Source organism: Streptomyces mangrovisoli (assembly GCF_000974985.2).
Lineage (GTDB): Bacteria > Actinomycetota > Actinomycetes > Streptomycetales > Streptomycetaceae > Streptomyces > Streptomyces mangrovisoli.
On record NZ_LAVA02000030.1, the window covers coordinates 57,672 to 113,325 of the forward strand.

Genomic DNA, 55,654 nt, shown 5'->3' on the forward strand with positions numbered 1-55,654 from the left:
GCGGGCATCCCGGTCCTGCTGGTCGGCGACTCGGCCGGCAACTGTCACCTCGGGTACGAGAGCACCGTGCCCGTCACCCTCGACGAGATGACCATGCTGTCGGCCGCCGTGGTGCGCGGCACCCAGCGCGCGCTGATCGTCGCCGACCTGCCGTTCGGCTCGTACCAGGAGGGCCCGGTGCAGGCACTGCGCTCGGCGACCCGCCTGATCAAGGAGGCCGGGGCCGGGGCCGTGAAGCTGGAGGGCGGCGAGCGCTCGCACGAGCAGATCCGCCTGCTGGTGGAGTCCGGCATCCCGGTCATGGCGCACATCGGCCTGACCCCGCAGTCCGTCAACGCCATGGGCTACCGGGTGCAGGGCCGCGGCGAGGAGGCGGCGGCGCAGCTGCTGCGCGACGCGAAGGCCGTGCAGGACGCGGGCGCCTTCGCGGTGGTCCTGGAGCTGGTTCCGGCGGAGCTCGCCGCCGAGGTCACGCGGACGCTGCACATCCCGACCGTGGGCATCGGCGCGGGCGCCGAGACGGACGCCCAGGTGCTGGTGTGGACCGACATGCTCGGGCTGACCGGCGGCCGGGTGCCGAAGTTCGTGAAGAAGTACGCCGACCTGCGCGCGGTCATCGGTGACGCGGCGAAGGAGTTCGCTGACGACGTCGTCGGCGGTACGTTCCCGGCGGAGGAGCACTCCGTCCACTGAGCCATCACGGCACCACCGGACAGCCCGCCGATCATCCCCCGTCGGCGGGCTGTCCCCTTTCCGGCGCCGGCGGGCGGCTTCCGCTTTTCCGGTGCCGGCGGGCGGCTTCCGCCTTCCCGGCGCCGGCGGGCGGCTTCCGCCTTCCCGGTGCCGGCGGGCGGCTTCGGCCGGTGGCCCACAGGCCGTCCACGGACGGCTGCCGGTGGCCTACAGGCCGCCTACAAAGAGCCGCCGGTGGCCGACAGGCACCTGTAGGCGGCCTGTCGGTCGTTTGTCGGTGGGGCCTGACACCGTCTGAGGCATGACGCGAATCGACAAGAACCCCGAAGGCGGCAGCGCCGCCGTCACCGTGCGGGGGCTGGTCAAGCACTACGGCGAGACCAAGGCGCTCGACGGTGTGGACCTGGACGTCCGTCCGGGCACCGTGATGGGTGTGCTGGGGCCGAACGGCGCCGGCAAGACCACCCTCGTCCGTATCCTGTCCACCCTCCTCGCCCCCGACGCGGGCCAGGCCACCGTGGCCGGCTACGACGTCCTGCGGCAGCCCCGGCAGCTGCGCCGGGTGATCGGCCTGACCGGCCAGTACGCCTCCGTGGACGAGAAGCTCCCGGGCTGGGAGAACCTCTATCTGATCGGGCGCCTGCTCGACCTGTCCCGCAAGGACGCCCGCGTCCGCGCCGACGAGCTGCTGGAGCGGTTCTCCCTCACCGAGGCGGCCCGGCGGCCCGCGGGGACGTACTCCGGCGGTATGCGGCGCCGGCTGGACCTCGCCGCCTCCATGATCGGGCGCCCCCAGGTGCTGTTCCTGGACGAGCCCACCACCGGCCTCGACCCGCGCACCCGCAACGAGGTGTGGACCGAGGTCAAGGCGATGGTCGGCGACGGCGTGACCGTCCTGCTGACCACGCAGTACATGGAGGAGGCCGAGCAGCTCGCCTCCGAGCTGACCGTGGTCGACCGCGGCAAGGTCATCGCGGGCGGCGCCATCGACGACCTCAAGGCGAAGGTCGGCGGCCGGACCCTGCGGGTGCGCCCGGTGGACCCGCTCCAGCTGCGGCCGCTGGCGGAGTACCTGGACGAGCTGGGCATCACCGGGCTCGCCTCCACCACCGTCGACACCCACTCCGGCACCGTGCTGGTGCCGGTGCTCAGCGACGAGCAGCTGACCGCGGTGGTCGGCGCGGTCACCGCGCGCGGCATCACCATCGGCTCCATCAGCACCGAACTGCCCAGCCTGGACGAGGTGTTCCTGTCCCTCACCGGCCACCGCGCCAGCGCCCCGCAGGACGCCGTGCCCACCGACACCCTCGAGGAGGTCGCCGTATGAGCGCCGCCACCCTGGCCCCGGCCGACGTCAAGCCGGGCGCCGACGCGCCCATCCCGCTGCGCGCGCACCTGCGCCACACCGGCGCGCTGATCCGCCGCAACCTGCTGTGGATCCGTCAGGACCCGGAGTCGATGTTCGACGCCCTGCTCTTCCCGGTGATCTTCACGCTGCTGTTCGTGTACGTCTTCGGCGGCTCCATCGGCCAGTCGCTCGGCGGCGGACAGCAGGCGTACGTGCAGTACGTCATCCCGGGCCTGATGGCCATGATGGGCATGAACATGGCCCAGGGCGTGGGCACGGGCTTCAACCAGGACTTCAACTCCGGTGTCATGGACCGGTTCCGGTCGCTGCCGATCGGGCGCGGCTCAGTGCTGTTCGCCAAGATCGCGGTGGAGCTGCTGCGCTGCCTGTTCGCGCTGACCGTCCTGATGGTCGTCGCGGTCCTGGTCGGCTTCGACATCACCAACTGGCCCGGTCTGCTGGCCTCGGTGGGCCTGTCCATCGTCTTCGGCTCGGCCCTGATGTGGGTGTTCCTCACCCTGGGCGTGCTGATGAAGAACGCGCAGTCCGTGCAGGCGATGGGCTTCCTGGTGCTGATGCCGCTCCAGTTCGGCTCGTCGATCTTCGCGCCGACGAACTCGATGCCGGGCTGGCTCCAGTCCTTCACCAAGTACAACCCGCTGTCCTCGCTGGCCGACAGCGCCCGCGGTCTGATGGTCGGCGGCGAGGTGGCCTCGCATCTGTGGGTGACGCTCGCCTGGTCGGTGGGGCTGACCGTGGTGATGGCGCCGATCGCGATCCACAAGTTCCGTACCAAGAGCTGACGTACGGCGCCGGTACGCGTCACACGAGGGCGGCGGCCTCCTCCATGGAGAGGCCGCCGCCCTCGGCGTACGCGGCCCCGTACTCGGCCTCGGAGAGCACGGCGAGCCCCAGGCGGCGCGCCCTGGCCCGCGAGTCCTGCTCCAGGTAGTTCTGGCAGTGGGCGGACGGCAGCAGGGCGTCGGCGGCGCCGAGCACCCGCGCGGAGTCGGCGGCTCGGCCGAGGCCGCCCAGCACGACCGCGGCGATCGCCAGGTACGCCGAGCGCATGTGGGGCGCTATGGCCTCGGACAGGGGGTCGTCGGACCGCTCCAGGGCGCGGCGGACCTTGTCGAGCGCCGGCTCCCACTGCTCGTCGACGGCGTCGATCCACGCCTCCACGCCGAGGATGAACGCGTCGAAGACGACGAAGTGGGAGATCCCCAGCTCCTCGCGCATCAGCCGGGTGTGCTCGCGGGCCTCGGCGGCCCGGCCGGTCGTGCCGAGCCAGCCGGCCAGGAACATCCGGGCGGCGGGCCGCGCCTCGTTGGCGGCGCCGTCCTGCCGCCCGACGACCTCGCGCAGCAGCCGCTCCCCGCGCTCGTGGTCCCCCGCCTCCAGCAGCACGCTGCCGAGCCGGGCGTCGAGGATGGCCGTCTGGGCGCGCGCGCCGAGCCGTTCGGCGTGCACCAGGGCCGACTCGTAGTCTGCGGCGGCCAGCGCGTAGGCGCCGGTGCGCTCGTGCGCCTCGGCGCGCGCGGACAGCGCCTCCGCGATGCCCCAGGTGTCGCCGAGGCGCTGGTAGAGCTCCAGGGACTCGTCGGCGTCGGCGGCCGCGTCGCCCACCCATTCGGTGCGGTTGGCGAACAGGTTCGCGCGCATCTGGAGCGCGCCGGCCAGCTCGTACTCGAAGCCCGGGGTGCGGCGGCAGGTGTCGACGGCGGCGTTGAGGATGTCCGGCAGCCGCGTCACACCGCCGGTGAGCATCACGGCGTAGAACCACAGCAGCCCCGGGACGCGGCAGACCTGCGGCATCCCGGGCTCGTAGGTCTCGCTGACGATCCGCAGCTTCTCCTTGGCCTCGGGGGTCTCCCAGGCGGAGAAGTCGGTGTCCATCGTGGCGAGATGGCCGAGGTGCACCCCGCGCCGCGCCTCCGCGAGGACCTCGCCGGTCATGGGGGGCGGGGCGGCGGTGCAGCGCTCCCAGACCGGCTCGGCCCGGCGCACCGGGGCGGTGAACGGGTCGGGGCCGAGCGCCATGACCTCGGTGCACCAGTTGCGGGACTCGAAGCGCAGGTCGCGCATCTGCCAGTACACGATGAGCGAGAGCACGAGGCAGAGCGCCTCCTGCTCGTCCCGCTCGGCGACGGCGTGCCGCAGCGCGGTGCGCAGATTCTCGTACTCCAGCTGGAACCGCTGGATCGCGAGGAGTTGCCGCTCCCCGCGGAGCAACGGGTCGGTGGTGCGGGCGAGTTCGCGGTAGTACGTCAGATGGGCGCGCTCGGTCCCGGCGCGCAGGCCGGCCTCGTCGAGCCGCTCGCCGGCGTACTCGGCGACGGTCTCCAGCAGCCGGTAGCGCATCTCGCCGGTGCCCGAAGGGGCGGCGACGACAAGGGACTTGTCGACGAGCGAGCCCAGCGCGTCCAGTGCGGCGGGGCCGCAGACGGCCTCGGCGGCGGCGAGGTCGCAGCCGCCGGCGAAGACGGACAGCCGGCTCAGCACGTCCCGTTCCTGCTCGCTCAGCAGGTCCCAGGACCAGTCGACGACGGCCCGCAGGGTCTGCTGGCGGGGCAGCAGGGTGCGGGCGCCGGAGGTCAGCAGGCGGAAGCGGTCGTCGAGCCGGTCCGCGATCTGGCGCGGGGTCAGCATCCGCAGCCGGGCCGCCGCCAGTTCGATGGCGAGGGGCAGTCCGTCGAGGCGCCGGCAGATCTCCGCGCAGGCCTCCGGGTCCTCCTCCACCCGGAACCCGGGCCGGGCGGCGGCGCCCCGCTCGGTGAGCAGCCGCATCGCCACCGGGTCGGGCAGCGGCTCGACGGGGCGCAGCACCTCGCCGGGCACGCCGAGGGGTTCGCGGCTGGTGGCCAGCACGGTGAGTCCGGGGCAGCGTTCGAGGAGCTGCTCCACCAGGCGGGCGGCCGCGTCGACGACGTGCTCGCAGTTGTCGAGGACGATCAGCATGGTGCGCCGGGCGCAGTGCTCGACGAGCCGTTCGACCGGTTCGTCGTGGCGGTCGGCGACCGCCACCCGCATCTCCTCGGCGCCGGCGCCGCGCAGCACGGTCTCGCGGGCGCCGAGGGCGGTGAGCGCGGCCTCGGGCACGGTGGCGGGGTCGTCGACGGGCGCCAGCTCCACGAGCCACACGCCGTCCCGGGCACCCTCGCGCACCCCTTCGGCGGCCTCCTGCGACAGCCGGGTCTTGCCCGCGCCGCCGGGCCCGAGCAGGGTGACCAGCCGCGCCGACGCGAGATCCGCACGGATGGCATCGATGTCCTGCTCCCGGCCCACGAACGAGGTCAGCCGGGCCCGGAGGTTGCCGGGCGGGGGCCCGGGGGTGCGGGGGCCGCGAGCCGCGGGGGTGGTGGAGGCGCGTTCGGTACGGCCGTCTCCGGTACGGCCGTCTCCGGTACGGCCGTCTCCGGTACGGCCGCCTTCCGCGTGGGGGGCGGCGGGACCGACGTGCGCGGGACCGCGGGTGGCGCCGGGGACGCCGGAGCGGGCGGGCCCGTCGGCGAGCGCGGAGGCGACGGCGGCCGCACTCGCCCCGCCCGGCCCCTCACCCGCACCCGGTCCCGGGCCCGCGACCGCCGCCGTACCGCCACTCACCGTCTCTCTCGGTTGCAGCAACTCCCCGTGCAGGGAGCGCAGTTCCGGCCCCGGGTCGGAGCCGAGGCGGTCGGCGAGCAGGCGGCGTACGGCGTCGTAGGCGGCCAGCGCCTCCGCGGTGCGGCCGGTGTCGCGCAGGGCGCGCAGCCGCAGCGCCTGGAGGGGTTCGTCCAGCGGGTGGGTGTCGCACAGGGCGGTCAGCTCGGGCAGCGCCTGGTCGGCGGCGCCGAGGGCCAGCGCGGCGGCGAGCCGGGCACGGCGGGCGTCGAGGTGGCGGGTGGCCCAGCGGGCCGCCTCCGCGCCGCGGTCGGGCAGGTCGGCCAGCGCGGGCCCGCGCCACAGGGCGAGGGCGTCGTCGAGGACCACGGCGGCCTTCGCGGCGTCGCCGTCGGTGAGGGCTCGCATCCCTTCGCCGGCCAGCCGGTCGAAGCGGTGCAGGTCGATGTCGTCCTGCGCGGCCGCGAGCGCGTACCCGCCGGCCGAGGAGGCGACCGCGTCCGGTCCCAGCACCCGGCGCAGCCGCCCGACCAGGGCCTGGAGCGCGGCGGTGGTGTCGGCCGGCGGGTCGTCGCCGTCCCACACCTCGTCGACGAGCACGCTCACCGGCACCGTACGGCCGGGTCGCAGCGCGAGCACGGTCAGCAGGGCGCGCAGCCGCGCGCCGCCGACCGGGACGGTGGTGCCGTCGGGGCGGATCGCCTGGGTGGTGCCGAGAATGCGGTAGCGCACGGGGTCCATTGTCTCCGGGGACGTCCGGCCGACGCCCGCGGGTTGCGGCAGGCGTGCCGGGAAGACCCCGAGCGTACGGTCTCTCCCGCCGCGGAGCGGTCACCGCCCCCGGCACCGTGGCCGGTCCACGGCCGGCAGGGGGCCGCTCGCGCGGTTCCCCGCGCCCCTGATCACCTGCGGCCCGGTGGGGCCTGGTCGCGCAGTTCCCCGCGCCCCTGTCGGGGCACGGTCACCGAGAGCCCCTGAAAGGGGCGCGGGGAACGGCGCGAACGGCCACGACGGACCCGCAGATGACCAGGGGCGCGGGGAACTGCGCGAACGGCCACGGCGGACCCGCAGATGACCAGGGGCGCGGCGAACCGCGCGAACGGCCACGGCGGGCCGGCACTACTCCGCCGCGTTCTCCGCAGGGTACGGTCGGCAGCGGCTGCCGTACGACGTCCGAGAGCAGGAGTCCCGCCCCATGACCACCGCGACCACCCAGCGCAGCGACCGGCGGGTCAGTCCCGTGTTCGTCGGGATCCTCGCCGTCACGGGCGTCACGGGCTGGGCCACGTGGAGCGGGTTCGCGTCGCAGCCGGGGCTCGCCGTGTTCCTGTTCGTGACGGCGGCCTGGGTCGTCTCGCTGTGTCTGCACGAGTACGCGCACGCGCGCACCGCCCTGCACGGCGGCGATCTCTCGGTCGGCGCCAAGGGCTATCTCACGCTCAACCCGCTGAAGTACACACACGCGCTGCTCAGCATCGTGCTGCCGGTGGTGTTCGTGATCATGGGCGGGATCGGCCTGCCCGGCGGCGCGGTGTTCATCGAGCGCGACCGCATCCGGGGCCGCTGGCGGCACAGCCTGATCTCGGCGGCCGGCCCGCTGACGAACGTGCTGTTCGCGGTGGTGTGCACGGCGCCGTTCTGGCTGCACGCGCTGGACGGGGTGCCCGCCGACTTCCGCTTCGCGCTCGCCTTCCTCGCCCTGCTCCAGGTCAGCGCGGCGATCCTGAACTTCCTGCCGGTGCCCGGCCTCGACGGCTACGGCATCGTCGAGCCGTGGCTGTCGTACGGCGTGAAGCGGCAGATCGCGCCGTTCGCGCCGTTCGGCCTGCTGCTGGTGTTCGCGCTGCTGTGGCAGTCGCCGGTCAACCACGCCTTCTTCGACCTGGTCGACTCGATCCTGCGCGGCCTCGGCGTCGGCGACGTGGAGACGTACTGCGGCCAGAACCTCTACCGCTTCTGGCAGACCACGGACCCGTACTGCTCGATCGCCGGGTGACCGGCCCACGCCGCGGTCAGCCGGTGACCGGGCCCCCGTCGCCCCGTCCGGCCCGCCCGCGCTTGACGTAGTACCAGGCCATGTTGGACGACAGGCCCGCGATCAGCACCCAGACGATCCCGACCAGGCTGCCCTGGACGAACGACAGGACCGCCGCGGCCACGGCGAGCACGCAGGTGATGAGGGCCAGGACGGCGAGGCGGGGCATGATGGTCGGCTCCTGTCGGGGGACACTTCGGGCACTGCTGTCGGCCACCAGTGTCCCCCATGCCCTCACAGGTCCGTGACGCGGAGCCCGGCGTGCGCCTTGTAGCGGCGGTTGACCGAGATCAGGTTGGCGACCAGCGACTCCACCTGGTGGGCGTTGCGCAGTCGGCCCGCGAAGACGCCCCGCATCCCGGGGATGCGCCCGGCCAGCGCCTGCACGATCTCCACGTCGGCGCGCTCCTCGCCCAGCACCATCACGTCGGTGTCGATCTGCTCGATCTCCGGGTCCTCGAGCAGTACGGCCGACAGATGGTGGAAGGCCGCGGTGACCCGGGAGTCCGGCAGCAGGGCGGCGGCCTGCTGGGCGGCGCTGCCCTCCTCCGGCTTCAGCGCGTAGGCGCCCTGCTTGTCGAAGCCCAGCGGGTTGACGCAGTCCACGACGAGCTTGCCCGTGAGCTCCTCGCGCAGCGACTCCAGGGTCTTGCCGTGGCCGTCCCAGGGCACGGCGACGATCACGATGTCGCTGCGCCGCGCGGTCTCGGCGTTGTCGAGGCCCTCGACACCGTGGCCGAGCTCCGCGGCGGCCGCCTCGGCGCGCTCGGCGGCGCGGGAGCCGATGATCACCTTCTGGCCGGCCCGCGCGAGCCGGTAGGCGAGGCCCTTGCCCTGGGGCCCGGTCCCGCCGAGCACCCCGACCACCAGTCCGGAGACGTCGGGCAGGTCCCAGGGGTCCTTCGCGGGGGCCTTCTGTGCGCTGTCGCTAGAGGTCATGGGGCGACCTTACGTCCGCGCCGACCACCCGGCGTGGTCAGGTGAGCACCGTCACCGGGACCCGGCGGAAGGTGATCGTCTCGTAGGGGCCGAAGTCGCCCGTCTCGTACAGCAGTCCGACGGTCGAGGCGTCGACGCGGACGAGGTCGGAGTAGGCCGCGGGCAGTCCGTCGACCGTGTACGCGGGCCGCCAGGTGGTGCCGTTGTCGGTGGAGGCGCGGACGGTCATCACGGCGCGGGCGGTGTCGGCCGGGCCCGAGTACAGCAGCACGTCGGGGTCGCGGAGTTGGAGCACGCTCGCCTCGCAGACCGGCGCCGCGAGGCCGGCCTGCGGGCGGAACGGCTTCACCAGGGTCCTCCCGCCGTCCTTCGAGTGGGCGTCGGCGCGGTTGCCGGGCGACGTGGAGTCGTTGCGGGTGTTGAAGTAGACCCGTCCGTCGGGGAGTTCGGCGGCGGTGGTCTCGTTGACGTTGACGTAGCCGTCGGTGTTCTCGTCGACGTAGCCGAGGTACCAGGTCTCGCCGCGGTCGTCGCTGAGCAGGCAGTGACCGCTGTTGTACCTGGCCTCGGTGCCGGTGTCGGTGCCGGTGGGCGCCACCGTGTGGTTGCCGGGGACGACGACCCGGCCGCCGGTCAGCTGGATCGCGTGGCCGGGGCACGTGGCGTACCAGCGCCAGCCCGCCTTCTTCACCGTCTTGGTGATCTCCTTGGGCGCGGACCACGTGACACCGTCGTCGTCGCTGTGCTGGACCCACACCCGGCGCCCGTCGGCGGCCTTGACCTTGCCGCGCAGGATGGCGTCCTCGGTCGCGGCAGCGGCGGCCCGGACATGGACCAGCAGGACGCGGCCGGTGTCGAGGACGACGGGGGCGGGGTTGCCCGCGAGGTCCTCGGCGTTGCTCGCGGCGACCTGGAGCGCGCCCCAGGTGCGGCCGCCGTCGGTGGACCGCTTGAGCACGATGTCGATGTGCCCGTGGTCGCTCGCGGACGCCACCCGGCCCTCGCAGAAGGCGAGCAGGGTGCCGGACGCGGTGACGACCACGGCCGGGATGCGGTAACTGGCGTAGCCCTTCTGGCCCGCGCGGAAGGGCACGGACGTTTCGGTGGTCATCTGCGGCTCCTGGGACGAGTGGGGTGGTGCCGGGCCCTGCCCCTCCCCCGGTCGGGCGAATTCGCGGTGAACTCGGGGTCACGACTGGGGCGTTGCGGAAGGATCCGGGCCCATGGATGCCGTACGCGTCGCGTTGCTGCGGGAAGTGCTCGCCGGGACCGGGTGGCTCACCGCCACACGGCGGTTCGCGGGCGCCCTGCGCGGCTCGGTGGTGGCGCACGGGGGCGGGCTGCTGCTGGTGGGGACACCGGAGTACGAGCCCTGGCACCTGGCCGCGCACCTGGTGGACGAGGCCGCCTGGTCGGGCACGCCGGAGCTGGCGCCGACCCTGGTCCGGCACGCGGCGCTGCCGTCGGACCCGGTGCAGCTGGCCGCCGGGCTCGGCCGGATCGAGGCGGCGCGGCGCGGGGAGACCCTGCTGGTGGTGGCACCCGAGCCGCCGGCCGCCGCGCTCCTGGAACGGGTCGGCGACGCCCGCCGGGCCGGGGTGACGGTGCTGGCGCTGGGCACGGAGGGCGAACTGGCGGCGATGGCCCACGAGGCGCTGGCGGTCCCGGCCGACGGCGAGCTGGACCTCGACACCGTGCAGCACCTGGTGAGCGCGGCGGCCGGGGAGAACGCGGTGCCGCTGCCGCGGGGCCGGCGACGACTGCGGGACCGGCTCTCCCGGCTGGCCGACGCGCTGACGGCTCCGCCCAGGGCGCCGTGGTGAGGGGGTTGGCCGTAGCGCCGTGATGCCGTGCGGCGGCGAGGCCACAGGACTGCGCAGTTCCCCGCGTCCCTTCTGGGGCCGCGGGGAACTGCGCGACCAGCCACCCGGCACCCGCAGGCCACGAGAACGCGAAGCCGCAGGACCGCAGGGCCGCAGGGCCGCAGGGCCGCAGGGCCGCAGGGCGACTGTGAGGGGCGTGGGGGTGGGCCGGAAAACGATTTGCCCGCCCGTGGGAGGCCCACGGAGCATGGCACCTCGTGAACGACGGCTCCCCCTCCCCCGACCCCGCGCGGGCGCGCCCGCGGCGCTCCCGGCTGCGGTCCGTGCTGCCCGACCTCGCCCCCTGGCACGCCTCGGCGGACTTCCGCAGGCTGTGGCTCTCGGGTCTGGTCTCGGGCTTCGGGAGCTTCCTGACCTTCGTCGCGCTGCCCGTGCAGCTGAAGGACCTCACCGGGTCCGCCGCCGCGGTCGGCGCGATCGGCGCCGTGGAACTGGTACCGCTCGTGGTGTTCGGGCTGTACGGCGGCGCGCTCGCCGACGCCCTCGACAAGCGCGGCCTGATCGTGTGGACGGAGGCCGGCCTGGGCCTGCTCTCCGCCGCCCTGCTGGTCAACGCGCTGCTGCCGGAGCCGGCCGTCTGGCCGCTGTACGTGGTGGCCGCGCTCTCCTCCGCGCTGGTGTCGGTCCAGCGCCCCGCGCTCGACTCGCTGTGGCCCCGGATCGTCGCCCACGACGACCTGCCGGCCGCGGCCGCGCTGAACTCGCTGCGCTGGACCGTCGGCGGGGTCGCGGGCCCGGCGGTGGCGGGCGTGGTGGTGGCGTACGCGGGGATGCCCTCCGCCTACGCGGCCGATCTCCTGACCTTCGTGGTGTCGCTCGCGCTCGTCGTGCGCATCGCGCCCTCCCCCGCCTCCCACGAGGCCGCGAAGCCCTCGCTGCGCTCGATCGCGGAGGGCGCGCGGTACGCCTGGAGCCGCAAGGAGCTGCTCGGCACGTACGCGGTCGACCTCGCGGCGATGTTCCTCGCGATGCCGCTCACGGTGCTGCCGTTCCTCGCGGACGACCTGCACGCGGCGTGGTCGCTGGGCCTGATGTACGCGGCGGTGCCGTTGGGCTCGCTGCTGGTGAGCCTGACCGGCGGCTGGACCTCGCGGGTGCACCGGCACGGGCGGATGGTGGTGCTGGCGGCGGCGCTGTGGGGCGTGGCGATCGCCGCGGCGGGCCTCGCCGGGAACGTGTGGCTGGTGCTGGCCTGCCTGACCGTGGCGGGCGGCTGCGACATGGTCAGCGGGAACTTCCGGGGCGCGATGTGGAACCAGACCATCCCGGACGAGCTGCGCGGCCGGCTCGCGGGCATCGAACTGCTGTCGTACTCCGTGGGCCCGACGGTCGGCCAGGTCCGCGCGGGCGGCACGGCGGCGTGGTTCGGCGTGCGCACGTCGGTGTGGTCGGGCGGCCTGCTGTGCGCGGGCGCGGTGGCGTTGCTCGCGCTGTGCCTGCCGGGTCTGACGTCGTACGACGCGCGGACGAACGAGCACGCGGTACGCCTGCGGACACGGCGCGCCGCCGCGGGCACCGGAGCCCCGGTCGGCGCCTGAACACCGGCCGCCCCGGCGCCCTCAGGGGGCGCGGGGAACGGCGCGATCAGCCACGACGGACCCGCACGGGGGCACCGAGGCGCGTGTTCGGCCGCGGGCCGGCGGGGGCCGATCGCGCAGTTCCCCGCGCCCCCGGGGCACCCCGAGCCTCAGTCGTCGTCCTCCCCGGAGGGGGCCCAGCGCGGGTCGTTCTCCCATTCGAGGTTGCGCTCGCGGGCCGTCTCCATCGCGTGCTCCGCCTCCGACCGGCTGGCGTAGGGCCCGAACCGGTCCTTGGCCGGGCACTCGGGGCCCTCCTCGACCTTCTTGTGCTCCAGGCAGTAGAACCATTCGCCCGGCTTGCCCACCGTGCGCTTCTTGAACAGCGCCATGACCGGCTCCCTTCCGTGGATCACCATGAACCATCGTGCCCCAGGCCCGCTGACTTAGACTCGCTGCCATGTCTGGCCAGTCGCTGCTCGTACCAGGGGAACTCTCCCCCACCCGTCAGGTTCCCGGAAACATCCGCCGCCCCGAGTACGTCGGCAAGCCCGCGCCGACGCCGTACACCGGCCCCGAGGTGCAGAACGCCGAGACGATCGAGGCGATGCGGATCGCCGGCCGGATCGCCGCGCAGGCGATGGCCGAGGCGGCGAAGCTCATCGCCCCGGGGGTGACGACGGACGAGCTGGACGCGGTGGCGCACGCGTACATGTGCGACCACGGCGCCTACCCGTCCACGCTCGGCTACCGCGGCTTCCCGAAGTCCCTGTGCACCAGCGTCAACGAGGTCATCTGCCACGGCATCCCGGACTCGACGGTGCTGCGCGACGGCGACATCGTCAACCTGGACGTGACGGCGTACATCGGCGGGGTGCACGGCGACAACAACGCGACCTACCTGGTCGGGGAGGTCGACGAGGAGAGCCGGCTGCTGGTCGAGCGCACCCGCGAGTCCCTCGACCGGGCCATCAAGGCGGTCAGGCCGGGCCGCCAGATCAACATCATCGGCCGGGTCATCGAGTCGTACGCCAAGCGCTTCGGGTACGGCGTGGTGCGGGACTTCACCGGCCACGGCATCAACTCGTCGTTCCACTCGGGCCTGATCGTGCCGCACTACGACAGCCCGCACGCGACGACGGTGATCCAGCCCGGGATGACGTTCACGATCGAGCCGATGCTGACGCTCGGCACGCACGAGTACGACATGTGGGACGACGGCTGGACCGTGGTGACGCGGGACCGCAGGCGGACCGCGCAGTTCGAGCACACGCTGGTGGTGACGGAGTCCGGCGCGGAGATCCTCACGCTGCCGTGACGCCACCCCGCGCGCGCTCGGCGCCCTGATGATCGTTCTTCGGGCCCGCCCCTGCTGGGGGCGGGTCTTTTCTTGTACGCTCTTACCGACAGGCTGTCGGCAACTTTCCCGACGAAGCGTCGGGACAGGCATTGACTTAGGTAAGCCTTACCTTAAAGGATGGCCGCATGGACTCCTTCTCGACCGTCATCCGCACCGCCTCCCACGAACAGCACGTGGAGGCGGAGACCTCGACCTTCATGAGCGATCTGCTCGGCGGCCGGCTGGGGGTGGCCGCGTACGCGCGCTACACCGAGCAACTGTGGTTCGTCTACGAGGCGTTGGAGGCCGGCACCGAACGGCTCGCGGCCGATCCGGTGGCCGGGCCGTTCATCCGCCCGGAGCTGTTCCGGCTGGCCGCGCTGGAGCGCGACCTGGCGCATCTGCGGGGCCCCGACTGGCGGGCGGGCGTGTCCGCGCTGCCGGCGACGCGGGAGTACGCGGAGCGGGTGCGCGAGTGCGCCGAGAGCTGGCCCGCGGGGTATGTCGCCCACCACTACACCCGTTACCTCGGCGACCTCTCCGGCGGCCAGATCATCCGCGACCGCGCCGAGCGCACGTGGGGGTTCGCGAAGAAGGGCGACGGGGTGCGGTTCTACGTCTTCGAGGGGATCGGCAACCCCGCGGCGTTCAAGCGGGAGTACCGGGAACTGCTGGACGGCTTCGCCGCGGACGAGTTGGAGAAGCAGCGGGTGGTGGCGGAGTGCCGGCGGGCTTTCGCACTGAACACGGCGGTGTTCGGGGCGTTGGGGGAGGAGTTTCCCCTCAGCGCGTGAGCGCTCCGCTGGGTTCGGCGGGTGACGGCGGGCGACGGCGGGACGGTGGGCGGGTGCGGGGCCGTCGTGGCTGATCGCGCAGTTCCCCGCGCCCCTTTGGGGCGCGGGGGTTGTGGTCAGCGTTCTGGTTCGCGTTCCAGGACTACTCGGCCGCCTATCTCCACCCAGCCGTACGGCTGGGGGGCCGTCAGGAGTTGGGAGCCCGCGCCCTGGGTGATGTTGAGCGCGCGGCCCAGGCGGTCGGTGAGCAGCAGGGCCGCCGCTCCGGTCGCCTCGTCCTCGTCGATGCCGTCGTCACGGCCCGGGAAACCGCGGGCGCGGACGCGGCCCGCCGCCTCGTCCTGCCAGGCCCAGGCGTAGATCCACTCGCCGGGCGGCGGCACGGGCAGTGCGTCGACCTCGGCCGCCGTGGCGTACTGGCGCAGGGTGCGCGGCGGAGCCCACTCGGGGCGCGCCTCGATCCAGCTGAACTCGCCGTCCAGGCGTGCCCCGACCGGCCCGGCGGGTGTGACCAGCTCCTCCACGTCCAGCAGCCAGGCGGTGCCGACGCAGGGATGACCGGCGAAGGGCAGCCGCGTGGACGGGGTGTAGATGTCGATGATCCCGCGCTCGGGGTCGTCCACGAAGACGGTCTCGCTGAAGCCCAGCTTCGCGGCGAACTCCTGCCGCTCGCTCCGCTGCGGGATCGCCGCCCCGTTGCGGACGACGCCGAGCTCGTTGCCGTATCCGCCGTTCGGGGCGCAGAAGACGCGCAGCACGTCGTAGTCAGTCACGGGGGGCATTCAAGCATCGCCCGCCGCCCGACGGCGCCCCGGCCGGGAGGTCGTCGGGCGGCGGTACGCGCACGTCAGCCCTGCGTACGCCGCCTGCGCGCGGCGAGCACCACCCCGGCCCCGGCGACGACGGTGGCCGCGGCGGCCGCGCCGAGCGCCCCGGCGGGCACCCCGGCACCGGTCGAGGCTAGGCTGCCGAGGCCGCCCGTGGTGGAGCCGGTGACGCCGCCGCTCGCCGTGCCGGAGCCACCGTCGGACGCGCCGGAGGTGCCGTCCGTGCCGCCGTCGGAGTCGCCGTCGCCGCTCGGCAGCGTCGCGTCGTCGGTGAGCGCCACCGACAGGTCGACCGGGTCGAGCGCCGTGCCGGCGGTGTAGTAACCGCTGAACGCCTGCGCCCCGGCCTCGGTGAGGGTCGCCGTGATGTCGTCGACGGTGATGACGTCGTCCTGCGCGGTGAGGCCGGGCGAGGATGCCTTGAGGTCGGCGAGGACGACGTCCTTCGTGGTCCTGCCGAGGCTCGTCACGTCGGCGGTGAGGGTACCGGTGCCGTCGTCGAGCGTGGCCCGCAGGTCGGCGAGGGTCAGATCGAGGGCGTAGACGCCGTCGCTCTCGTGGCCCCTGAAGGTGACCGCGCCCTCGAAGGCGGCGCTGAGGGTGCCCGCCTCGGTGTCGTAGCTGCCGGTGGCGTCGGTGAAGGTGAACGGGCCGTTGTCCGCGGCCTGTCGCGCGCCGCCGGAGACGGTGATCACGCCGTTCGCCACCGGGCCCACGACATAGGTGCGGAAGGACTCCTTCACGCCCCAGCCGAGGGTGCCGTCGGCGATGTCGCCGTGGCTGGGCGCGGCGGTCTGCGAGCCGGACGGCGAGGGGTCCGTGCCGGTGGCGGTGGGCGAGGCGCTCGGGCTCGTGCCGCCGGAGGCGGAGTCGGTCGGGGAGGCCGGGTCCGTGGGGGACGCGGAGTCGGTGGCCGAGGCGGAGTCCGTCGGGGACGCCGACTCGCCCGGGGAGTCGCTGCCGGTGGGCGCGGGGGTGGTGTCACCGGGCGACGCCGAGGGGGTCTCGGTCTGGACGACCGTCAGCGGGTCGCCCGCCGCGCCCGCGTAGCCGGAGCTGCCGAAGACGTCCGCCGCCTGCGTGGTGAGCGTGGTCGCCATGTCCACCATGTCGCGGGTCACGGTGACCGTGGCGAGCGGCACGTCGTCGGTGGTGGTGCCGTTGCTGGTGACGTCCGCGGTGATCTCCGCGTCCTTGCTGTCGAACGTGACGTCGGACAGCGTGAGTTCGAAGCCGTGCAGCTGGGACGCGATCTTCAGGGCGCCCTGGAAGGCGAGGGACACGGTGTGCGCGTCGGAGTCGTAGCCGCCCGTGCCGCCGGAGAAGGTGAAGGCGCCGTTGCCCGCGGCCTGCGTGGCGCCGCCCGACGGGGTGAAGGTGCCGGCCGCGTAGGTGGTCACGTAGGTGCGGTACGACTGCTTGATGCCCCACGTCAACTCGTAGCCGCTGAGCGGTATCTCGGCCGCGGAGGCGGTCGTGGCGGCGGTCGCGGTGAGCGCGCCGGCGGTCAGCGTGACCGCGACGGCGGCGGTGAGGGCGAGGCGTCTTTGGGGGCTGGTGGGCATGGGTGTGCCCTTTCTCGTCGGTGACGGGTGAATGGATGGGGTGCGCGGGCCGGACGGGGCGGTCCGCGCGGTCAGTCCTCGTGCGGGGCCGTACGGCCGCGGCGCCTGCGGACGGCGGCCGTCACGGCCGCGGCGCCGACGAGCAGGGCCCCCGCGCCGAGCGCGACGGGCAGGACGGGGTGGTCGCCGTCCGGGTCCGTGGCGTTCGCGACGGGCCGGGCGGACGGGGTGGCCGACGGTGTCGACGGGTCGGGCACGCTGCCGATGTCGGGCAGCGCGGGCAGTTCGGCGTCGTCGGTGAGGGCGACGGCCAGGGACACGGGGTCCATGGCCGTGCCCGCCGGGTACATCCCGCCGAACGCCTTCGCCCCGCGGGCGGTGAGCCTCGCCGGTGCCTCGGTCACCTCGGCGAGGCCCGCGTGCGCGGTGAACCCCTTCGCGGTGAAGGTCACCAGCGGGACGTTCTCGCCGGTGGGGCCGGAGCCGGTGACGTCGGCGTACAGCGTGCCCGAGCCGTCGTGGACGGTGACGCGCACGCCGCTGAGTGCGAGGTCGAGCCCGTGGGCGCCGGTGAAGCGCACCGCGCCGCCGAAGCGGGCGGTCAACTCGCCCTTCTTGTACGTCCCTTCGCCGGACGGGAAGCGGAACAGCGCGCCGCCGTCGCGGGCCCCGCCAGTCAGCTTCCAGGTGCCGCGCGCGATGTCGCCGGTGACGTACTCGCGGAAGGTCCGGCGCACGCCCCAGTCGACGGCGCCGTCCGCGATCGCGCCCGAGGACGAAGTCCCCTTCCTCTTCGCGGACTCGGTCGTCGTGGACTTGGTCCTCGTGGGCGTGGTCGACGGGGTGGGGGTCGCCGCGGGCCGTACGTCCGCCGCCAGGCTCACCGGGTCCAGCGCGGTCCCGGCGGTGTAGTACCCGGCGAACGACCTGGCGCCCTGGGCGGTCAGGGTGGCGGGCACGTTGTTCAGCACGACCGCCGTGCCGCCGCCCTTCATGTCGATGCCGCCCAGGGAGAGGGAGGCGAAGGGCACCTGCGAGGACGTCGTGACCGCCCCGGTGCCCTTCGCCTTGCTGACGACGTCCACGTAGAGCGTGCCGGTGGCACCGGCGATGCGGACGGTGGGGCGGCTGAGCGTGAGGTCCAACTGGTAGGCGCCGGAGGAGGTCCGGTGCCCCACGAAGCGGACCGCGCCGGCGAAGGAGGCACGGAAGGCGCCGGTGGCGCCGTCGTAGCTGCCGGTCGCCGAGGGGAAGCGGAACTGGCTGCTGCCCACGGTCGCCGCTCCCCCGCTCAGGGAGTAACTCCCCTTGGCGATGGGGCCGGTGACATAGCTCTGGAACGACGCCTTGACCCCCCAGTCGAGCCGTCCGCCCTGCACGGTGCGGCTCGCCGCGTGGGCGGCGGTGACCGGGAGCAGCAGGGCACCCAGAACGGCCGTGCACACCACGGTGATCAGGGCGCGAAGGCACGCGGGCATGAAGGGTCCTCCCGACCGGACATCAAGATAAGGTAAGGCTAACCTAATATCTACCTAGCCTTTCGGGGAAGCCGGGGCCGGAGAAGAGAGGAACGGACGCGACCGTGCACCGTTTGCGCAGACGACTCGCGGGGGCCCTGCTGTGCGCCCTCGCCCTGACCGCCACGGGCTGCGGGGGCGCCACCTCCGGGTCCGCCACCGGGACCGGCTCCGGGGCCGACTCCGGCGGGACGGCGACGGCCGACCGGGTCGAGCCCCTCGCGGACACCCCCGCCCCGAAGCTTCCCGTCACCGTCCGCTCCGCCGACGGACGGACGGTGACGGTGCGTCAGGCCCAGCGGATCGTGCCGCTCTCCGGCAGCCTCAGCGAGATCGTGTTCACCCTCGGGCTCGGCGACCGGGTCGTCGCCCGCGACATCACCGCCACTTTCGCGCAGGCCGCGAAGCTGCCGCTGGTCACCCGCAACCACGACGTCTCCGCCGAGGGCGTGCTCTCCCTGAAGCCCGACCTCGTCCTCGCGGAGACCACCACCGGACCCGACGAGGCCATGCAGCAGATACGCGCGGCGGGCATCCCGGTCCTCGTCGTCGCCCCCGCCCAGGGCTTGTCCGACGTCGGCCCGCGCATCCGGGCCGTGGCCGGCGCGCTCGGCGTCCCGGCCGCGGGCACCGAGCTGACGAAGCGCTCCGAGGCGCGGATCGCCGCCGTACGCAAGGACGTTCCGCGCGACACCGGCAGCCCGCGGGTCGCCTTCCTGTATCTGCGCGGGTCCGCCTCCGTGTACCTGATCGGTGGCAAGGGCTCCGGCGCCACCTCACTGCTGGAGGCGGCCGGCGCGGTCGACGCCGGTGTCGAGGCGGGGCTCACCAAGGACTTCACCGCCCTCACCACCGAGGCGCTGGCCAAGTCGGCGCCGGACGCGATCCTCGTCATGACCAAGGGCCTCGCGTCGGTGGGCGGGATCGACGGGCTGCTGAAGATCCCGGGCGTGGCGCAGACCCCGGCCGGGATGCACCGCCGGGTGGTGTCCATCGAGGACGGCGCCCTGCTCAGCTACGGCCCGCGCACCGACCAGGTGCTGAAGTCCCTGGTGACGCAGCTCTACGGGGACGGCGCCCGGTGACCCGAAGACTGATCGCCCCCGGGCTGCTGCTGGCCCTGCTGGTCCTGATCCCGGTCGCGGCGGGCCTGGGCGCGTACCCCATCCCGACGCCCGGCGTGCTGGCCTCGGTCCTGCACCGCGCCGGGCTCGGCGGCGACGCCCTCTCCCGGGTCCCGGAGTCCGTGCTGTGGGACGTGCGCTTCCCGCGGATCGTGCTCGCGCTGCTCGTCGGCGCGTGCCTCGGGTGCGCGGGCGCCCTGATGCAGGGCGTGTTCGGCAACCCGCTCGCCGAACCCGGCGTCATCGGCGTCTCCTCGGGCGCGGCGGTCGGCGCGGTCGGCGCCCTCGCCTTCGGCCTCGACGCCCTCGGCACCTGGACCGTGCCCGCGCTCGCGTTCGTCACCGGGCTCGGCACGGTACTGCTCGTCTACGCGCTGTCCCGCTCGGGCGGCCGTACGGAAGTGGTGACGCTGATCCTCACCGGGATCGCCGTGAACGCCTTCGCGGGCGCCCTGATCGGCCTCTTCCTGTTCTTCGCGGACACCGCCGCCGTCAACCAGATCACCTTCTGGCAGCTGGGCTCGCTCTCCCAGGCGACCTGGCCGAAGGTCCTCGCCGTGCTGCCCTGCGCGGCCCTCGGGCTGACGCTCGCGCCGCTGCACGCCCGCCGGCTCGACCTGCTGGCCCTCGGCGAAGGCCCCGCGCGCCATCTGGGCGTGGACGTCGAGCGGCTGCGGATCGTGCTGATCCTCGTCGTCGCGCTGCTGACGGCGGCCGCGGTCAGCGTCTCCGGGATCATCGGGTTCGTCGGCCTGGTCGTACCGCATCTGCTGCGGATGACGGCCGGGCCCGGCCACCGGCTGCTGGTCCCGGGCAGTGCGCTGCTCGGTGCCCTGGTGCTGCTCGCGGCCGACCTCGCGGCCCGCACCCTGGCCGCCCCGGCCGAACTCCCCCTGGGCGTACTGACCGCGCTCCTCGGCAGCCCGTTCTTCTTCTGGCTCCTGCGCAGGACCCGGCGCGGGCAGGGGGGTTGGGCATGACCGGCCCGAACTCGGCCACCGGCGGGGCACCTTCGCCCGCCCCGCGTCCACCCGCCGCCGCGACCGTTCGCTCCGGCGTCCGCTCGCCCAGGCGTCCACCTCACCGCGGCGCCCACCCGCGCCACGCCGACCGGAGGACCCCGCCCATGAGACTCGCCCTGCGCCGCACACCCGCCGCGCCCGCCCGCCCCGCCACGGGGGACGTGCTCGCCGAGGCCGAGGATCTGCGGGTGCGGCTCGGCACCCGGGAGGTGCTGCGCGGCGTGTCGCTCACCGCGCGCGCCGGCGAAATGCTCGCCCTCGTCGGCCCCAACGGCGCCGGGAAATCGTCCCTGTTGGGCGCCCTGGCCGCCGACCTCGCGCCCAGCGGCGGCACCGTACGTCTGCACGGCCGGCCGGCCGCCGAGTGGACCGCGCACGAACTCGCGCTGCGTCGCGCGGTGTTGCCGCAGTCGGCGGCGCTCGCCTTCCCGTTCGCCGTCGAGGACGTCGTACGGATGGGACGGGCGCCGCATACCTGCGCGCCCGCCGAGGACGACGCGGCGGTGGCGCGGGCCATGGCCGCGACCGAGGTGGACGGCTTCGCCGCGCGGCCGTTCTCCGCGCTGAGCGGCGGTGAGCGGGCCCGGGTCGCGCTGGCCCGCGTACTCGCCCAACAGGCCCCGCTGCTGCTGCTCGACGAGCCCACCGCGGCGCTCGACCTGCGCCACCAGGAGCTGGTGCTGCGGCTGTGCCGGGAACGGGCGCGCGCCGGGGACGCCGTCGTCGTGGTGCTGCACGACCTGGGGCTCGCGGCGGCGCACGCGCACCGCGTCGCGCTTCTGCGCGCCGGGCGGGTCGTCGCGGACGGGCCCCCGGCGGACGTCTTCTCCGCCGAACTGCTCTCCCGCGTCTACGACCAGCCGGTCGAGGTGTTCCCGCATCCGCGGACCGGCGCGGTCCTCGTGACCCCGCGCAGGGAGCCGTGACACGGCCGCAAGCCCTTGCTTAACCAACCTTTGACCTTCCTGTGAGAACCGTTTTGAGTCACCGTGATCAAGCCGTGCCCTTCGCGGTCGATGAGAGCTGAATCACGGATTAGACGGGTATCACTGAGGTGAGCCTCAGATAAGTTAGGCCAGCCTCACCACATCAGCGCGGCCGCTCCGCGCCGATGCCGTCCCCTTCTTGGAGCCCGCATGCGCGCCGCACGTCGCACCGTCGTCTCAGCCGTCGTCTCCGCGGCCTGCCTCACCGCCGTCACCGGCTGCACCCAGAAGAGCGCGGCGGACGACGACGCGGCCATCAAGGTCACCGCCGCCGACGCCAAGTGCACGACCTCCACCAAGTCGATACCGGCCGGCCAGGTCACGCTGAACATCGAGAACACGGGCTCGAAGGCGACCGAGGTCGAGATCCTCTTCCCCGACGACCGGATCGTCTCCGAGAAGGAGAACATCGGCCCCGGCACCAAGTACACGCTGACCGCCGAGGTCAAGGCGGGCTCGTACGAGATCGCCTGCCGCCCCGGCATGAAGGGCCTCGGCGTCCGGCAGAAGCTCACCGTCACCGGCGGCTCGGTCGCCAAGCGCGACCCGCGCCTGGACAAGGCGGTCGCCGCCTACCGCGAGTACGCGCAGGAGCAGGCCGACGCGACGATCCCGCTGGTGCAGAAGTTCGCCGACGCCGTCAAGGCCGGGGACCTGGAAGCCGCCAAGGCCGCCTTCGCGCCCTCCCGCGTCGGCTGGGAGCGCACCGAGCCGGTCGCCGAGTCCTTCGGCGACATCGACCCCAAGACGGACACCCGCGCCGACGGCCTGGAGAAGGGCCAGAAGTGGACGGGCTGGCACGCCCTGGAGAAGGCGCTCTGGCAGGACAAGAAGATCGGCGCCGACCAGAAGACCCTCGCCGACGAGCTGGTCAACGACCTGAAGGACTGGCAGAAGCGGGTCGGCAAGGCCGAGATCACCCCCACCTCCATGGCCAACGGCGCCAAGGAACTCCTCGACGAGGTCGGCAAGAACAAGGTCACCGGCGAGGAGGACCGCTACTCGCACACCGACCTCAGCGACTTCCAGGCCAACGTCGACGGCGCCCAGAAGGCCTACGAGCTGCTCAAGCCGGTCGCGCAGACCAAGGACAAGGCGCTCACCACCGAACTGGACAAGCAGTTCACCGCCCTGGACACGCTGCTCGCCACCTACCACGACGCCAAGACCTCGGACGGCTTCGTGTCGTACGACAAGGTCACCAAGGACCAGCGCAAGGAGCTGTCGGACGCGGTCAACGCGCTCGCCGAGCCGCTGTCCAAGCTCGCCGCCGCCGTCGTGAAGTAAGGGACGCCGACATGACGGACACCCAGTCCACCACCCCCGAGGCGACCGCCGCCGCGCCGACCCGGCGGTCGCTGATCGGCTGGGGCGGCGCCGGGCTCGCGCTCGGCGCCGCCGCGGCCGGCGGTGCCGTCGCGATGGCCCGCACCGGCAACGACGTCGACCCGGCGGGCGCCGACACCGGCGCCGCGGTCGCCTTCCACGGCGCGCACCAGGCCGGCATCGCCACCGCCGTGCAGGACAGGCTGCACTTCGCCGCGTTCGACGTGAAGACCGACGACCGCGCCGAGTTCGTCCAGCTGATGAAGGACTGGACCGAGGCCGCGCGCCGCATGACGGCCGGGCGGACGGTCGGCGACGGCGCGTACGGCGGGCTCGCGGAGGCGCCGCCGGACGACACCGGTGAGGCGCTCGGCCTCAAGCCGTCCCGGCTGACCCTGACGATCGGCTTCGGCCCCGGGCTCTTCGACCGGTTCGGGCTGACGGGCCGGCGGCCCGAGGCGCTGGTCGACCTGCCGCAGTTCGCCGGGGACAACCTGGACAAGTCCCGCACCGGCGGCGACCTCTGCATCCAGGCCTGCGCGGACGACCCGCAGGTCGCGGTGCACGCGATCCGCAACCTCGCCCGCATCGGCTTCGGCAAGGTGGCCATCCGCTGGTCGCAGCTCGGCTTCGGCAAGACGTCGTCGACCACGCCGGACGCCCAGACCCCGCGCAACCTCATGGGGTTCAAGGACGGCACCCGCAACATCGCGGGCACCGAGACCGACCGGCTGAAGAAGTACGTCTGGGTCGGCGAGGGCGACGGCACCGCGTGGATGAACGGCGGGTCCTACCTGGTGGCCCGGCGCATCCGGATGGACATCGAGAGCTGGGACCGCACCTCGCTCCAGGAGCAGGAGGACGTGTTCGGCCGCGACAAGGGCACCGGCGCCCCGGTCGGCAAGGCCAAGGAGCACGACAAGCCGTTCCTGAAGGCGATGAAGCCCGACGCGCACGTCCGGCTCGCGCACCCCGACTCCAACGACGGGATCACCATCCTGCGCCGGGGCTACTCCTTCACCGACGGCACCGACGGCCTGGGCCGGCTCGACGCGGGCCTGTTCTTCCTGGCCTACATGCGTGACGTGCGCAAGGGGTTCATCCCGCTGCAGCGCAAGCTGTCCGCGCAGGACGCGCTCAACGAGTACATCCAGCACGTGGGTTCGGCGGTCTTCGCCGTGCCGCCGGGCGTCCGCGACCAGGACGACTGGTGGGGCCGGACGCTGCTGAGCGAGGAGGCGTAGCCGTGTTCTCCAACTATCTGATCGGTCTGCGGGAGGGGCTGGAGGCCAGCCTCGTCGTCTGCATCCTGATCGCCTACCTGGTCAAGACCGACCGCCGGGACGCCCTCAAGCCGATCTGGGCCGGCATCGCGATCGCGGTGACCATCGCCCTGGCCTTCGGCTGCGTCCTCGAATTCGGTTCGCAGGAAATGACGTTCAAGGCGCAGGAAGGCCTCGGCGGCTCGCTGTCGGTCGTCGCCGTCGGCCTGGTGACCTGGATGGTCTTCTGGATGCGGCGCACCGCCCGGTTCCTCAAGGCGGAGCTGCACGGCAAGCTGGACGCGGCCCTGTCCATGGGCACCGGCGCGCTCGTCGCGACCGCGTTCCTCGCCGTGGGCCGCGAGGGCCTGGAGACCGCGCTGTTCGTGTGGGCGTCCGTGCACGCCGCCTCCGACGGCACCCCGCGCCCGCTGGTCGGGGTCGGACTCGGCCTGCTGACCGCGGTGTTCCTCGGCTGGCTGTTCTACCGCGGCGCGATCAGGATCAACCTGGCGAAGTTCTTCACCTGGACCGGCGGGATGCTGGTCGTGGTCGCGGCGGGCGTCCTCGCCTACGGCTTCCACGACCTCCAGGAGGCCAACATCCTCCCCGGGCTCACGGACCTCGCGTTCGACATCAGCGGCACGATCCCGCCGGACAGCTGGTACGGCACGCTGCTGAAGGGCGTGTTCAACTTCCAGCCCGACCCGACGGTCCTGCAAGTCACGGTGTGGCTGCTGTACCTGGTCCCGGCACTCGCGCTGTTCCTCGCCCCGGTAGGGTTCCCCTCCGGGAAGGGGAAGGTGAAGGCACCCAATGACCAGGGATCGCAGCCCTCGCAGGCTTCACAGGCGTGATCGGAACGCGCTCATGGCGGTCTCGCTGACCGCCATGACGCTCTCGGCGAGCGGATGCGTGGTGGTGCACGGGGAGCGCGAGGTGCTCCCCACCACCACCCGCGCCGAAGCCGCCGTCGCGCTACGGCAGTTCACCACCGCGTACAACAAGGCCGACAAGGCGTACGACAGTTCCCTGGACGCCGGCCATGTCACCGGCGCACTCGCCGACATCGACGGCGCCCGGCTCAAGGCGGGGCACGCCAACAACCCCAAGGGCAACGCGTCGCACAGCCCGCTGACGCTGACCGACGTGACGTACACGATCCCCAAGAAGGCCGGCTGGCCCCGGTGGTTCCTCGCGGACGCCAAGGGCAACAAGGGCGGGGACGCGCGCTGGCTGCTGGTCTTCACCCGCAGCTCGCTGAACGAGCCCTTCAAGGTGGCGTACCTGACGCTCGTCGCGCCGGACGCCGTGCCGAAGTTCGCGAAGGACAAGGACGGCTGGGCCGAGGCCGTGCCCGCGAACAGCACGGACCTGTCGGTGACGCCGACCGGTCTGAGCCAGGACTACGCGACGTATCTGGCCCATGGCAGCGACACGTTCGCCTCCGGCACGCACACCACGGGCTGGCGGTCGCTGCGGGCGAAGGCGGCCCGCAAGCCGGGGCTCGCCACGCAGTACATCGACGAGCCGCTGACGAGCGGTGACTACGCGCCGTTGGCGCTGCGCACGGCGGACGGCGGCGCGTGCGTCTTCTTCACCACGCGGTACTTCGCCAAGGAGACGGCCGCGGCGGGCACGTCGGTGCCGTCGCCCGGGGCCGACGTCGTGGCGCTGACCAAGGGCGAGATCAAGCAGACCCTGACGATGCAGTTCGTCTCCAACGAGGTCGCCCTGGACCCGGCGAAGGGGTCGAAGACGGCCCGGGTCTCGATACTCGGCCGCATCGAGGGAATGACCTCAGCCGAAGGCGCGTGAGCGCTCCGCTGGGGGGGCGGGCGACGGCGGGTCGGTTACCGGGTGCGGGCACGTCCCGGCCGCTCGCGCAGTTCCCCGCGCCCCTTTCGGGGGCGTCCCGGTCACCGTGCCCCGAAAGGGGCGCGGGGAACTGCGCGGGCAACCACGACGCACTCGCACCCGACAGCCCACCCCGGCCCGGCCGCCACCGACAGGGGCGCGGGGAACTGCGCGGGCAACCACGACGAACCCGCAGGCAACAACCAAGCCCAAGGCCCCCTTCAGGGGCGCGGGGAACTGCGCGACTCCGGCCGAGCCGCCCGCAGGGTCACCCGTGGCGGAGCGGCCACGCCTGCGAAGCCGTATGCGTCTCCGCATGGCGCGCGCACGCGTCCGTGAGGGTTTCCAGCAGCGTCAGCGGATCGGGCAGCGCGTGCTCGGGGCCGCGCACCCAGCGCACGCCGCGGTCGTCGTCACCGGGCAGCCGGGCCGGGGGCACCAGGACGTAGGAGCCGCGGCAGTGCCAGCGCAGGCCCGGGTGCTCGTCCATCGTCTCGGGGTGGCAGTCCAGCTCGCACGGCCACCACTCGTCCTCGTCCTCGGGGGTGCCGCGGGTGAGGGTGAAGAAGAGCAGGCGCCCGTCGTCGCTCTCCGCGACCGGGCCGACCTCCACGCCGCCGTCGAGCAGCCGCTCCAGCGCCTCGCGCCCGGCCTCCAGCGGCACGTCGAGGACGTCGTGGGTCATGCCGGTCGCGGTGATGAAGTTGGCCTGCGGCTGATGCCGGGCCCAGCGCTCGACCTGCGCGCGGTCGGTGGTCGACTGGGTCTGCCAGGCGAAGGACACCGGATGCCGGCCGGGGGTGGGACAGCCGACGCGGACGCAGGAGCAGCGGTCACCGGCCGGGTGCGCGGCGGGCGCCAGGGGCAGTCCGGCAGCGGCGGCGGCGAGCAGCAGGGCCTCACGGCCGCCCTCGTCGGCGGTCTCCTTCGGGCGGCGTCCACGCAGCCACTGGGAGATCCTGCCCTGCCGGCCGGACCGGCCGCCGAACGTCGCGCTCATGAACTAATGATCCCACCTTCGCGGACCGCACGAGACCGAAGCACCCGCGGTCAGGGGTGGGACGAGACACATCAGCGCGCCGGATCGGCGGCCATCGAATCCTTTGTCCGGATACCGCGGGGCGGAATCGACAGCAATGCGTGCACGCGGCGTCACGCCCGCGGGTCCGACGAGCCCGACGAGTCCGACGGGTCCGACGGGTCGGCCGGGTCGGACTCGTCGGCCGGGCCGGCCGGGGGCCAGGCGTCGCCCCAGTCCGCGTCGCGGGCCGCCTTGTAGAGGTCGCCGTGGCGCTTGGTGACGGTGCTGCGGGCGATCCGCTCCCCGTCCGGTCCCCCGCCCTCGGGGCCCGGCTCGCACAGGTCCAGGAGGACCTGGCCCTTGCGGATCTGCGGGCGGCGCACGACGCGGGCGGCGGCGGGCGCGACCGGGAAGCGGGCCGCGGCGACGTAGCTGAACTTCTCGTCCTCGTAGGGGAGGGAGCCGCCCTTGACCTGCCGGTGCAGCGAGGACCGGGCGACGCGGGCGGAGAAGTGGCACCAGTCCGTGCCGGGCACGATCGGACAGGCGGCGCTGTGCGGGCAGGGCGCGGCGATCCGGAACCCGGCGGCGATCAGCCGGTCGCGGGCCTCGATGACGCGGGCGTAGCCGTCGGGGGTGCCGGCCTCGACGATCACGACGGCCTGCGCGGCGGCCGCGGCGGCGTCGACGAGGCTGCGCCGGTCGGCCTCGGTCAGCTCGTTGAGGACGTACGACACCGTCACGAGATCGGTGCTCTCGATGGTGAGCGCCGATCCGATCCGAGAGCGCTGCCAGCGGGCGTCGCGCAGCGCCGGGTTGGCGGCGGCGATCTCCCGGCCGAGGGCGAGCGCGGGCTCGGCCCAGTCGAGCACGGTCACCGGCCGCGCCCCGGCCCAGGTGGCGGCCACCGCCCAGGTCGCCGCGCCGGTCCCGCCGCCGACGTCGACATGCCCGCCGGGCGTCCAGTCGGGCACGGCGTCCGCGAACGCCTCCAGCGCCGCGCGCACCGCCTCGAAGGTCGCCGGCATCCGGTAGGCGGCGTAGGCGGCGACGTCCGCGCGGTCGCGCAGGATCGGGGCGTCGGTCGGGGTGGCGCCCCGGTAGTTGGCGATCAGCCGCTCGACGGCCTGCGCGGCCTGCCGGGCGGGCAGCCCGTCCAGCAGCCCCGCGAGGGCTGCGCGCAGGGTCTCGGCGGGGGATACGGGGGCTGGCGCGTTCACCCAGAGATTCTAAGAGAACCCCCGGGCAAGAACGCTCCCCCGCGAGCGACCCCCGCTGCCACGAAGACCGGCCGCCAGCCTGCGACTGCATCGTGGCCGCTCGCGCAGTTCCCCGCGCCCCTTTGGGGCGCCTGGTGGGCCGTGCCCCAAAGGGGCGCGGGGAACGGCGCGCCCAGCCACGACGGCCCGGCAGTCGACCGACAACCCGCACGACCGTGCCCCGAAAGGGGCGCGGGGAACTGCGCGAGCAACCACGACGGCCCGACGGCCGACCGCCGACCCCGTCCCCCGCCCCACGGCACGTGGTCAGCGCCCGCGAACCGCCCGCGCCAACCGCGTACCCGCCGCCGCCCGCGGCCCACTGTCCGGAGCCCGCCGCCGCGGATGCACGGTGTTGGCCAGCAGCACCAGATACGTGTCGGTCACCGGATCCAGCACCAGCGACGTACCCGTGAACCCCGTGTGGCCCGCGGCCCCGCGCCCCGCCAGCTCGCCCATGAACCACGGCTGGTCGACGGCGAAGCCGAGGCCCGGCGGGGTGAGCAGCAGCTCCACGAAGTCGGGGCCGAGGATGCGGGCGGGGCCGTAGGAGCCGCCCGCGAGCAGGGTGCGGCAGAACACGGCGAGGTCGCGGCCGGTCGAGAAGAGGCCCGCGTGCCCGGCCACCCCGCCGAGCGCCCACGCGTTCTCGTCGTGCACCACGCCCCGCAGCATCCGCCGGTCCACCTTGGCCCAGGGCCGCCGCTGGTCCTCGGTGGCCGCCGCGCCGGGGCTCGGCCCGAAGTCGGTCGCGGTCATCCCGAGCGGCCGGGTGATGCCGTCGTGGATCAGGACGTCGAGCGTGCGGCCGGTGACGCGCTCCAGGACGAACTGGAGCAGCAGCATGTTGAGGTCGGAGTAGAGATAGCCGCCCGCCTCGCCGGACGGCGGCTCCGCGCGCAGCATCTCCATCCGCTCGGCGTCGTCCGCGCACTCGTACAGCGGCAGTTCCGGGCGCAGCCCGGAAGTGTGGGTGAGCAGCTGCCGCACGGTGATGCCGTGCCGGGCGGCCGCGCGGAACTCCGGCAGGTACGCCCCCACGCGGGCGTCGATGCCGAGGGTGCCGCGCTCGATCTGCTGCATGGCGGCGACGGCCGTGAACAGTTTGGTGAGCGAGGCGAGGTCGAAGGGCGTGCCGACGGTCATCGGCACCCGGGCCCGCGCGGGCAGGTCGACGCCCCGGTCGCTCTCCTCGTCGTAGGAGGCGTACCGCACGGCCCAGCCCGCGGCCGCCTCCACGGCGACGACGGGCCCGCGCCCGGCGACCACGACGACGCCCGCCGCCCAGGGGCGGTCGCCGGTGGTGAGGGCGCGGACCTCGTGGACGAGGCGATGCAGTTCTCCCGGGTCGAGCCCGGCCCGCTCCGGTGTGTCGTTGCGGAGTCTCGGCGCGCTCAGCTGTCCTCCCCGAAGCCCTCGGCCTCGCTGGAGCGGGGGGTGAGCCCGCTCTCCGTGCCCGTACGTGTGTTCCAAGGACGGCACATTCCCATGAAGCAGCCCAGCGCCACCAGTGCGGCCACCAGCTGGACCACGGCCATGGGTACGGCCGTGTCCTCGCCGGCGATCCCGACGAGCGGGGAGGCGACCGCGCCGATGAGGAAGGAGGAGGTGCCGAGGAGCGCGGAGGCGGAGCCGGCCGCGTGCCGGGTGCGCAGCAGGGCGAGGGTCTGCGCGTTGGGCAGGGTCAGGCCCATCGCGGACATCAGGACGAACAGCGCGGCGGCCACCGGGACGAGGCCCGCGTCGCCAAGAGCGCCCGTCGCGAGCAGCAGCAGCGCGCCCGCGGCCAGGGTGATCACGACGAGCCCGGCGCCGAGGACCCGCTCCAGCGGCACCCGGCCGACCAGCAGCTTGCCGTTGACCTGCCCGGCGGCCAGCAGGCCGACGGAGTTGATCCCGAACAGCAGGCTGTACGTCTGCGGGGAGGCGCCGTAGATCTCCTGCACCACGAACGGGGAGGCGGAGATGTAGGCGAACAGGGCGGCGAAGGCGAAGCCGCCCGCGAGGGTGTAGCCGGCGAACGGCAGGTCGGCGAGGAGGCCGCGCATGGCGCGGACCGCGTGGGCGGCTCCCCCGGAGTGCCGGGCGGCGGGCGGCAGCGTCTCGGGCAGCCGGGCCCAGACCAGCGCGGTCAGCAGCGCGCCGACCACGGTGAGGACCGCGAACACGCCCCGCCAGTCGGTCACGCGCAGGATCTGCCCGCCGATCAGCGGCGCCACGATCGGCGCGACCCCGGATATCAGCATCAGGGTGGAGAAGAAGCGGGCCATCGCCACGCCGTCGTAGAGGTCGCGGACCACGGCCCGCGCGATCACTATGCCCGCGGCGCCCGCGAGGCCCTGCACGAGCCGGAGGGCGACGAGCAGTTGGACGTTCGGCGCGAGCGCGCACAGGGCGGTGGCGAGGACATAGACGGCGAGTCCGGCGAGCAGCGGGCGCCGGCGGCCCCAGCGGTCGCTCATCGGGCCCACCACCAGTTGCCCGAGCGCCATGCCGGCCAGGCAGGCGGTGAGGGTGAGCTGCACGGCCGCGGCGGGGGCGTGCAGGGTGCGGGTGACCTCCGGGAGCGCCGGGAGGTACATGTCCATCGACAGCGGCGGCGTGGCGGTCAGCCCGCCGAGCGCGAGGACGACGAGCAGCCCGACCCGCCGGCCCGGCACGGGCCCTGAAGGCGCCGGCCCGGTGGCCGACGGCCCGGCCACGGGTCGTGCGGTCGCTCCTCGCGGCGACTCCGCCCCCTCCGACATCGTTTCCCTCCCTCGGTCCGCCGACGGTGCCGCCGGCTCGATGCGCCACCTATGCTCTCAGCTCGTACACAGTGCCGAGGGTCGCAGGAGCGAGGGTGGGGTCCGGTATGGCGGAGCGGAGCGTGCGCTGGGGAATCCTGGCGACCGGCGGGATCGCGGCGGCGTTCGCGGCGGATCTGGTGGACCTGCCGGACGCGGAGATCGTCGCGGTGGCCTCGCGGCGGCAGGAGTCGGCCTCGGCGTTCGCGGAGCGGTTCGGCATCGGTCGGGCCTACGGCGACTGGGAGTCGCTGGCGCGGGACGAGGACATCGACGTCGTGTACGTGGCCACCCCGCACGCGGCCCACCGGGCGGCCGCCGGGCTCTGCCTGGAGGCGGGCCGCAACGTGCTGTGCGAGAAGGCGTTCACGCTGAACACGCGGGAGGCCGAGGAACTGGTCGCGCTGGCGGCCGACCGCGGGAGCTTCCTGATGGAGGCCATGTGGATGTACTGCAATCCGCTGGTACGGCGGCTGAAGGCGCTGGTCGACGACGGCGCGATCGGCGAAGTCCGCACGGTGCAGGCGGACTTCGGGCTCGCGGGCCCCTTCCCGCCCTCGCACCGGCTGCGGGACCCGGCCCAGGGCGGCGGCGCGCTGCTCGACCTGGGGGTGTATCCGGTGTCGTTCGCGCAGCTGCTGCTGGGCGAGCCGGCCGAGGTGACGGCGAGAGCGGTGCTCTCGCAAGAGGGCGTCGATCTCCAGACCGGAGCACTGCTCTCCTGGGAGAGCGGCGCACTCGCCTCGGTGCACTGCTCCGTCGTCGGCGGTACGGCGGTCTCGGCGTCGGTCACCGGCTCACAGGGCCGGATCGACGTGCCGGACGGCTTCTTCCACCCCGACCGCTTCGTGCTGCACCGTGACGGCCGGGATCCGCAGGAGTTCACGGCCGACCCGGCGGACGGCCCGCGCACCAGCCTGCGCCACGAGGCCCGGGAGGTCATGCGCGCGCTCCGGGCGGGCGAGACCGAGTCCCCGCTGGTCCCGCTCTCCGGCACGCTCGCCGTGATGCGCACGCTCGACGCGATCCGCGAGCGGATCGGCGTCCGCTACCCCGGCGAACTCGCGGACCCGGCGGGAGAGCCGCGACTGACGGCGGTCTGAGGACCGACCGGACTCCGGCGGCCCGAGGACCGGCCGGACTCCGGTGGGCGCCCAGAGCCCACCGGACCCTGGGCGGGCGGCATTTCCGTGCAGAAACGGTCAACTCGTCAACCTCTACAAACGGAATTTGAACGTCCGCACCATTGCCCCCGGTAGGGGGCTTATGCTCAACTCTCCTACACAAGAGCTTCACACTTGAGGCAATTGGGTTCCACGGTTCCGACGGGTTCCGTGGACCTCACCGTGGCGGACTGTGCCGAGGGGGGAACAGGCCACACCGAGGGGGGGAGGGGGCAGCCGTTCCACCTGCCGGGTGGGGGTGGATCTCGCGCGGGACCGCGAGGTGCGCACCGGCGCGTGGAACGGCTGCCGCACATCCGCCCGGCCTTCGCGAAGCCTCTGCCAGGCCTTCGACAGGCCCGGGACCGGCCCCGGACAGGTCTCCGACAGGCCTCCCGCATTCCGCCGGAGGCCCGCCGAAGCCCGCCGACGCCCCGCTCAGCTCTCCTGGCCGGCCGTCTCCGCCGCGCCCGCGGCCGTCCCCGCGGCACCGGCGTCCGTCCCCACCGCACCCGCGCCCGAACCCGCCGTATCCGTACCCGGACCCGCGGCCCCGGCCGCCTGAGCCGCGCCCGCGTTCGTGCCCGCACCCGCACCCGTCCCGGACCGCGCCCCGCGCCGCCGGCGCAGCGCCCACGCGCCCCCCGCGAGCAGCGCGAGCGTTCCCGCGCCGCCCTCCAGCAGGGTCCACGGCGACGGCGACGAGCCGCCCGACGACGAACCCGGCGCACCCGCCGCGCCCTTCGCGGCCCGCTTCGTCGGCGACGGGCTGGCCTTCGCCCCGCCCTCGCTCAGCGGCTCGACCAGCGTGCCCACCGGCTGGGCCGAACTCCCCTTGCCGAAGCCCCAGTCGAGCAGCGCGGCGGTCTGCTCGTAGACCGCGTTGGTGCCGGGCGCCGGGTGCATCACGGTGACCAGCAGGGTGCGGCCGTCGCGGGTCGCCGCACCGGTGAAGGTGTTGCCCGCGTGGCTGGTGTAGCCGTTCTTCACGCCGATGAGGCCCTTGTAGACGTCCAGGCCCCAGGCGCCGGTCAGCAGGCGGTCGGTGTTCTGTATCTGGAAGGTCTTCTTCTTGCCGGCCGGGAAGTCCGCGGTGCGCGTGGCGCAGTAGGAGCGGAAGTCGGTGTCGTGCAGCCCGTGCCGGGCGAAGAGGGTCAGGTCGTAGGCCGAGGACAGCTGGCCCGGGTGGTCGAAGCCGTCGGGGCTGACCACATGGGTGTCGAGGGCCTGGAGGTCCTCGGCCTTGGCCTGCATCTCGGCCACCGTTTTTCCGACCCCGCCGTTCATGTGCGCGAGGACGTGCACGGCGTCGTTGCCGGAGCGCAGGAACACGCCCTGCCACAACTGCTCGACGGTGTAGGTGATGCCGGCCTTGACGCCGACGAGGCTGGAGCCGGCGGGTATGCCGGCCAGGTCGGCGTCGGTCACGGTGTGCGTCTCGGCGCGCTCGAACTTCGTCAGCACGGTGTCCGCGAAGAGCATCTTCAGCGTGGACGCGGGGGCCAGCCGCTTGTGCGCGTTGAAGGAGGCCAGCACCTCGCCGCTCTCGTAGTCGGCGACCAGCCAGGCGCGGGCGGTGATCTTCTTGGGCAGTCCGGTGGCGCCGCTCACCTGGATGCCGCCGCGGGCCAGTCGCTCGCCCCCGATGACGGGGGCGGCGGCACGGGCGGGGGTGGCCGCGGCCACGGGCAGCGCGGCGGCGGTCAGGCCGAGGGCGGCCCGCCGGGTGAGCCGAGAGGAAGCGTGCATCCGGGGACCGTACACCGCGCCTGACAACGGTTTCCTGGCAGGTGACCCTCCAGGGCATATGAATGACCTGTCTTACGAAAGATTGAGCACCTGTTCCGCATTCTCAGCCCTGACACATCCTTTACTCAGGTCGACGCAAAGGTTCCTCCCTAGCTTGTGAGAGCGCCCACAGCGGGCGCCAAGAACCTTCGAGGAATGTGATGTTTGGCATCTATCTCAAGCGCGAGCTGGGGCGTCGCAAGAAGGCGGCCCTGGTCATCGCTCTGGGTCTGGCGCTCGGAATCGCGCTGGTCATCACGGTCAACTCGGTGTCGGCCGGCATGAACCAGGCGCAGGACAAGGTCCTGAAGTCGCTCTACGGCCTCGGGACCGACATGACGGTGACCAAGGCACAGACGGCGCCCAAGGCGGGCAGCTCGTCCGGCCCCAACTTCAAGTTCGACGCGAAGTCGAGCAGCAAGTCGTCGCAGAGTTCCGACCGGGTGATGACACAGGGCGGTCAGGCCCTGAAGTCCTCCCTGGTCGACCAGGTCTCGGACCAGAAGGGCGTGGACAGCGCGGTCGGCGCCCTCTCCCTGAACGTCATCAAGGTCAACGGCTCGTTCACCCAGGGCAAGGCGCAGTCCTCCGGCGGCAGCAACCAGGGCGGCCCCGGCGGCGCCTCCGGCGGCAACCCGCAGGTCCAGGGCGGCGGCGCCAACTTCAACGTCAACAACTACTCCGTAGCCGGCGTCGACGTCGCCGACCAGGGACTGGGCCCGCTGGCCTCCATGAAGATCACCTCCGGCAAGACCTTCACCTCGGCACAGACCAACGCCAAGGTCGCGGTGGTCAGCAAGTCGTACGCCAAGAGCAAGAAGTACAAGGTCGGTTCGACCTTCAAGATCTCCGGCACCAAGTTCACGGTCATCGGCATCGCTACGCCCAACAGCAGCGAGTCCAGCACGGACGTGTTCGTGCCGCTGAAGCAGGCGCAGACGCTCGGTGACGCCAAGAACAAGGTCACCACGATCTACGTGAAGGCCACCGACTCCAAGCAGATCTCCACCGTGAAGAAGGAGATCCAGAGCAACATCTCCGGCACCACGGTCACCACCTCGTCCGACATGGCGTCCACCGTGTCCGGTTCGCTGTCCACGGCCTCCAACCTGGCGACCAGCGTCGGCAAGTGGCTGTCGATCGCGGTCCTCGTCGCCGCCTTCCTGGTGGCCGCGCTGCTGACCTCCTCCGCGGTCTCCCGCCGGGTGCGTGAGTTCGGCACCCTGAAGGCGCTCGGCTGGCCCAGCGGCAAGGTGACCCGGCAGGTCGTCGGCGAGTCGATGGTCAACGGCCTGATCGGCGGCGCCCTCGGCATCGGTCTCGGCCTCGCGGCGGCCTACGTGGTCACCGCGATCAGCCCGACGCTGACCGCGCAGATCGGCAGCACCGGCGGCAGCGGTGGCGGCAACGGCTTCCCCGGTGGCGGCGGCCCCGGCCAGCAGACCGCCAACACCCTGCAGATCGCGCTCAGCGCTCCGGTCTCGGCGACCACCATCGCCCTCGCGGTGGGCCTCGCGGTCACCGGTGGCCTGATCGCCGGCGCCATGGGCGGCTGGCGCGCCTCCCGGATGCGTCCGGCCGACGCGCTGCGCAGCGTCCAGTAGTCACCCAGTACCGGGGCGCCGCCTCCACTCCCCCCGGGACGGCGCCCCCTTGTTCCTCTCCCCCACTGTCCTTCCGTCCCTCCCCAGCACTCACGGAGCACCCATGTACACATTGACCGGCGTGACCAAGCGGTACACGCGGGGCAAGGAGACGGTGGAGGCGCTGCGCGGCGTCGACCTCACCATCGAGGACGGCGACCAGCTCGTCATCCAGGGCCCCACGGGTGGCGGCAAGTCCACGCTGCTCCAGATGATCGGCGGCCTGGACCGCCCCTCGGCCGGCAGCGTGGAACTCGACGGCGTGAACCTCGCCACCATCAGCGAGGCCAAGCTGACCCGGCTGCGCGCCGAGAAGATCGGCATCATCTTCCAGTCCTTCAACCTCATCCCGACGCTGACCGCGCAGGAGAACGTCGAGACGGCGCTCGTGCCGCTCGGTGTGAAGCCGGCGGAGCGGCGGGAGCGCGCCGCGGAGGCGCTGCGCTCGGTCGGTCTGGGCGAGCGGCTCACGCACGTCCCGACGGAGCTGTCCGGCGGTCAGCAGCAGCGCGTCGCGATCGCCCGCGCCCTGGTGAAGAAGCCGAAGGTGCTGCTCGCCGACGAGCCGACCGGCAACCTCGACGAGGGCACCCGCGACGACATCATGAACCTGCTCGAGGGCCTGTGGCACGAGTACGGCCTGACCTTCATCATGGTCACGCACGACTCGTCGATCGCCCGTCGCGCCCCGCGCCTGGCGACCATCAAGGCGGGCCAGATCACGCTCACCGAGCAGGGCACGCGGCAGTTCGCGCAGCAGGCGCAGGGCGCGCAGCAGCCGCAGGGCGTGCAGTCGTACGACCAGCAGTCGTACGACGGCCAGCAGTACGCGGGCCAGCAGTACGCCCAGCAGCCGTACGGCGGCCAGTCCCACTGACCGCCGCCCACGGCGACACGTCGGCGGGACCCCCTGACCGCCGACGTCAGCCGTACGGCGGCCGGTTGGGCCGGCCGCTCTCAGCGGCACGGCGGCCAGGTCCATCGAACTGCCTCCCCGGTGGCCTGGCGGGGCCGTTCACCTTCCGAGTATCCGGTCGACATCGGCCAGTTGCCCGGTGGTGAGCGGCCCCTTCGCCATGGCGCCCGCGTTCTCCTCGGCCTGTGCGACGGTGCGGAAGCCGGGGATCGGCACGGTGCGCGGGCTGCGCGCCCACAGCCAGGCCAGCGCGCCCTGGGCGAGGGTACGGCCGCCGCTGGTGAGGACCTCGCGCAGGGCGTCCACCCGGGCGAGCCAGGCGGGATCGGCGCCGGAGCCGTCGCCGAAGCCCGGCAGCCAGGCCGGGGGCGCGCTGCGGATGTCCCCGGGCTCCGGACGGGTGCCGCGCCGACCGCCGAGCAGCCCCATGGCGAGCGGGCTGCGGTCGATGCTGGCGAGGTCGAACTCCTCGCACAGCGCGAGCAGTTCGGGGGCGTCGTGGAAGACGTTGAGGGTGTGCTGGACGGCCGTGCAGTGCGGGCCCTTCGCGAACACGGCGGCACGGGCCGGGTCGTCGGTGCTCCAGGCGTAGCCGCGGATCAGCCCCTCGCGCACGAACTCCTCGCAGGTGTCGCGGAGTTCGGCCGCGCGCTCGGGGTCGGCGTCGGACAGGTGCAGCTGGTAGAGGTCGACGTGGTCGGTGTCCAGGCGGCGCAGTGAGGCGGTCAGGGCGCGGCGGGCGTGGGCCGGGGAGTCGTCGGCGCCGGTGAGGGTGCGGGTGTCGGCGTCGAAGACGTTGCCCCATTTGGTCGCGAGCACGACCTGGTCGCGGCGCTTGCCAAGCGCGCGGCCGAGAATCCGCTCGCTGTGCCCGGTGCCGTAGGTGTCGGCGGTGTCGAAGAAGGTGACGCCGAGGTCGAGGGCGCGGCGGATCGCCCGCACCGACTCCTCGTCGTCGACCTTGCCCCAGCCGAGCGGCTGCCCGTCCAAGGTCTGCCACTCACCGCCGATCGCCCAGCACCCGAAGCCGAGCGCACTCACCTCGATACCGCTGCGGCCGAGCGTCCGATGGCTCTGCGTTGTCTTCTCCATACCGGAGAACGCTAGGAGTTGAAGCGCACACGAGGGCAAGCACGGTACGGGTGGCCGGTGTTCACGCATGCTCGGTGTTCACGCCCGCCCGGTGTTCACGCGTCCCCGGTGTCACGCCTGCCCGGTGTCACGCCTGCCCGGTGTCACGCCTGCCCGGTGTCACGCCTGCCCGGTCTCGAAGCGGGAGATCCTGCCGTCGTCCGCGACGGTGAACCGCCACTGGGTGCGCATCTCGCCCCAGGTGTCGTTGCGGTAGTGGGCGAGCAGGGCGCGCCCGCCCGAGGACTCGTTGTCGACGTCGAGGTGCCCGTTGGAGGAGAAGATCTCCCGGTCCACCCAGTCGGCGAGGTCCCGGTCGGAGCCGTCGTCGGACATGGTCGCGCCGGGCGCGAGGAGGTCCATGAACGCGTCGCGGTCGTGCGCGTTGACGGCGGAGACGAAGGCGCGGACGGCGGGGTCGCTGAGTTTCGCGGTCTGAATCGTCATGCCGGCCAGGCTCGCACCGCCCGCCACGGCACGCCACCCGAACGGCCGCCCGAACAGGCCGGTGGGGCGGGCCGGGTGCGACGGTGGAGGGGCCGGGGGACCCACCCCGCCGACCACCACCCCTCTGCCCCTCTGCCCTCTGCCCCTCTGCCCCTCTGCCCCTCTGCCCCTGGAGCCACCATGACCTGTTACGACCGACGAGATCTGGGGCTGCTGCTGCTCCGGCTGAGTACCGGTGGTGTGCTGGTCGCGCACGGTGCGCAGAAGCTGTTCGGCTGGTTCGGCGGCGGGGGCATCGAGGGGACCGGCAAGTTCATGGAGTCCGTCGGCTACCGGCCGGGCGAGGCCAGCGCGACCGCGGCCGGCGTCGCCGAGATGGGCGGCGGCACGCTGCTGATGCTGGGGCTCGCGACACCGGCGGCGGGTGCCGCCGCGGCGGGCGCGATGGCGGGGGCGGCGGCGGTGCACGCGCCCAGCGGCTTCTTCGCCCAGTCGGGTGGCTACGAGTACGCGGCGAGCCTCGGCCTGTCCGCCACCGGCCTGGCGATCACGGGCCCCGGCCGCCTCTCCCTGGACCACACACTCGGCCACACGGTCAACCGCGGCTGGATGGTCCCGGCGGCCCTGGGCGTGACGGCCGCCGCGACGGCCGTGGTCATCGGCATGCGCAACCGCCGCCTGCGCCAGGAGCGCGAAGGCCAGCAGGAGGCACTGTTCGAGGAGTAGCCCCCCGGTCGTCCATGACAGGCTGCCACCATGGACGACCCCACCGACGCCGCCGTGGTACCCACACCCACACCGATCGCCGAGCCCGCACCGGACGCCCTCTGGCAGACCGTCGACGAGCTGTGGGCCTGGCTCGACGCGCACCGCGCGGTCGACGGCGCGGACGGACTCCTCCTGCGCGTCCTGAAACTCTCGGAGGAGGTCGGCGAGGTAGCCGAGGCGATCATCGGCGCGACCGGCCAGAACCCCCGCAAGGGCACCACCCACACGTGGGACGACGTCCAGTCCGAACTCTGCGACGTCGTGATCACGGCGTTGGTGGCCCTACGCACCCTCACCCCCGAAACCCGCGAGGTGTTCACCCGGCATCTGGCCGGGGTGCGGCAGCGATCGCTGGGGAGTTGATGAAGCGGGAGGCAGCGGGCTGCGTCCGGGAGCGGGCAGAGCCGGGGGACGGGAGGCGGGCACGCTGCTGATCGCCTTCCTCGCGGCCGCGAGGAGGCGTTCCGTGTGGTGTCGGGCGAACGGTGTCCTTTCCGTCGGCACGTCGGCTGGTGTCGGCGACGAGCCGGGAAGGATCAGAAGTGCGGGAATGGACCTGGCCCTTCCCGGTCGCCGATCCATGATCGGCCGTCAAGTACCCCGCCGCGGTAGGGGCCATCGGTCCCTTCCCGGGCCCGCGGATAGGGCCGAACGGCCCTTCTTCGCGCCGCTGGGCGGTGGCGGACGTTCGCCGATCATCGATCTTTACGAACCCATGACGAGCACAAAAGGTTCTGCGGAACCCTCTCATCCGTATGCAGGTGTGTGCGGGATCCGTAGAACCGGATCAGGAGAAACGGTGCTCGTTTCACGAAACGTGGCGGGATCTCTCTTTGTCGGTGGCGCGCTCAGCGTCACCCTGGGCTCCCTCCTCTACCCCGCCATGCTCGGAGTCCAGAAGGTCAACGCCGCCCCCGCGCGGGTCATCGCCACCCCGGCGACCGGACCGCTGACGCAGGCCGACCGGGATTTCGTGGTCCAGGTGCGCTCGGCCGGACTGTGGGAGTACCCCGTCGGCCAGAGGGCCGCGAAGAAGGGGACGACGAAGTCGGTCCGCAGCGCCGGGGAGCAACTGGTGGACGGGGACGCCTCGTTGGACGCCGCCTGCCGCAAGGTGGCCGAACAGCTGGACATCGCGCTGCCCAACCGCCCCTCGACGCAACAGCAGGGATTCGAGACCCGGTTGAGCGCGGAGAGCGGCAAGGAGTTCAACGTGGACCTGGCCACCACGGTGCGCGCGTCGAGCGGCCAGTTCCTCAACACGGTCGCGAGCGTCCGCACGACCACGAGGAACTCGCTGGTCCGCGCGCTGGCCGACCAGGTCAACGACATCGTCCTGGACCACATCAAGGCCGTGGAGAAGACCGGCCTGGTCGACTTCGACCAGGCCCTGGCCCAGGAGACGGCCTCACCGGGCCCACCGGCCGCGGACCTGACCCCGCCCCCCGCGTCCGCGGGCGAGCCACAGGTCGTCCTCACCCCACCGGCGAACAGCACGACCTCGCCGACGCCGACGGCGGGATGACCACCCGGGGCCGAACCACCCACACCGACCACCCGCCGACCGGGTTCGGCCCCGGCGTGCCGCCGCCCGCGGCGGCACGCCGCTGACCCTCACCTCTCAAACCCGCGAGGCGTTCGCACGGGTCGAACCAAGGTGCGGAGGCAGTCACTGACGGAGCCGGGATGACACATCTTGACTGTTGCGTCTTTACTCACATCGTTCGCGGCAGGGGCCGCCGCATCACGTATCAGAACGCCGGCGTCGACTGCGCCTTCGTCGGCGCCCTGAGCACAGGTTTCTGCAACTGGCGGATCGACTTCACCTACTCCGACGTCGACAACCGGACCTACCGCACGTCGCGCGGCAAGGTCCACGACGAATGCAAGATCGACCCCATGCGAAACAACTCTCCACAGACGCTGCCTCGTTATGGCAAGGCGTGCGCGCACCTTTACGTCAACGGCGTGCGCCGCGTGAGCCAGTGCCACCACATCACGAAGTGAGTACGTCATGATCGAGCAGCAGCGCAAGGAAGACGACCAGGCATGCGCCACCCGGCGGCACAGAGCCGGCCTCGCCGCTTTCCTCACCGGACTGATCGCCACGCTGGTGTTCTTCGCCGCCTGCCCGGGCCTGCCGCATGTCATCGACTGGGGCGCCATCTTCACGGCCGTGGCCGTGGGCGGGCTGTCGCGGTGGGGGTGGCTGGCGTGGATGAGGCGGGCAGCGCGCACGGCGGAGAACAGGAAGTAATAGGCCGCAACAAGAAGGCGCCGCCAAGGACATGGCCCGACGGCGCCTTTTGTTTGCTGCTCTTCACCGCCCCTAATCCGTGGCCTTCGGGTGCCGGAGGCTTGCGTAGACCAGCCACACCTTGCGGCTTTCTTCGTCGACCAGGTACCAGAGTCGGCCGCCGCCGGTGATCTCGATCTGCCATTGCGGAAGCCGCTTGCCTCTGAAAGTAACCTCTGCCAGGTCGTACTTCAGCTGATGGTGACGCTCAGTCTGCTCCACGGGACGCGGGTCGGTACGCATGTGCGCCCACGCCTTGGCCGCGTTTCCCGGAGCCTTGTTGCAGACTTCACGCCACCCCTCGACGGCCCGCGTCTCCCCGAAGCGGACGTCGTATTCTCCTCGGCCGGGAGGTGGTGCGACCCGGTCCCCCTTCTTCGGGCTCACTCGCCGGGAACCTCCGGCGGCTCGACCGGGCCGAGGTCATCGCCCTTCGGTTCGGTGAGTGCCTGGCGCAGCTCAGGGTCCGCATGGACCAGGGCTGTCGACTTCCAGGCGGCGATGACAGGAGCCAGGAGACTGACATTGTCGAGGTCGACAGCTGCGCGTGCGGTCTCCACGAACTCGACCAGGAACTCTCGCACAGCTGCATCCGGCAGGTAACGGACCCAAGGGAACGCGTCCGGGAAGACATGGGTCAGGATCTTGACTGCCTGGGGGTCGCTTTTCATCATGGCGACGAAGATGCGTGTGGTGGAGTCGACCGCCAGCACGGCTTCCTCGGCACGTGCGGCGGTGGTCAGGTACAAGTCTTCTTCGCCACGGCGGTGCAGGCGGATACCTCGGTGAGCGTTGCTCTGCATACGCGCGATGGTGTCCGTCGGCTTCTGTAGAAGCTCCGAGAGGTTCGCTTCAACGGGCGTGGTGGTCATGACTTCAAAAGTAGTTCAGAAGTCCGACAACGTCCACCGCTTTCGCGTGGCCGACAGGCGTCGAACAGGTCGAGCCCTGAGCCTTCCGAGCATCCGGGCGATCACTAGTCAGCGAAAAAACACTATGCTGACCTGCGCAAATGAGGAGCGGCAGACGAGTCGGGCTGTACGCCGGGTTCTGTCGCCCGGCTGCCTCGCGGCGGCCGGGGAGACGGCCATCCATCTAGGGCCGGCGTTGCCGCCGGCCTCGTGCGGTCTACCCGCGGGCTCGGGCGGGCAGCCCTCGAACGCTCGCGCAGAAGCACCGGGGTGCTTCCTTTTGACCTTGCTCCGGGTGGGGTTTACCTAGCTGCCCAGGTCGCCCTGGGCACTGGTGGTCTCTTACACCACCGTTTCACCCTTACCCGGCGCCGAAGCGCCGGGCGGTCTGTTTTCTGTGGCACTGTCCCGCGGGTCACCCCGGGTGGCCGTTAGCCATCACCCTGCCCTGTGGAGCCCGGACGTTCCTCGGGAAGCCCCTCAAGGGGACTCCACGCGGCCGTCCGCCCGGCTCGTCTGCCGTGGCGACCATGTTACCGGCCGCGCGGGGGCCTTCCGCGCCGGTCCCGCCGTGGCGAGCACCGAGCCCGCCAGGATCAGCACGAACGCCGCCAGGACGCCCGCCGTCAGCCGTTCGCCCAGGAACAGGGCGCCCGCGGCGACCGCGATCGCCGGGTTGACGTACGTGATCACCGTCGAGCGGGTCGGGCCGACCTCCTTGATCAGCTCCAGGAAGGCCACGAACGCGAGGGCCGTGCAGATGACGCCGAGGCCGGCCAGGGACGCGAGGACCGATGTCGACGGCATCTGCGCGGGCCAGGTGGCGGCCGCGGCGGGGGCGTAGACCAGGGCCGCCAGCGCCAGGCACGGGGCCGTCAGCTGGAGGGTCGGGACGTTCTTCAGGTAGCGGGCGGCTATGAGGGGGGCCGTGGCGTAGCCGACGACCGTCAGCGCCACCTCCGCCAGGGACTTCGCGTCGCCGCCGGTCAGGTGCGGGATGGTCAGGACGGCCACGCCCGCGAGGCCCAGTGCCAGGCCCGCGACGCGCCGTACGCCCAGGTGCTCCGTCGCGCCGAAGAAGCGGGACAGGACCACGCCGACGATCGGCACGCCCGCGATCAGCAGGCCCGCCGTCGAGCTGGACAGGTGCCGCTCGGCGTCCGTCAGCGTGAACCAGGGGCCGATGATCTCGATGCACGCGAACGCCAGCATCGGCGCCCAGTGCGCCCGTACCGTCCGCAGCAGGCCGCCGCCGCGCAGCGCGAACGGCAGCAGCAGGGCCGCGCCCAGGGCGCAGCGGGTGAACACCACCATCGACGGGGACAGGTCGTCCACCGCCACCTTGATCATCAGATAGGGGATGCCCCAGACGACTCCCATCAGGGAGAAGAGGAACCAGCCGCGTGCAGTCATATGAGTAGTTTCCGGCGGACGCACCGATGGGTCTTGAACGCCGTTGCGCTCCTCCCGCGCGACGAGGGCCCAGGCGTCAGGCCTCCAGCGTCCGCACCCCGCTGCGGTACGCCGCCGGTGTCACCCCCAGCACCCGGCGGAACCAGCGGGTCAGGTGCGCCTGGTCCGCGAAGCCCACCACCGCCGCCACCTCCGCCGGGCGCAGGCCCGCCTCCAGCAGCCCGCGGGCCCTGGCCACCCGGTGCTGGGCCAGCCACGCGTACGGCGGGATGCCCATGGTCGTACGGAAGGCGCGCAGCAACTGGTAGCGGGACAGGCCCAGGTCCGCGGCCAGGTCGGCGAGGGAGGGCGGGGCCGTCAACTCGTCCGCGAGGCGGTCGCGGACCAGCCGGGCCACGCCCGCCGCGCCGGGCACCGCGTCCGTGTCCGCGCGGGCGGTGGAGTGGCGGCGGGCCAGCGCCGTCAGCAGCCACGGCAGCCGGGACTCGGCCTCCAGCGGGTCGGGGCAGCGGGCCAGCTCGGTGTGGGCGGTCCGCAGCGCCGCGGCCAGTTCGGGGTCGTCCAGCAGCGGCTCGCGGAAGTGCGGCAAGCCGCCGAGGACGCCGTCGGCGAGCAGGCCGGGGGCGGCGTACAGGGCGCGGTAGGCGTAGCCGCCGGTGGCCTCACCGGGGCCGCCGGTGTGCATCTCGCCGGGGGCCAGCACCACGATCGAGCCCGGCCCGGTGCGGATGTGGCCGCCGCGGTAGTCGATGATCTCCGTCCCGCCGACGCACACGCCGATCGTGTACTCGTCGTGCGCGTGCGGGGCGTAGACGTGCTTGTCGAAGCGGGCCGTCAGCAGGTCGAGCGGCGGCCCGCAGCGGCCCAGTCGCGCCCTCGTCCACAGCGCCTCCTCGGGCATCGGCCACCTCCTCGTCGGATCGCTTCCCGTGGCGGACCGCTTCCCATGGCTCCCCGCGGGTCTCTTCGTGGCCCGTCCCCGTCACGCAACGCCGGGCGGCCCGATTTCATGCCCCGGCACCTCCGGGCGCGGCCACGGCTCCGGGCCGGGCGTGCCGCGACACGCCGTACGCTGTCCGGGCAGCCCTACAGAAGGAGTACGTGTGCTGGTCCTGCTGCCCCCCTCCGAAGGCAAGGCGTCCTCGGGGCGCGGCGCCCCGCTGAAGCTGGAGTCGCTGTCGCTGCCCGCCCTCACCGCGGCCCGCGAGGCCGTCGTCGGCGAGCTGGCCGAGTTGTGCCTGGCGGACGAGGACAAGGCGCGCGAGGTGCTCGGGCTGAGCGAGGGGCTGCGGGGCGAGGTCGCGAAGAACGCCGGACTGCGCACCGCCGGCACGCGGCCCGCGGGCGAGATCTACACCGGTGTGCTCTACGACGCCCTCGACCTGGCCTCGCTGGATCCGGCCGCCAAGCGCCGGGCGGCCCGCTCGCTGCTGGTCTTCTCCGGGCTCTGGGGCGCGGTCCGGGTCACCGACCGGATCCCCTCCTACCGCTGCTCGATGGGGGTCCGGCTGCCCGGGCTCGGCGCGCTGGGCACCCACTGGCGGGCCCCGATGGCGGCGGCGCTGCCCGAGGCCGCCGGGGACGGGCTGGTCCTGGACCTGCGCTCCGCCGCCTACGCGGCCCCCTGGAAGCCGAAGGGCGAGGTCGCCGGGCGCACGGCGAGCGTTCGCGTGCTGCACGCGCCGACCCGGAAGGTGGTCAGCCACTTCAACAAGGCGACCAAGGGGCGGATCGTGCGCAGCCTGCTGGAGGCGGGCGCGGCGCCCGCGGACCCGGCGGAGCTGGTGGAAGCGCTGCGGGACCTCCGCTACACGGTCGAGGCGCAGGCACCGGCGGGTGCCGGGAAGGCCTGGCAGCTGGACGTGCTCGTGGACGAGGTGCACTGACCCACGGCGGCTGACCCAGGGCGCCCTCGGTGGCTGACCCAGGGCGCCCGCGGTGGCCGACCCTGGGCACCCCCGGTGGCTGGCCCTCGGCGCCCCCGGTGGCTGGCCGTATGGCCGTTGCAGCATGTGCAACGGCCGTTGCGGGGAGTACGCGGGCTCGGCACGATGGCGCCATGACCTCGCCGTCGCCGGTGGCCCCGGCCCTCTCCGTGCTGGATCTGGCGCCCGTCGTCCCCGTCCTGGTCGTCGACGACGCCGAGCGCGCGGTGCCGCTGGCTCGGGCGCTCGTGGCGGGCGGGCTGCCCGCGATCGAGGTCACCCTGCGCACCCCGGCCGCGCTCGACGCGATCCGGGCGATCGCGGCCGCCGTACCGGAGGCGGTGGTCGGCGCGGGCACGGTCGTCGTACCGGAGCAGGTCGCCGCGTGCGCGGCCGCCGGAGCGCGGTTCCTCGTCAGTCCGGGCTGGACGGACACCCTGCTCACGGCGATGCGGGCGTCCGAACTGCCGTTCCTGCCGGGGGTGTCGACCACGACGGAGGTGGTGGCGCTGCTGGAACGTGGGGTGCGGGAGCTGAAGTTCTTCCCGGCCGAGGCGGCGGGCGGTACGGCGTATCTGCGGGCGCTGGCCGGGCCGTTGCCGCAGGCCCGCTTCTGCCCGACGGGCGGCATCGGGCCCGACAACGCCGCCGACTATCTGGCGTTGCCCAACGTCGGCTGTGTGGGCGGCACTTGGATGGTCCCGGCGGATGCCGTCGCGGGTGGGGAGTGGGGACGGATCGAGGCGCTGGCGCGCGAGGCCGCGGCGCTGGGGCGGGCCTGAGCGCCGAATCCGCCTCGCCCTGAGCGCCGTATCCCCCTCGACTCCCGTGCCGGTCAGCGCAGATGTGACGTGTCGTTGAGCAGCCGTACGCTCGCGTTGCCGTCCGCGTAGTACGCCACCGCCGAGACCGACGCCGCCGACAGTTCCATGCGGAACAGGGACTCGGGCGGGGCGCCGAGGGCGAGCCGTACGAACGTCTTGATCGGGGTGACGTGGGTGACCAGCAGGACGGTTCGGCCCGCGTAGGCCGCGACCAGCTTGTCCCGGGTCGCCGCGATGCGCTCCGCGGTGGCCGCGAAGCTCTCGCCGCCGCCGGTCGGCGGGTACGCCGGGTCGGCGAGCCAGGCGTCGAGGTCCTCGGGGTGGCGCTCGCGGACCTCGCCGAACGTGAGGCCCTCCCAGGCGCCGAAGTCGGTCTCGCGCAGGCCGTCCTCGACGCTCACGTCGAGCCCGAGACGGGCCGCGACGATCGCGGCGGTCTCGCGGGTGCGCGCGAGCGGGGAGGCCACGACGGCCTGGACGGTACCGCGGCGGGCGAGCGCCTCGCCGACCCGCCTGGCCTGCTCGCGGCCGACGTCGGAGAGGGAGGGGTCGGTGCCGCCACTGCCGGAGAACCGCTTCTGCGGGGTCAGCGGGGTCTCCCCGTGCCGCAGCAGCACGAACGTGGCCGGCGGCCCGAGATCGGCGGGCGCCCAGCCGGCGGCGGGGGTCTCCTTCGGAGCGGCGCTGTCCTTCGGACCGGATGGGTGGTGGCTCCGGTGACCGGCGGGGGTCCGCTCGCCGGATCGGCCCGTGCCGGGCGGGACCGACGCGGATGGAACCGTCCCGGGCGGGACCGACGCGGAAGGGACCGTCCCGGGCGGCACCGTGCCGGGCGCGACGATCCCGGGGGCCGTGGTCGCCGCGACCGCGCGCGCCGCGCGGACGTCGTCCGCGGAGGTGCCCGCACCGCCGGACGGCACCGCGGCAGCGGCGCCCGACGCGTCGGCGGCCGGGGCCTCAGGGCCGGAGGCGACGGAGTCCGCGGGGGCGGAGGCGCCGCGGTCGGCCGTGGCGGAGGCGACGGGGTCCGCTGTGGCGGAGACGACCGGAGCCTCCGAACCGGAGGCACCCGGCGCCGCCGTACCGGAGACGACCGAGGCCCCCTTACCGGAGGCAACCGGGACCGTCGTACCGGAGACAACCGAGGCCCCCGCACCGGAGGCCGCACCCGCTCGCCCGCCGGCCCCGCCCCGGGCCAGCGCCGCGCGGGCCTTCGCCGCCCCCGCGGCCGCGTCGCCCGGCGGGCCGGACGGCTCCGGGACCGCCTTACGGCGGGCGGCGGCGGACCCCGCCTCCAGTTCCGCGGTCGACTCGGACGGCGACCACTGTTCGCCGCGCCGCCCCGCGTCCATCGCCTCGTTGGCGAGGCGGTCGGCGTGCTTGTTGCGCTCGCGCGGCATCCACTCGTACGTGACCTGGCCGGGCGGGAAGACCCGGGCCGCCTCGGCCGCGAGCGGCTTCATGTCGGGGTGCTTGATCTTCCAGCGGCCCGACATCTGCTCGACGACGAGCTTGGAGTCCATCCGGACCAGGATCCGCGCGGCCGGGTCGAGTTCGCGGGCGGCGCGCAGGCCCGCGACCAGACCGCGGTACTCGGCGACGTTGTTGGTCGCGATCCCGATGTACTCCGCTCGCTCCACGAGGGCCTGGCCGGTCGCCGCGTCGATCACCACGGAGCCGTAGCCCGCCGGGCCCGGGTTGCCCCGGGACCCGCCGTCGGCCTCGATGATGAACTCCCGCACGGCGGCGGCCCCTACAGTCCGGACTCGGCCGTGCGCACCAGGATGCGGCGGCAGTTCTCGCAGCGGACGACCGTGTCGGAGGCGGCCTTGCGGATCTCGGCCAGCTCGGTGATGGCGAGCTCCTGACGGCAGCCCTGGCAGGTGCGCTGGTACAGCCGGGCCGCGCCGATGCCGCCCTGCTGCTCGCGCAGCTTGTCGTACAGCTTGAGCAGGTCCGCCGGTACGGCCGCGGCGACGACCTCGCGCTCCTTGGTGACCGAGGCGGCCTCGCCGTCGATCTCCTCGAAGGCCGCGTCCCGGCGGGCGGTCGCGTCGTCGATACGGCCCTGCACCGAACCGACCCGCTCGGTCAGCTCGGCGACCCGCTCCTGCGCGGACTCGCGGCGCTCCATGACCTCCAGGACCACGTCCTCGAGGTCGCCCTGGCGCTTGGCGAGGGAGGTGATCTCGCGCTGGAGGTTCTCCAGGTCCTTCGGCGAGGTGACGTTGCCGGAGTCCAGGCGCTGCTGGTCGCGGACGGCGCGCTGGCGCACCTGGTCCACGTCCTGCTCGGCCTTGGTCTGCTCGCGGGCGGTGTCGCTCTCCTCGGTCTGCGCGGCCACGAGGAGGTCGCGCAGCTGGGTGAGGTCCTTGGTCAGCGAGTCGATCTCGGCGTGCTCGGGCAGGGACCGGCGCTTGTGGGCGAGCTGCTGGAGGCGTACGTCCAGGGCCTGGACGTCGAGGAGTCGGATCTGGTCGGCGGGCGCGGCGTTCAGTTGGGGGCTCCCATTGCGTTAGAGGTCGGGGCGGACGCCGCGTGGGCGGTCCAGGGGTCGGTGACCGTCCTGGAGACATGGACCCGCAGGTCCCATCCGTGACGGTCGGAGATCTCGTCGAGCTGGGTCGCGGCCAGCTCGCACCAGGGCCATTCGGTGGCCCAGTGCGCCGCGTCGAGCAGCGCGAGGGGGCTCTGTGCGCGCGCCTCGGAGACCGGGTGGTGGCGCAGGTCCGCGGTGAGGAAGGCGTCGACGCCCGCCGCCCGGACCTCGGCGAAGAGGCTGTCGCCCGAGCCGCCGCTGACGGCGACCGTGCGCACCAGCGCCTCCGGGTCGCCGGCCACGCGGATGCCCTGCGCGGTGGCGGGCAGCCGCTCGGCGGCCCGCTCGGCGAGTGCGCGGACGGTGACCGGGTGGTCCAGCTCGCAGACCCGGCCGAGGCCCCGTCGGCCCTCCGGGTCGGTCGGGTCCGGCACCAGCGGCCGTACGACGCGCAGGTCGAGGGCGCCGGCCAGCGCGTCGGAGACGCCCGGGTCGGCCCGGTCGGCGTTGGTGTGGGCGACGTGCAGCGCGATGTCGTGCTTGATCAGGGTGTGCACGGCCCGGCCCTTGAAGGTGGAGGCCGCCACCGTCGTCGTACCGCGCAGGTAGAGGGGGTGGTGGGTGACCAGCAGGTCGGCGTCCAGCTTCACCGCCTCGTCCACGATCTCCTGCACCGGGTCCACGGCGAACAGGACCCGGGAGACCTCCTGATCGGGGTCGCCGACGACCGTGCCGACCGCGTCCCAGGACTCGGCCCGCTCGGCGGGCCACAGGTTCTCCAGCGCGGCGATGACTTCAGACAGACGGGGCACGGGTAAAAGGCTACCTGGCCGGTCTGTGCCGCAGTACCGCCCGCACGGTCGGCGGGGCCGCTCAGCACACCGTCCCCGGCTCCCTCAGGTGAATCGCTTCTGCGCCACCCTTATGTGTGAAGTGGCTGCTCACCGGTCCCCCGTCCGCGCGTGCGAAAACTAGCTTCGTCGGCGGAGGTGACCGCAGGTGATCACACCATGACGGCGTGTGCGATCGAGCCGGCCACGGACGGCGGCGACGAACAGGTGCCACGGACCGCGTCCGCGGACGGCGCGGACGACAGGGACGGCGCGGACGGCGAGGACGGCGCGGACGGCCGGCAGGGCGAGGACGGCCGCGTGGCGCGGGCCGCGTGCGCGGTCACCGCGGACGGCAGCTACGGCGCCCGGCTCGCGGGCGACGACGAGGCCCTGTTCCCGGAGCGCTGGACCCTCGGCGGCCCGGAGCCGTACGCGGTGCCGCTGCCCGGCAACCAGCCCGAGGAGCCCGGCACCGAGGTGCAGCCCATGGGCGACGGGCGGGTGCTGATCCGCCGGCTCGCCGACGGGCGGCACACGTTCGCGCTGCTCTACCCGACCGGCCCCGGCACCGGCGAGCTGCCGCTCGGCGCGGTGGAGTGCACCGAGGAGGACGCCCGGCTGCGGCTGCTGCCGCCCGCGCCCGGCGGAGTGCTCGCCTACGCGCTGGCCACCGGGGCCCACGGCACCGACCTCTGGCTGGTCGCGGGCGGCGCCTTCGGACCCGAGCGGCTGGCGCGGATCCCCGGCCGCTGCTCGGGCGGGGTCTGGCTGGACCGGGCCGGGCGGCTGCTCGCCCTGGACCGGGAGACCGGCGGCCGCACCAAGGCGATCGTGGTCGACCTGGCGCGCGGCGGCGAGGTGTCGCCGCTGCTCCAGATCGCGCCCGGCAGCGACGACCGGCTGCTGCTGGCCGACCCCGACAGCGGCCTGATCCTGATCGGCTCGGACGCGGCCTCGCCCGGCGACGAACGGCTCGGCTGGGGCGTCCTCGGCGGCACGCTGCCGGTGCGCTTCCCGGACTGCCTGCGGCTGCCGGAGTGCACGGTGACGCCGTTCGCGATCCAGCCGGGGCAGGTGCTGACGCCGGAGCACTGCGGGGTGGCGCTGCGCGTCGACGGGCCGCTCGGCAGCTGGGTCGGCGTGTGGCGGCCCGCGGAGCGCCAGGTCCATCACCTCCCGGCGCCGGCCGGCTGGCTGGCCGGCACCGGACTGTGGACGCCGGAGGGCGTACTGCGCCTGCCGTACGCCACCGAGGAGGTGCCGTGCGGCCTCGCGGAGCCGCCGGTGCCGCCGCGGCCGCGGCCGGGGGGCGCGGCCGAGGACACCGGCGCGGGGACCGCGGGTGACGGCGGGGGTGCGGGTGGAGGTGCGGGTGGGGGTGCCGGTGGAGGCGGGCGCGAGGGTGCCGAGCCGGGGGCTGCGGCACCTGCCGTATGCCGGCCCGTACCGTTGCAGCAGGCGCCTCTCACCGGTCGTACGACAAGCAGGTAACGAACTCGTGCCGGTTGGCGTGTCCGCCTGGATTCGACCCGAGGTATGCCGGTTAGACTCGCCCGGCTGTACAAAAGATCATGTTTTTGACGGGGTGGATTTTTCCGATGAGCGACGCCAGTACGACCCAGACGCTGACCGCCGACGTCCAGGGCCGCGAGTCCGCGGGCCACGGCCGGCACCGCGGTCCGGTCGCCTCCCAGGACGCCGAGTCGGCTCCGCACGGGAAGCACCGCAAGCCTGCGGCGGAGACCGAGGTCACCGTCTAGACGGCACACCGAACGGCAACGGCCCCGCCTCTCGTACCCGGTACGGGAGGCGGGGCCGTTCGCGTTTCCGTCACCTGCGCCTTGCCGTCACGTCGTGGCTGATCGCAAGCCGGATACCGCCCCCACCGGCCCGCAAGCCGGGCACCGTCGTCACCGGCCCGCGGGCGGAACACCGCCGTCCCCGCCGGAGGCGCCCCGCCGCAGGCCCAGGACCTCGGCGGCCGCGAAGGTCTCGCCCGCGGGGCGTTCGGCGTAGTGCGGGGTGAGCAGGGCGTCCAGCTCGTCGTAGCTGAAGGTGTCCTGCTTGCTGTCGAACTTCGCCTGCACGCGCGGCCGTTCGACGACGGCCACCATGCCGCCGTGGACGACGAGCAGCTGCCCGTTGATCCGCGCGGCGGCCGGTGAGGCCAAGTAGCCTACGAGCGGGGCGACATGCTCGGGTGCGAGCGGGTCGAGGCCCTCCTCGGGAGCGGCGAACCCCGCGAACACGTCCTCGGTCATCCGGGTCCGGGCGCGCGGGCAGATGACGTTCGCGGTGACCCCGTACTTGGCGAGGGCCAGCGCCGTGGAGGTGGTCAGACCGACGATCCCGCCCTTCGCCGCCGCGTAGTTGGGCTGTCCGGCGGAACCGGCGAGGAACGCCTCCGACGAGGTGTTCACGATCCGCCCGTACACCGCGCCGCCCGTGGCCTTCGCGCGCTCGCGCCAGTGCGCGGCGGCGAAGCGGGTGGTGTTGAAGTGCCCCTTGAGATGGACCCGGATCACCGAGTCCCACTCGTCCTCCGACATGGAGAAGACCATGCGGTCGCGCAGGATGCCCGCGTTGTTGACGAGGATGTCGAGCCCCCCGAACTCGGCGATCGCGCCCGCCACCAGCTCCCGCGCCGCGGCGAAGTCGGCGACGTCCCCGGTGTGCGCGAGGGCCCGGCCGCCCGCCGCGCGGATCTCGGCGGCGACCGCCTCGGCGGGCCCGGCGGACGCCCCGCCCGTGCCGTCGCGGCCCGCCGCGCCGAAGTCGTTGACGACGACCGCGGCACCGAGCCGGGCGAGTTCCAGCGCCTCGGCCCGGCCCAGCCCGCGGCCCGCGCCGGTCACGATCGCGGTGAGTCCCTCCAACGGGGTGGTCATCGGCGCTCCCCGTCAGATCTCGATGCAGGTCCGCAGGGCCGACCCCGTGCGCATCTGGTCCAGCGCCTCGTTGATCTCGGCGAGCGGCACCCGGTGGGTGATCAGCCCCGCGAGGTCGACGCGGCCGGCCCGCCACAGGTCGATGGTCCGCTCGTAGGAGCGCAGAACGTCGCCGCCGCCGTAGAGCGAGGGCAGTATCCGCTTCTCGTCGAAGAACAGCTCGAACATGTTGAGTTGGAGCATGTCGTCCATGGCACCCGCGCCGACCACCACGAGGGTGCCGCCGCGCCGGGTGGTGTCGTAGGCGGTACGTGCGGTCGCCGAGCGGCCGACCACCTCGAAGACGTAGTCGAAGCCCTCGCCCGCCGTGACCCGCTGCTTGGCGTCGGGGAGTTCGTCCGGCGCGACCGCCTGCGTGGCGCCGAACCGCAGCGCCGCCTCCCGGCGGGACGCCACGGGGTCGACCGCGACGATCTCGGCGGCGCCCTTCAGCCGCGCCCCCTGGATCGCGGAGATCCCCACACCCCCGCACCCGATGACCGCGACGGACGAACCGGCCTTCACGTCCGCGGTGTTGAGGGCGGCGCCGAGTCCGGTGGTCACGCCGCAGCCGATCAGCGCGGCGATGTCGAAGGGCACGTCGTCCGGGATCGGCACGGCGCAGCCCGCGTCGACGACGACCTCCTCGGCGAAGGTGCCGGTGCCCGCGAAACCGAAGACGTCGCCGCCGGGGCGGCGGAAGTTGGGGGTGCCCGCGTTCATGAACCCGGCCAGGCACAGCTCGGTCTGCCCCCGCCTGCACGCCGGACAGGCGCCGCAGGCCGGCAGCCAGCAGACCACGACCCGGTCGCCGGGCTTGAGGTGCGTCACGTTCTCACCGGCCTCGACGACCTCGCCTGCGCCCTCGTGCCCGGGGACGAACGGCGCGGGCTGCGGCAGCACCCCGCTCATCGCGGACAGGTCCGAGTGGCACAGGCCGGTGGCCCGCACGCGGATCCGCACCTTGCCGGGGCCGAAGCCCGTCGCCTCGACGTCGTCGAGGACCTCCAGCTTGTCCTGGCCGATCTCGTGCAGTACGGCTGCGCGCATGGTGCGGCTCCCCTCGGAGACTGGTCTGACTCGGGCGGCGCTCCGCTCTCGGGTGGTTCGGGTGACTCGGGCGGTTGAGGTGACTCGGGCGGTTCGAGTGACCCGGCGGATCGAGTGACCCGGCGGATCGAGTGACTCAGATGACTCAGGTGTGTTCGACGACCGTGTCCGCGAGGACCGGCGCGTCGTCGCGGTCCACCGCGCTCACCGCGACCCGCACCGCCCCCTCCTGCCGCCACATCCGGATCCGCAGAGTCTCCCCCGGGTACACCACCCCGGCGAAGCGGGTGCGGTACGCCCGCACCCGGGCGACGTCCCCGGAGAGCAGGGTGTCGACGACCGCCTTGAGCGTGATGCCGTAGGTGCACAGCCCGTGCAGGATCGGCCGGTCGAACCCGGCGAGCTTGGCGAACTCGGGGTCGGCGTGCAGCGGGTTGTAGTCGCCGGAGAGGCGGTAGAGGAGGGCCTGGTCCTCGCGGACGGCCTTCTCGACGATCCGGTCGGGGGTCCCGGTGGGCGGCTCCGACCGGGCCGAGGGGCCGCGCTCGCCACCCCAGCCGCCCTCGCCGCGGACGAAGATCTGCGAGTCGTTGGTCCACAGCGGGCCGTCCGCGTCGGCGACGTCGGTGCGCATCACGAGGACCGCCGCCTTGCCCTTGTCGTACACCGCCGCGATCCGGTTGGTGGCGGTCGCGGTGCCCTCCGTGGGGATGGGCCGGTGCAGGGTCACCGACTGGCCGCCGTGCAGCACTCGGGCCAGGTCCACGTCGATGCCCGGCATGGACAGCCCTCCGGTGACCGCGGGCTTTCCGTTGCCGGCGACGGTGGCGAAGCTGGGCAGGACGTGCAGCCGGGACTCCAGGGTGTAGCGCAGCTCGTCGGGGTCGGTCGCGGGGACTCCGGCGCCGATGCCGAGGTGGTAGAGCTGGACGTCCTTGCGGTCCCAGGTGATCTCGCCGATGCGGGGCTCGGCCGCGAGGGCCTTGGCTGCGTCGATGGGCATGGGTCTCCTCGGGACGGCGCCGGGAAGGCGGGCGGCAGCCTGCGGGCGGCCGGGCTTGGACGACAGGAAGCGTAGGCGGCGTAGATGTGGACGGCCGCAGAGGCGGACGCGTGCGGTGTGTGTGGGGCGGGCGCAGGGGTGCAGACGCGGACGGGTGCGGGTGCGGGCGGGTGCGGGTGCGGGCGTGGGTGGATGCGGGCGGGGTGGATGCGGGCGGGGTGGGCTGGACGGTGGCAGACCCCGGCACGGCCGTCCGCACCGTCGGCCGCGCCGAGGCCGCCACGGGCCGACCTAGAACGCGTTCCAGTCCGGCGCCGTATGTATAGCCGAGCGCGGCGGACTTGTGAAGACTCCTGACGACGTGTCAGCTCCGGGCGCCGGCCCGGGGCGCGGCGGCCGTGACATTTGTCCCGCCCGAGGCCGTACAACCGCCTCTGCCGGCCGGGCGCGGGCGCCGATAGCGTCATAGACGCGACAGGCATCCGATCGGGGGACTGGGGACATGGACATGGCGTTGTGGAGTGCGGTCCGGTGCCGCGTCGAGACCTGGCAGGCGGCGCGCCAGGAGTGGAAGCGGGACATGGAGCGCTTCAAGCAGGCGCAGCGGGCGGCGCGCGGGACGGGCGAGCGGCCCGAGCATCCGGGGCCGCCGCCCACCGGGTTCTCGCTGCTGCCGTGGCTGCTGATGGGGCTGGGCTCGTTCTCCAACCTGCTCCAGGGCAAGACCCCGAACCCGTGGGTCGGCGGCCTCGGCCTGCTGGCCTTCAACTCCCTCTACGTCTACGTCACCTTCCGCTCCTTCGACCGCGAGAAGCGCCGGGCCGTCTCCACCCGGGTCGCGCTGCTGCTGATGGGCCTGGTCACCACGGGTCTCGCGGTCGCCTACGGCGGCAACTGGCTGATGTTCTTCCTGCTCCTCGGCCTCGCGACCGGCGCCACCCTGCGCGGTCCCTGGCTGGGCCGCACCGGTGTGCTGCTGGCCGTGTACGCGGGCGTGGTCTGCGCCTTCAAGTCCGGCTCCGACGCCGTGAACATCGCCTACGGCACCTTCCTGTCGAGCATGGTGACCGCCGCGATCCTCAGCCTGAGCGAGGCGGTGCGCGAGCTGAACGCCGCCCGCGAGGAACTGGCCCGGCGCGCGGTGGAGAAGGAGCGGATGCGCTTCTCCCGCGATCTGCACGACCTGCTCGGGCACACGCTGTCGGTGATCGTGGTGAAGTCCGAGGCGGCCCGCCGGCTGGCGCCGCGCGACATGGACGCGGCGCTCGGGCAGATCACGGACATCGAGTCGGTGGGCCGGCAGGCGCTGACCGAGATCCGTGAGGCGGTCACCGGCTACCGCGAGGGCAGCCTCGCCACCGAGCTGACCCGGGCCCG

The 55,654-nt window shown here is 73.3% G+C and carries 51 protein-coding genes, 1 other RNA gene and 2 pseudogenes (2 of these 54 only partly in view); 28 read left to right on the forward strand and 26 right to left on the reverse strand.

Translation table 11 applies throughout. The features are described from left to right. The 3 genes from panB to WN71_RS14280 all read left to right on the forward strand — a co-directional run. On the forward strand, window positions 1-693 hold the 3' portion of the coding sequence (gene panB / locus WN71_RS14270; RefSeq protein WP_046582978.1) for a 3-methyl-2-oxobutanoate hydroxymethyltransferase. 174 nt of this gene lie to the left of the window's left edge; 693 of the gene's 867 nt are visible here — the last part of the coding sequence; its start codon lies beyond the left edge, outside the window; it ends in the stop codon at window positions 691-693. A gap of 301 nt (window positions 694-994) precedes the next feature. After that, a complete protein-coding gene (locus WN71_RS14275; RefSeq protein ID WP_046582980.1) occupies window positions 995-2,020 on the forward strand; it encodes an ATP-binding cassette domain-containing protein in 1,026 nt (341 codons plus the stop codon). Beyond that, entirely contained in the window at window positions 2,017-2,844 is an 828-nt protein-coding gene (locus WN71_RS14280) for an ABC transporter permease (RefSeq protein WP_046582982.1), read from the forward strand. Before WN71_RS14275 ends, WN71_RS14280 begins: the two co-directional genes overlap by 4 nt. 19 nt (window positions 2,845-2,863) lie before the next feature. Here the strand turns inward: WN71_RS14280 and WN71_RS14285 are convergent, their stop codons facing one another. Next, window positions 2,864-6,382 carry an AfsR/SARP family transcriptional regulator gene (locus WN71_RS14285; RefSeq protein ID WP_046582984.1) on the reverse strand — a complete coding sequence of 1,173 codons (3,519 nt, stop codon included), beginning with the start codon at window positions 6,380-6,382 and terminating at the stop codon, window positions 2,864-2,866. A 454-nt stretch (window positions 6,383-6,836) separates the two neighbouring features. Between WN71_RS14285 and WN71_RS14290 the strand changes: the two genes are divergently transcribed. Next, window positions 6,837-7,637: a site-2 protease family protein gene (locus WN71_RS14290; RefSeq protein WP_046582985.1), complete on the forward strand. Its 801-nt coding sequence runs from the start codon at window positions 6,837-6,839 to the stop codon at window positions 7,635-7,637. Between the two features lie 16 nt (window positions 7,638-7,653). Here WN71_RS14290 and WN71_RS14295 read toward each other — a convergent pair whose 3' ends face one another. The 3 genes from WN71_RS14295 to WN71_RS14305 form a co-directional block, all read right to left on the reverse strand. Further along, window positions 7,654-7,845: a hypothetical protein gene (locus WN71_RS14295; protein WP_046582987.1), complete on the reverse strand. Its 192-nt coding sequence runs from the start codon at window positions 7,843-7,845 to the stop codon at window positions 7,654-7,656. Window positions 7,846-7,910: 65 nt separating this feature from the next. Beyond that, entirely contained in the window at window positions 7,911-8,615 is a 705-nt protein-coding gene (npdG, locus tag WN71_RS14300; RefSeq protein ID WP_046582989.1) for an NADPH-dependent F420 reductase, read from the reverse strand. A 37-nt stretch (window positions 8,616-8,652) separates the two neighbouring features. Next, window positions 8,653-9,726, reverse strand: a complete 1,074-nt coding sequence (locus WN71_RS14305) for a sialidase family protein (protein WP_046582991.1) — start codon at window positions 9,724-9,726, stop codon at window positions 8,653-8,655. A gap of 112 nt (window positions 9,727-9,838) precedes the next feature. Here WN71_RS14305 and WN71_RS14310 point away from each other — a divergent pair, with 112 nt between their 5' ends. Both WN71_RS14310 and WN71_RS14315 read left to right on the forward strand, forming a co-directional pair. Next, window positions 9,839-10,438 carry a hypothetical protein gene (locus tag WN71_RS14310; protein WP_046582993.1) on the forward strand — a complete coding sequence of 200 codons (600 nt, stop codon included), beginning with the start codon at window positions 9,839-9,841 and terminating at the stop codon, window positions 10,436-10,438. Window positions 10,439-10,695: 257 nt separating this feature from the next. Next, entirely contained in the window at window positions 10,696-12,036 is a 1,341-nt protein-coding gene (locus tag WN71_RS14315) for an MFS transporter (RefSeq protein ID WP_052742918.1), read from the forward strand. Between the two features lie 149 nt (window positions 12,037-12,185). Here WN71_RS14315 and WN71_RS14320 read toward each other — a convergent pair whose 3' ends face one another. Beyond that, window positions 12,186-12,407, reverse strand: a complete 222-nt coding sequence (locus WN71_RS14320) for a hypothetical protein (protein ID WP_046582995.1) — start codon at window positions 12,405-12,407, stop codon at window positions 12,186-12,188. A gap of 68 nt (window positions 12,408-12,475) precedes the next feature. Here WN71_RS14320 and map point away from each other — a divergent pair, with 68 nt between their 5' ends. Both map and WN71_RS14330 read left to right on the forward strand, forming a co-directional pair. Next, window positions 12,476-13,333: a type I methionyl aminopeptidase gene (gene map, locus WN71_RS14325; RefSeq protein WP_046582996.1), complete on the forward strand. Its 858-nt coding sequence runs from the start codon at window positions 12,476-12,478 to the stop codon at window positions 13,331-13,333. A 167-nt stretch (window positions 13,334-13,500) separates the two neighbouring features. Continuing rightward, window positions 13,501-14,148 (forward strand): biliverdin-producing heme oxygenase, encoded by a 648-nt coding sequence (locus tag WN71_RS14330; RefSeq protein ID WP_046582997.1) that lies wholly within the window; start codon window positions 13,501-13,503, stop codon window positions 14,146-14,148. Window positions 14,149-14,264: 116 nt separating this feature from the next. Here the strand turns inward: WN71_RS14330 and WN71_RS14335 are convergent, their stop codons facing one another. From WN71_RS14335 to WN71_RS14345, 3 genes are all read right to left on the reverse strand, one after another. Then, on the reverse strand, window positions 14,265-14,921 hold the full coding sequence (locus WN71_RS14335; RefSeq protein ID WP_046582999.1) for a PhzF family phenazine biosynthesis protein: 657 nt from the start codon (window positions 14,919-14,921) through the stop codon (window positions 14,265-14,267). A gap of 74 nt (window positions 14,922-14,995) precedes the next feature. Beyond that, on the reverse strand, window positions 14,996-16,540 hold the full coding sequence (locus tag WN71_RS14340; protein WP_046583000.1) for an HtaA domain-containing protein: 1,545 nt from the start codon (window positions 16,538-16,540) through the stop codon (window positions 14,996-14,998). A 71-nt stretch (window positions 16,541-16,611) separates the two neighbouring features. After that, window positions 16,612-18,018: an HtaA domain-containing protein gene (locus tag WN71_RS14345; protein ID WP_046583001.1), complete on the reverse strand. Its 1,407-nt coding sequence runs from the start codon at window positions 18,016-18,018 to the stop codon at window positions 16,612-16,614. A 113-nt stretch (window positions 18,019-18,131) separates the two neighbouring features. Between WN71_RS14345 and WN71_RS14350 the strand changes: the two genes are divergently transcribed. The 7 genes from WN71_RS14350 (at window position 18,132) to WN71_RS14380 (ending at window position 25,595) form a co-directional block, all read left to right on the forward strand. Continuing rightward, complete coding sequence (locus tag WN71_RS14350; protein ID WP_240529655.1) at window positions 18,132-19,142, forward strand: heme/hemin ABC transporter substrate-binding protein; 1,011 nt, start codon at window positions 18,132-18,134, stop codon at window positions 19,140-19,142. Continuing rightward, window positions 19,139-20,161: a FecCD family ABC transporter permease gene (locus tag WN71_RS14355; protein ID WP_046583005.1), complete on the forward strand. Its 1,023-nt coding sequence runs from the start codon at window positions 19,139-19,141 to the stop codon at window positions 20,159-20,161. Before WN71_RS14350 ends, WN71_RS14355 begins: the two co-directional genes overlap by 4 nt. Window positions 20,162-20,307: 146 nt before the next feature. Next, window positions 20,308-21,129: a heme ABC transporter ATP-binding protein gene (locus WN71_RS14360; RefSeq protein WP_046583007.1), complete on the forward strand. Its 822-nt coding sequence runs from the start codon at window positions 20,308-20,310 to the stop codon at window positions 21,127-21,129. Between the two features lie 210 nt (window positions 21,130-21,339). After that, window positions 21,340-22,476 (forward strand): iron uptake system protein EfeO, encoded by a 1,137-nt coding sequence (gene efeO, locus WN71_RS14365; RefSeq protein ID WP_046583009.1) that lies wholly within the window; start codon window positions 21,340-21,342, stop codon window positions 22,474-22,476. An 11-nt stretch (window positions 22,477-22,487) separates the two neighbouring features. Further along, window positions 22,488-23,759, forward strand: a complete 1,272-nt coding sequence (gene efeB / locus WN71_RS14370; RefSeq protein ID WP_046583010.1) for an iron uptake transporter deferrochelatase/peroxidase subunit — start codon at window positions 22,488-22,490, stop codon at window positions 23,757-23,759. A gap of 2 nt (window positions 23,760-23,761) precedes the next feature. Then, the gene (gene efeU / locus WN71_RS14375) at window positions 23,762-24,634 is read left to right on the forward strand and encodes an iron uptake transporter permease EfeU (protein ID WP_046583012.1); all 873 of its coding nucleotides are present in this window, start codon (window positions 23,762-23,764) and stop codon (window positions 24,632-24,634) included. Then, a complete protein-coding gene (locus WN71_RS14380) occupies window positions 24,594-25,595 on the forward strand; it encodes an SCO2278 family lipoprotein (RefSeq protein WP_046583014.1) in 1,002 nt (333 codons plus the stop codon). Before efeU ends, WN71_RS14380 begins: the two co-directional genes overlap by 41 nt. A 307-nt stretch (window positions 25,596-25,902) precedes the next feature. On the opposite strand, the gene WN71_RS14385 is transcribed toward WN71_RS14380, so the two are convergent. The 4 genes from WN71_RS14385 to WN71_RS14400 all read right to left on the reverse strand — a co-directional run bounded on the left by WN71_RS14385 (window position 25,903) and on the right by WN71_RS14400 (window position 30,661). Then, complete coding sequence (locus tag WN71_RS14385) at window positions 25,903-26,634, reverse strand: bifunctional DNA primase/polymerase (RefSeq protein WP_046583016.1); 732 nt, start codon at window positions 26,632-26,634, stop codon at window positions 25,903-25,905. Window positions 26,635-26,786: 152 nt separating this feature from the next. Next, window positions 26,787-27,875, reverse strand: coding sequence for a small ribosomal subunit Rsm22 family protein (locus WN71_RS14390; protein ID WP_046583018.1), 1,089 nt, complete (start codon window positions 27,873-27,875; stop codon window positions 26,787-26,789). Window positions 27,876-28,181: 306 nt separating this feature from the next. Further along, window positions 28,182-29,396 (reverse strand): serine hydrolase domain-containing protein, encoded by a 1,215-nt coding sequence (locus tag WN71_RS14395; RefSeq protein ID WP_420856499.1) that lies wholly within the window; start codon window positions 29,394-29,396, stop codon window positions 28,182-28,184. Then, window positions 29,309-30,661 carry a multidrug effflux MFS transporter gene (locus tag WN71_RS14400; protein WP_046583020.1) on the reverse strand — a complete coding sequence of 451 codons (1,353 nt, stop codon included), beginning with the start codon at window positions 30,659-30,661 and terminating at the stop codon, window positions 29,309-29,311. Before WN71_RS14400 ends, WN71_RS14395 begins: the two co-directional genes overlap by 88 nt. Before the next feature lie 107 nt (window positions 30,662-30,768). Between WN71_RS14400 and WN71_RS14405 the strand changes: the two genes are divergently transcribed. Further along, window positions 30,769-31,803 carry a Gfo/Idh/MocA family protein gene (locus WN71_RS14405; RefSeq protein WP_046583022.1) on the forward strand — a complete coding sequence of 345 codons (1,035 nt, stop codon included), beginning with the start codon at window positions 30,769-30,771 and terminating at the stop codon, window positions 31,801-31,803. A 498-nt stretch (window positions 31,804-32,301) separates the two neighbouring features. On the opposite strand, the gene WN71_RS14410 is transcribed toward WN71_RS14405, so the two are convergent. Continuing rightward, window positions 32,302-33,612 (reverse strand): D-alanyl-D-alanine carboxypeptidase family protein, encoded by a 1,311-nt coding sequence (locus WN71_RS14410; RefSeq protein WP_079177856.1) that lies wholly within the window; start codon window positions 33,610-33,612, stop codon window positions 32,302-32,304. 200 nt (window positions 33,613-33,812) lie between these two features. Here WN71_RS14410 and WN71_RS14415 point away from each other — a divergent pair, with 200 nt between their 5' ends. Next, window positions 33,813-35,255 (forward strand): ABC transporter permease, encoded by a 1,443-nt coding sequence (locus WN71_RS14415; protein ID WP_046583025.1) that lies wholly within the window; start codon window positions 33,813-33,815, stop codon window positions 35,253-35,255. Window positions 35,256-35,358: 103 nt separating this feature from the next. Beyond that, window positions 35,359-36,042: pseudogene (locus tag WN71_RS14420) on the forward strand (ABC transporter ATP-binding protein); the annotation flags it as partial. A 267-nt stretch (window positions 36,043-36,309) separates the two neighbouring features. Here WN71_RS14420 and WN71_RS14425 read toward each other — a convergent pair. Together WN71_RS14425 and WN71_RS14430 are read right to left on the reverse strand one after the other, a co-directional pair. Continuing rightward, window positions 36,310-37,302, reverse strand: coding sequence for an aldo/keto reductase (locus WN71_RS14425; protein ID WP_206300078.1), 993 nt, complete (start codon window positions 37,300-37,302; stop codon window positions 36,310-36,312). A 159-nt stretch (window positions 37,303-37,461) separates the two neighbouring features. Further along, entirely contained in the window at window positions 37,462-37,788 is a 327-nt protein-coding gene (locus tag WN71_RS14430; RefSeq protein ID WP_046583135.1) for a nuclear transport factor 2 family protein, read from the reverse strand. A gap of 180 nt (window positions 37,789-37,968) precedes the next feature. Here WN71_RS14430 and WN71_RS14435 point away from each other — a divergent pair, with 180 nt between their 5' ends. The 5 genes from WN71_RS14435 to WN71_RS14455 all read left to right on the forward strand — a co-directional run bounded on the left by WN71_RS14435 (window position 37,969) and on the right by WN71_RS14455 (window position 40,813). After that, window positions 37,969-38,514, forward strand: a complete 546-nt coding sequence (locus WN71_RS14435) for a DoxX family protein (protein WP_046583027.1) — start codon at window positions 37,969-37,971, stop codon at window positions 38,512-38,514. Window positions 38,515-38,544: 30 nt separating this feature from the next. Further along, window positions 38,545-38,919, forward strand: a complete 375-nt coding sequence (locus WN71_RS14440; RefSeq protein WP_046583028.1) for a MazG-like family protein — start codon at window positions 38,545-38,547, stop codon at window positions 38,917-38,919. Between the two features lie 436 nt (window positions 38,920-39,355). Next, window positions 39,356-40,081: a DUF4142 domain-containing protein gene (locus WN71_RS14445; RefSeq protein WP_240529656.1), complete on the forward strand. Its 726-nt coding sequence runs from the start codon at window positions 39,356-39,358 to the stop codon at window positions 40,079-40,081. 161 nt (window positions 40,082-40,242) lie between these two features. Next, the gene (locus WN71_RS14450; RefSeq protein WP_079177858.1) at window positions 40,243-40,563 is read left to right on the forward strand and encodes a hypothetical protein; all 321 of its coding nucleotides are present in this window, start codon (window positions 40,243-40,245) and stop codon (window positions 40,561-40,563) included. 7 nt (window positions 40,564-40,570) lie between these two features. Continuing rightward, complete coding sequence (locus tag WN71_RS14455) at window positions 40,571-40,813, forward strand: hypothetical protein (protein ID WP_046583030.1); 243 nt, start codon at window positions 40,571-40,573, stop codon at window positions 40,811-40,813. A 72-nt stretch (window positions 40,814-40,885) separates the two neighbouring features. Here the strand turns inward: WN71_RS14455 and WN71_RS42695 are convergent, their stop codons facing one another. The 5 genes and pseudogenes from WN71_RS42695 to WN71_RS14480 all read right to left on the reverse strand — a co-directional run bounded on the left by WN71_RS42695 (window position 40,886) and on the right by WN71_RS14480 (window position 44,077). Continuing rightward, window positions 40,886-41,239, reverse strand: a complete 354-nt coding sequence (locus tag WN71_RS42695) for a hypothetical protein (RefSeq protein ID WP_046583032.1) — start codon at window positions 41,237-41,239, stop codon at window positions 40,886-40,888. Continuing rightward, on the reverse strand, window positions 41,236-41,724 hold the full coding sequence (locus tag WN71_RS14465; protein ID WP_046583034.1) for a hypothetical protein: 489 nt from the start codon (window positions 41,722-41,724) through the stop codon (window positions 41,236-41,238). Before WN71_RS14465 ends, WN71_RS42695 begins: the two co-directional genes overlap by 4 nt. Before the next feature lie 151 nt (window positions 41,725-41,875). After that, window positions 41,876-42,278, reverse strand: an RNA gene (rnpB, locus tag WN71_RS14470) — RNase P RNA component class A. Between the two features lie 118 nt (window positions 42,279-42,396). Beyond that, a pseudogene (locus WN71_RS43450) lies at window positions 42,397-43,176 on the reverse strand (DMT family transporter); the annotation flags it as partial. A gap of 76 nt (window positions 43,177-43,252) precedes the next feature. Beyond that, window positions 43,253-44,077: an AraC family transcriptional regulator gene (locus WN71_RS14480; protein WP_046583038.1), complete on the reverse strand. Its 825-nt coding sequence runs from the start codon at window positions 44,075-44,077 to the stop codon at window positions 43,253-43,255. Between the two features lie 202 nt (window positions 44,078-44,279). On the opposite strand from WN71_RS14480, the gene yaaA reads away from it, so the two are divergent. Then, entirely contained in the window at window positions 44,280-45,062 is a 783-nt protein-coding gene (gene yaaA / locus WN71_RS14485; protein WP_046583040.1) for a peroxide stress protein YaaA, read from the forward strand. Between the two features lie 173 nt (window positions 45,063-45,235). Continuing rightward, complete coding sequence (eda, locus tag WN71_RS14490; RefSeq protein ID WP_046583042.1) at window positions 45,236-45,883, forward strand: bifunctional 4-hydroxy-2-oxoglutarate aldolase/2-dehydro-3-deoxy-phosphogluconate aldolase; 648 nt, start codon at window positions 45,236-45,238, stop codon at window positions 45,881-45,883. 53 nt (window positions 45,884-45,936) lie between these two features. Here the strand turns inward: eda and WN71_RS14495 are convergent, their stop codons facing one another. The 3 genes from WN71_RS14495 to WN71_RS14505 are packed head-to-tail and all read right to left on the reverse strand — an operon-like array spanning window position 45,937 to window position 49,276. Further along, on the reverse strand, window positions 45,937-47,667 hold the full coding sequence (locus tag WN71_RS14495; protein WP_046583044.1) for a histidine phosphatase family protein: 1,731 nt from the start codon (window positions 47,665-47,667) through the stop codon (window positions 45,937-45,939). Between the two features lie 11 nt (window positions 47,668-47,678). Further along, window positions 47,679-48,422 carry a CT398-like coiled coil hairpin domain-containing protein gene (locus WN71_RS42280; protein WP_079177859.1) on the reverse strand — a complete coding sequence of 248 codons (744 nt, stop codon included), beginning with the start codon at window positions 48,420-48,422 and terminating at the stop codon, window positions 47,679-47,681. Continuing rightward, window positions 48,419-49,276, reverse strand: a complete 858-nt coding sequence (locus tag WN71_RS14505) for a Nif3-like dinuclear metal center hexameric protein (protein ID WP_046583048.1) — start codon at window positions 49,274-49,276, stop codon at window positions 48,419-48,421. The genes WN71_RS42280 and WN71_RS14505 overlap by 4 nt, the downstream gene beginning before the upstream one ends. Window positions 49,277-49,474: 198 nt before the next feature. On the opposite strand from WN71_RS14505, the gene WN71_RS14510 reads away from it, so the two are divergent. Further along, the gene (locus WN71_RS14510) at window positions 49,475-50,788 is read left to right on the forward strand and encodes a hypothetical protein (RefSeq protein WP_046583050.1); all 1,314 of its coding nucleotides are present in this window, start codon (window positions 49,475-49,477) and stop codon (window positions 50,786-50,788) included. A 107-nt stretch (window positions 50,789-50,895) separates the two neighbouring features. After that, complete coding sequence (locus WN71_RS41905) at window positions 50,896-51,057, forward strand: hypothetical protein (protein ID WP_167382927.1); 162 nt, start codon at window positions 50,896-50,898, stop codon at window positions 51,055-51,057. A gap of 150 nt (window positions 51,058-51,207) precedes the next feature. Here the strand turns inward: WN71_RS41905 and WN71_RS14515 are convergent, their stop codons facing one another. The 3 genes from WN71_RS14515 to WN71_RS14525 all read right to left on the reverse strand — a co-directional run bounded on the left by WN71_RS14515 (window position 51,208) and on the right by WN71_RS14525 (window position 54,277). Beyond that, window positions 51,208-52,185: a 3-oxoacyl-ACP reductase gene (locus WN71_RS14515; protein ID WP_046583052.1), complete on the reverse strand. Its 978-nt coding sequence runs from the start codon at window positions 52,183-52,185 to the stop codon at window positions 51,208-51,210. Between the two features lie 12 nt (window positions 52,186-52,197). Next, window positions 52,198-53,274, reverse strand: coding sequence for a Zn-dependent alcohol dehydrogenase (locus WN71_RS14520; protein ID WP_046583054.1), 1,077 nt, complete (start codon window positions 53,272-53,274; stop codon window positions 52,198-52,200). A gap of 145 nt (window positions 53,275-53,419) precedes the next feature. Then, on the reverse strand, window positions 53,420-54,277 hold the full coding sequence (locus tag WN71_RS14525; protein WP_046583055.1) for a MaoC/PaaZ C-terminal domain-containing protein: 858 nt from the start codon (window positions 54,275-54,277) through the stop codon (window positions 53,420-53,422). A gap of 508 nt (window positions 54,278-54,785) precedes the next feature. Between WN71_RS14525 and WN71_RS14530 the strand changes: the two genes are divergently transcribed. Continuing rightward, window positions 54,786-55,654, forward strand: partial view of a sensor histidine kinase gene (locus WN71_RS14530; protein ID WP_052742921.1) — the 5' portion only. 526 nt of this gene lie beyond the right edge of the window; only the first 869 of its 1,395 coding nucleotides appear in the window; its start codon is at window positions 54,786-54,788; the stop codon falls past the right edge of the window.

Coding starts and splice junctions, on each gene's coding strand:
- WN71_RS14275 (WP_046582980.1), top strand. CDS start 995: ATGACGCGAATCGACAAGAACCCCGAAGGCGGCAGCGCCGCCGTCACC.
- WN71_RS14280 (WP_046582982.1), top strand. CDS start 2,017: ATGAGCGCCGCCACCCTGGCCCCGGCCGACGTCAAGCCGGGCGCCGAC.
- WN71_RS14285 (WP_046582984.1), bottom strand. CDS start 6,382: ATGGACCCCGTGCGCTACCGCATTCTCGGCACCACCCAGGCGATCCGC.
- WN71_RS14290 (WP_046582985.1), top strand. CDS start 6,837: ATGACCACCGCGACCACCCAGCGCAGCGACCGGCGGGTCAGTCCCGTG.
- WN71_RS14295 (WP_046582987.1), bottom strand. CDS start 7,845: ATGCCCCGCCTCGCCGTCCTGGCCCTCATCACCTGCGTGCTCGCCGTG.
- npdG (WP_046582989.1), bottom strand. CDS start 8,615: ATGACCTCTAGCGACAGCGCACAGAAGGCCCCCGCGAAGGACCCCTGG.
- WN71_RS14305 (WP_046582991.1), bottom strand. CDS start 9,726: ATGACCACCGAAACGTCCGTGCCCTTCCGCGCGGGCCAGAAGGGCTAC.
- WN71_RS14310 (WP_046582993.1), top strand. CDS start 9,839: ATGGATGCCGTACGCGTCGCGTTGCTGCGGGAAGTGCTCGCCGGGACC.
- WN71_RS14320 (WP_046582995.1), bottom strand. CDS start 12,407: ATGGCGCTGTTCAAGAAGCGCACGGTGGGCAAGCCGGGCGAATGGTTC.
- map (WP_046582996.1), top strand. CDS start 12,476: ATGTCTGGCCAGTCGCTGCTCGTACCAGGGGAACTCTCCCCCACCCGT.
- WN71_RS14330 (WP_046582997.1), top strand. CDS start 13,501: ATGGACTCCTTCTCGACCGTCATCCGCACCGCCTCCCACGAACAGCAC.
- WN71_RS14340 (WP_046583000.1), bottom strand. CDS start 16,540: ATGCCCACCAGCCCCCAAAGACGCCTCGCCCTCACCGCCGCCGTCGCG.
- WN71_RS14345 (WP_046583001.1), bottom strand. CDS start 18,018: ATGCCCGCGTGCCTTCGCGCCCTGATCACCGTGGTGTGCACGGCCGTT.
- WN71_RS14360 (WP_046583007.1), top strand. CDS start 20,308: ATGAGACTCGCCCTGCGCCGCACACCCGCCGCGCCCGCCCGCCCCGCC.
- efeO (WP_046583009.1), top strand. CDS start 21,340: ATGCGCGCCGCACGTCGCACCGTCGTCTCAGCCGTCGTCTCCGCGGCC.
- efeB (WP_046583010.1), top strand. CDS start 22,488: ATGACGGACACCCAGTCCACCACCCCCGAGGCGACCGCCGCCGCGCCG.
- WN71_RS14380 (WP_046583014.1), top strand. CDS start 24,594: ATGACCAGGGATCGCAGCCCTCGCAGGCTTCACAGGCGTGATCGGAAC.
- WN71_RS14385 (WP_046583016.1), bottom strand. CDS start 26,634: ATGAGCGCGACGTTCGGCGGCCGGTCCGGCCGGCAGGGCAGGATCTCC.
- WN71_RS14400 (WP_046583020.1), bottom strand. CDS start 30,661: ATGTCGGAGGGGGCGGAGTCGCCGCGAGGAGCGACCGCACGACCCGTG.
- WN71_RS14405 (WP_046583022.1), top strand. CDS start 30,769: ATGGCGGAGCGGAGCGTGCGCTGGGGAATCCTGGCGACCGGCGGGATC.
- WN71_RS14410 (WP_079177856.1), bottom strand. CDS start 33,612: ATGCACGCTTCCTCTCGGCTCACCCGGCGGGCCGCCCTCGGCCTGACC.
- WN71_RS14415 (WP_046583025.1), top strand. CDS start 33,813: ATGTTTGGCATCTATCTCAAGCGCGAGCTGGGGCGTCGCAAGAAGGCG.
- WN71_RS14425 (WP_206300078.1), bottom strand. CDS start 37,302: ATGGAGAAGACAACGCAGAGCCATCGGACGCTCGGCCGCAGCGGTATC.
- WN71_RS14430 (WP_046583135.1), bottom strand. CDS start 37,788: ATGACGATTCAGACCGCGAAACTCAGCGACCCCGCCGTCCGCGCCTTC.
- WN71_RS14435 (WP_046583027.1), top strand. CDS start 37,969: ATGACCTGTTACGACCGACGAGATCTGGGGCTGCTGCTGCTCCGGCTG.
- WN71_RS14440 (WP_046583028.1), top strand. CDS start 38,545: ATGGACGACCCCACCGACGCCGCCGTGGTACCCACACCCACACCGATC.
- WN71_RS14450 (WP_079177858.1), top strand. CDS start 40,243: ATGACACATCTTGACTGTTGCGTCTTTACTCACATCGTTCGCGGCAGG.
- WN71_RS14455 (WP_046583030.1), top strand. CDS start 40,571: ATGATCGAGCAGCAGCGCAAGGAAGACGACCAGGCATGCGCCACCCGG.
- WN71_RS14465 (WP_046583034.1), bottom strand. CDS start 41,724: ATGACCACCACGCCCGTTGAAGCGAACCTCTCGGAGCTTCTACAGAAG.
- WN71_RS14480 (WP_046583038.1), bottom strand. CDS start 44,077: ATGCCCGAGGAGGCGCTGTGGACGAGGGCGCGACTGGGCCGCTGCGGG.
- eda (WP_046583042.1), top strand. CDS start 45,236: ATGACCTCGCCGTCGCCGGTGGCCCCGGCCCTCTCCGTGCTGGATCTG.
- WN71_RS14510 (WP_046583050.1), top strand. CDS start 49,475: ATGACGGCGTGTGCGATCGAGCCGGCCACGGACGGCGGCGACGAACAG.
- WN71_RS41905 (WP_167382927.1), top strand. CDS start 50,896: ATGAGCGACGCCAGTACGACCCAGACGCTGACCGCCGACGTCCAGGGC.
- WN71_RS14515 (WP_046583052.1), bottom strand. CDS start 52,185: ATGACCACCCCGTTGGAGGGACTCACCGCGATCGTGACCGGCGCGGGC.
- WN71_RS14520 (WP_046583054.1), bottom strand. CDS start 53,274: ATGCGCGCAGCCGTACTGCACGAGATCGGCCAGGACAAGCTGGAGGTC.
- WN71_RS14525 (WP_046583055.1), bottom strand. CDS start 54,277: ATGCCCATCGACGCAGCCAAGGCCCTCGCGGCCGAGCCCCGCATCGGC.